This window comes from Larkinella fluvii, assembly GCF_051857545.1.
GTDB lineage: Bacteria > Bacteroidota > Bacteroidia > Cytophagales > Spirosomataceae > Larkinella.
The window spans coordinates 1-57671 of the sequence record NZ_JBPZHB010000012.1 but is presented as its reverse complement, the minus strand read 5'-3'; the positions used below and the strand labels follow the sequence as shown (position 1 = coordinate 57671).

Below are 57671 nucleotides of genomic sequence, written 5' to 3'. Positions count from 1 at the left end.
GGGTCAACCCTTTTTCGACGACTGCAACCGGAAGCTTGTTTTGTGCAATTTGTTCTAAATCTTGGTCGATCTGCTCGATGAGCTGAACGGCATCGGCCAGCATTGGAGAAGGATTTACCACCGACAACGTATGCCGGGTTTTATGGAGCCGTTTCCCTACTTCGGAAAGCAGCAACTGATGAATGTGTCGCCGTTCGGAATCCAATACGTCGATAATTTGCTGGTTCGTTCCCTGCTGGGCCTGCGCCAGGCTAATTTGCAGTTCTTGATTCTGACGAAATGACTGCCGGTAGCGGTAAGCCAGCAGATAGGCAAACACGACCAGATCAATAAAAAAAATAATCGTTAAGAGTAAATAAGGGTCGACTAAATAACTGCTACCAGTCGAAAAACGCAATATGTTCTGGATAACATTTAGGATTTGTCCGGCGGTCTGAATGGTGAATCCAACACCGTATAGCTGTTTCAAATTATCATCCGATTTTACTGCCACCAGGCTAACCCATACAAAAACCGTTAACACAATGATGGCCAAAACCGCATGGATGGATGTAATTATAGCTTCAGTCTGTGGGAAATAACGGGAAACTCCGGTCAATTGTAAGACCAGCAGCATGATTGATCCGGCCCAAAGGAAGTATTTCAATCCCTGTGTTGTTCTGAAAAGGGCGTGTTCTTCCTGGCGCAGGTTGAGAAAATACTGTTGAAACTGAAGGATGGCCGGAACATAGAGCCAGTTTGCCTGAATGACTGGGTTTGGCGCATTCATTTCCGGAAAGTTGGGCCATACATATTGAAATCCTAACCCGGAATCCGCGTATTGCCGAAGGGAAAGTCCTGTTAAGTAGATCGCATACCAGAGGTAAACCCGGTCGGCCGTTGCTTTCCAGAAGATCAGGTTTAACAGGACAACGAGCAGGACAACGCCCGTGAAAATACCCCACAGAAAATACTCGCGTTGTTCCTTGTTTTCAAAATCACTGGTTCGCCAGAGCAGGATGTCCGTTGCCAGATTTTCATACCGGTTATCGAGTCGGAGGTAATAATCGGCTGGCTGGCTGGCGTCGATGGGAAAGGCAAATGTTTTAGTGGGCGTTGGCCGCCGGGCAAACGGAAGCCAGCTACCGGTTTGGGTCAGTGAAACGATTTTCCCCTGCCGGACGGCAATCAGGTCAACATAGCTGATCACATGATTACGGATTTCGAGGGTCAACTCATTCGGCATCCGGTCAGGTTCCAGGCGATAGCGAAACCAGTGAATGGATTCAGTGTAGCCGAAATTTAGCTTTCCCGGTGGAGTAGGGACAAACTTTATACCCAACTGCAGTACCTGCCGGACGGTGGCCCGACTGGTGGTATCTTCCCAATGGGCCAGCTGGATGGGCAGCACTTTCAGCGGACTGACGGACTTGGCATGATACCAGGCAAATCCCGAAATTGCCAAAATGACCAGTGAGAACAACAAAATCAGATTGCGAGCCATGTTATGACGCGGGAATAGGTACGCTCAGAATCACAGTATGCCCTTGTGCACTGGCATCCACCAGCAGTTCGGCTTTCAGGAAGTGTGCTTTGGTGTTTAAATTTTGCCAGCTACTATCCTTCCTATCGTTGAGGGATACACTTCTTCCATTGTCTTCAACCATCAGGCTGAGCCGGTCGGTGTGATAAATCAGTTGTATCGTTACTTCTGTGGTTCCTTCATGTTGTTGAGCGTGCCGGATCAGATCGGTTGCTATGCTCAAAATCAACCATTCTGATTGCGGGGCTAGCGGCCGGATTTGTCCCAGACTCATAAACTCAAAAAGAATCCATCCGTCCGAACGCTTCCGGATGGCTTCTTCAATTGCATTGGCGAGACCGGTTTGGTTTAGGTGCTTGGGCATCAATTGATGAGAAATCGTTCGCAGTTCACTGGCCGCTTGATCGAGTAAAACCTGCGCCTGGAGCACCGGGGCGGTTTTTTCGTCACGGGCCAGTCTTGATAAATAACCCTTGGCTGTTGCAAGCGTCGCGCCCACCTCATCGTGAAGATCCTGTGCCAGCCGTTGCCGTTCCTTTTCCAGCGAATTGATCACCCGTTGTTGCGCAATCTGTTTGGCTTCCAGTAAATTGAGTTCCAGGATACGATTCTCCTGCCGGAATGTTTGATAGCGATGGGCAAGTCCATAAGAGAAGAAGATGATGTCCAGAAAAACCGTAATGCCGATAATGACATACGTCTGGACATCTACCGGAAGTGCCCAACCCTGGTCCTGGCAGAAGTTGATGAACGAAACGCTGGAATAGCCTATAAACTCAATGATTAGAGCATAGGTATAATACCGAACAAGGGGGGCTTTTTGATCGCGATCGCTCCGGCGCACGGTTTCGTACAGGCTCAGGGCCGTGAGCAAAACCAGAACAATGACAAAGTAGCGCGTGGCCGATGCCACGAATTGGTAGAAATAGGTTTCGCGCCCTTCCAGTTCAGCAAAGTGGATGCTCAAAACCGCCAGCAGAGTCCCCATCACGCCCACTTTGAAGGCCGTAATCCACGGATAGACCCGGCTGTTTTGGGGGGGCTGCCGAATAAAAAACTGCAAGAACGTAATCTGGGCAATCATTGATACCCATATATACAGATAAACTGGGGCTAGTTCATTGATCGCTGGCAGATCAGGCCAGAGGTACTGAAAACCGAGTCCCGCATCCGAAAACAAATGCATAGTCATGAAGTGAAGATACAGCGCATACCAGAGATAGATCCAATCTCTGGTAGCCAGCAGCATCACCAGGGTAACCAGGCAGATAATGCAAACGATACCGATGTAAATACCCCAGAAAAAATATTCATCGCGGTCAACCTGGAGGAAAACCGCGCGGGGCCAAAGGCGGATAAAAAACGATAGTATCGCATGAGAATGCTCGAATCGCAGGTAATAACCGGCTTTGGTGCTGACGGGCAACCGGAGGGGAAAAACGTAATTATTATTGACGATGGGCCGCTGGCTAAACCGGTAGTGGTCGCCGGTTCGGGCCAGCAGCTGAATGCGGTTATTACTCACTTCAAACAGTTCAACCTGATCGATGTTGGCGTATTCGATTTCGAGCATCAAGTCCGCTTTCTGAACAGTTTCGAGCTCAAAAAAGAGCCAGTGTACTGTTGTCGTGTAGCCAAAATCCTGACGATACGTTTGGCTTTCAGACGGCTTGAAATGCCCTTCTCTGTGTAAATGTATTGCCTGGTGGATGGTGACCCGACCGGTAGTATCCTCAAAATGATGGATTGCATCGCGCAGTGAAAACTCTCCGGACGGAAGAGCCGATGTGCCCACCAGTAAAGGCTGCTGAGCAGGTTGAGCCCAGGCGGCCTGAACCAGAACCATCCAGGCGAACAGCCAAAAATACCACAAATGGCCCATTATGAAGCAGGAGTCAGGCTACTACTGTCGGTCAAACGCCATTGCCTGCATCGGCCCCGGGCGAACGTTCAGCCTATAAATTCCTAAAGAGTAAAGAATTATAAATCAATGTATGAAGCACTAAAGGTCAAAAGAACGGCTTTCCGGCTAAAAATACAAACAAGTTGGTATGGAATGGGCCGGTGTAGCCAGGCTACCTTTGCATCGTTCAAATTAACAATCCATCCACAATCAAACAGCGGCATTGCTCGCACAAACCACACACCCATGAAACGTTCATTTCAATTTCTGACCGGATTCGCCTTGATTCTACCCTTACTGTTGTTCACCGGCTGTGACAAACCCGAAGACCAGGTACTACCCCAGGAGTCAACCAGCCGCGCCCGCATCGGTGATTTTGCCCCCATCATCAGCAATGGCGGTTTCGATCCGGAGCTGTTCGCCAACAAACTCGAAATGTATCTAAAGGGTAAAGTTCCGGGGGCGGGTTATCGCATCTGGGTGAACGGACAACCTTTCAGCAAAGGGTCAACCGGCGTTGGAAAAGCCCGCTATCCGATCGATGCGCCTGAACTGGCCTACACCCCAACCGTTCGACAGGATGTGGCCGGCTGCACCCAGTTTGTAACGGCGCTGACGGTTTTGCGGATTCTGGAACGCAATGGTAAATCGGCGCAGGAACCCGTTTGGCCCTATTTGCCCAGCTACTTCAAGCCCCATCCGGATTTCAAAAAACTGCGTTTTATCGATCTGCTCTCGCATACCAGCGGTCTTGTCGACCTGAGTCCCGGCACGCCCAATGACTATGTTGAAGATATCCAGGCCACGGTGGAAAGCGGAATTCAGTTGAGTGAGTTTACCAACAATCAATACGATCAGGAACCGATGAATTACACCATCTGTCGGCTGCTGGTACCCTATCTGATCGCTAAACTCGAAGATCCCACGATTCTGAATATACTCAAGCAGATCGAAGGCAATGCGATTCAATTGAATCTCTATACGTCTCTGACTTTCCTGGAACAGGTGCGATCGGCTGTTCTAAAACCTGCGGGGATCGGCACCTGGAATCAGGTCGATTTTCAGCCCTGGGGCGGTTCCTCGAATCAACTCGCCAAGTTTTATCCAACCAACCTGGCCAATTCACCGGGTCTGAACGGCGTATCGAGGGTGAAGACGTCGGGTGCGGTCGGGTTATACATCAATGCAAACGAACTGGCCCAGGTGGTCGCTGCAGCACGAGCCGGTAAGATTGTCTCGGCCAACACGTACCAGCTCATGAAACTAGGGAAGTCGCTGAAGCACTCGTTAGGCTTCGATGATGCATTTGACGGGAAGCACGGTTCTTATTATTACAAACACAGTTACATGGAAGACTACAGTGGCGGGAACCTCAGCGCAGCGATCATTGATTTTCACGGAGATAGCGGAGAACCCCTGAACGTTCAACTGGTGCTGACGGCCAATATGCCGAATAAGGTGGCCACGCATCCCATTATCCTATCCCAGATTTTTGACGAATCCTGGAAGTAAAGCAAAACTGTTTTCATTAAAAAAGCCGCTCTGTGTTCACAGAGCGGCTTTTTTAATGAAAAGCGGGTCAGATTGACCGTTAAATAAGAGCATCGGATTTTCTTACAAAATACAAACTTGTTTGTATGAAATGCCCCTAACCAATGGGCCACCTTTGTAGCATCAGTTAACCATTAAAATCTTTCTGAAAATGCTAAACCTTAAGCATCCATCCACACCATCCATTCAGGAAACCGATTCAGTAAATCGTCCGAAAAAAGTAGGCATCATCGGTGCGGGCGTCAGCGGACTGGTTACGGCCAAAACCATGCGCGAACACGGTTTTGAGGTCGTTCTGTTTGAAAAGGAAGCCGAGTTGGGGGGCGTCTGGAGTTCCACCCGCCGGTATCCCAATGTCACCACCCAGAATACCCGCGATACGTACACGTTCTCCGATTTTCCGATGCCCAAACACTATCCGGAATGGCCCACTGGCCAGCACGTTCAGGAATACCTGGGTAATTACGCCCGCCATTTCAAGATTTTGTCGTCGGTTCGGTTCAACACCAAAGTGGAACTGGCCGAACCCATTGAGGAGGGAAAAAGAGGCTGGCTGCTGCATCTGAGCCAGAACGGCAATTTGACCAACATGACGGTGGATCATCTGGTGGTTTGCAACGGCGTTTTCAGTGAGCCCAATATGCCCCTGATTCGGGACCGGGAGTTGTTCCGGGGTGAGGTGATGCACAGCACCCAATTTCGTCAGGAGCATCTCGACGCGGCCAAAACCCGGAAAGTAACCGTCGTCGGTTTTGCCAAATCAGCCCATGATATTCTCTCGCAAGTAGGTAACGTTTCGGAAAAACCGGTTTGTATTTACCGGGAAGCCAAGTGGAAAATGCCCCGTATATTTTGGGGACTCAACTTTAAATACCTGCTTCTCCACCGGTTTGGCGAGTCGCTGTTTCCCTACCGGGTTTTATACGGCATCCACCAGTTCTTACACGGCCCGCTGGGCAAACCCGTTACCAATTTGCTGGTGAAAGGAATTGGTAAGCTGGTAGCGGCTCAGTTGAATCTTAAGAAAAGTGGTCTGTTACCCGAAAAACCGTTCGAGAGCCTCGCCAATTGTTCCATTGGGCTTACTTCTGACAATTTTTATAAGTGGGCAGCATCGGGCAAAATCCAACTTGAAAAAGGAGAAATTGGCCGCTTTGAAGAAGACGGGGTGGTCTTGACGAACGGAAAGAAAATTACCGCCGACATGGTTGTATTTGCCACCGGATTCCGGCAAACCGTACCATTTTTCGACCAATCGGTCAGCCGTAGGTTGCGAAACGAAAAGGGTTGGTTTCAGTTGTACCGCAACATCCTGCCGACCGATGTGGCGAATCTCACTTTTGTGGGCTACAATCCGTCGCTCTTCACCCCATTTACATCCGAACTGGCGGCTCACTACTCGGCTCAGTATTTTAAACGTGAACTCATACTGCCTGCTCCCGCCGATCGGAACGCTGAAATTGGCCGCCACCAACAGTGGTTAGCACAACGGGTTCCGCATGGTCATTCCTCAGGTCTGTGCATTATCCCGTTCTCGTTTCATCACGCCGACGAATTAATGCGCGACATGGGGCTGAGTACCCGCCGAACCCGAAACCCGATTAAAGAATTTATGGCCCCTTTCAACCCTAAAATCTACAGCGGGCTGTCGCAGGAATTGATGACCCAATCGCGAAAACGATCACAACATGTAGCGTTCGTCCAAGCTTAATCCAGCCCTAAACGGCGAGTTGAGGCTTTCGTAGCTTTTGAACCGCGGGTGGTAGGACGGGCAAATTCGGTCCGCAACACGGCGAGTTCTTTCACCTAACGTAATCGCCAGAGTCAAATTGATTTTATCAAGTGGTGGGTTCATGCTGTACTACACGGAGAATAGCTTTACAGAATTGAGTAGAGCTATTCTCCGCGTAGTATCCTACTTAGTAAATTTCTTTTCGCATTTTGAACGGACATTTTGACCCCAATCAAGTCCTTTGTTAAAAGAGAAAATAACCGGTTCAGAAAGTTATACATTTCAGATCAAGCCCGTGCGTCACGGTTTCCATTAGTGAAGTGCCACACAGCCTGATTTGTAAATGAACCTATCCATCAGTCACTAGACGGGGTAGCTGATCATCCGTCAGTGGTTGAGGCAGATGGCAGCCTTGCCAAAACGGATCGATTGATCGCAGTACGCTATGAGTTTAAACCGCGATTAAAAACCGCTGATCAGTTGTCCCGTTGATACCAGGAATCAGTCACTTCACCGTCCGCCCGCCTGTTAAGCCTGAGTCAAGCTACTGAAATGGCATTGTATTTGTGTATTCAACTCTAAAGTGAAGTGAACAATCCTTTCAGCATGGGTTTTACACCCGCCAATTCTGGGATGTGATTTTCGCTGATTCATACCTAAGAGCGTAATGGATACACCGGACCATCAAGACCAGCAGTTCGTTCAGTCCAATCGCCAACCAGGCGATTGGAGTACTACTTTACCCCTAGAGGTAGAAACAAAATACGTTTTAAAAAACAGCTACCCAATTCCTGAAAACGAATTTCAACGACTCGTTGACCTGGCCGACTTCGACTTGGATTATTCGGGGCTTCAGGACAAATTTAAAGACCTCACAACACTAGCGGCCAAAGTTACTGGAACAGAAGTATCCTTGATTAACCTAATTGATTCGTATACGCAGTGGAGCATCACCAATTACGGGCTGGATTTGACTTCGATGCCGCGTGAAAACTCCGTCTGTCAGTACACCATTATGGAGCCTGACAATTTTGAGGTTAAAGATTTACAACTTGATGAACGATTTGCAGAAGAATTTTATGTAACCGAAGATCCCCATTTACGCTACTATTTTGGCATACCTCTCAAATCGAGCAATGGCAACCACCTTGGTGCACTTTGCGTACTCGATACGAAGACAAAAGAGCTTGACGCGGAGAAAATAGAACTATTACGAATTATTGCCGCTGAAGTCGTGAGCCGTCTCTATACCATTCGGGAGATACAATACTTAAAACGACAGGTAACCGAAGTAAATGAATCCCAAAGACGGGTATCCCATGACATTCGAGGGCCTTTGGGGGGTATTCTTACCATGGCCCAATTGGTAACCAGCAGTGAAGCCAATCTCAAACTAAACGAAATTCTGGAATTTATTCAGCTCATTCAAGTATGTAGTAAATCGCTACTCGAATTGGCAGATGAAATTCTAGTCAACGATGATAAGTGGAAGCTTGAGAACGGCAATTCGTCCCAATCAGAAGTCTTTCATCAAGTCAAATTGAAGGATACCCTGGATAAGCTATACACTCCCCAAGCCCGGGCGAAAGGAATCCGTTTCATTGTTTCGACAGATGCTTCCACTGAATTGATTCCCTTTTCACGTAATAAAGTGGTACAGATTGTGGGTAATTTAATTTCAAATGCCATCAAGTTCACAATGGAAGGTGGGAGTGTTTGGGTCACTATCAAGTTACATATTGAGGGATCCCACAATATTCTGAGTCTAACCGTTCAGGATTCTGGCTTAGGTATGACGAGCGAGAAAGTTATGTCTATATTGACTGGCCAGGGCCGTTCGAGCCATGGGACAGCCGGAGAGTCCGGCTATGGCTTTGGTCTCCCTTTGGTTCAACATTTGGTTGATACGCTGAAAGGACAACTGAGTATTACTTCAACCCCAGGGCAAGGGACTTGCTTTAAGGTGAATTTAAGGCAGCAAAAAGTCAGTTGATGGAGAAGCCCCGGTAGTGATTCCTAATTTGGGTTCTTATCAACCCAGCGACAAGCCCGATAGTCGGGTTGATCCGGTCGAGGGGGCATTTCCGGTTCTGATGCGCCCCTACTAGCCTAACAAACCGATTAGGAAGCACGCATCAGCTGAAGAATCTAGCCTAAGTCCTCACAGAGCGGTTTCTCGTGGTCCAATTAAGCCAGAGAAACTGAAGAAACGGCAAGTGCTTCAATAAGACTAGGGCTTCCGTTACTTAGCGGAGTTACAACGGCAGGCAGGTTACCCTAAATTGCCCGGCAGCAATTACCGTTTCACGGTCAGCTGCCGTTAAAGCCGCGCTAATCGACCCTATCAAAAGCCTGCGTTCCGAATAAGCATGAATTCTAAGCTCTACTTGGATCTAACCAGCGATGGATGGAGCGGTAGCAGCGGATCGTTGGCTGGCCAACAAGTTTCTATTTGTTCTAGATAAGGGAATAAAGGTTTTCTTGACCGCTTGACTGGCGGCGGCTTAATCTGAACAATTTTGGGTACTGGTCCTGGCTCCAGTCTATGATCTGGGAAGTAGAGGTATATGCAAAATCGTCAAGCGTTAATCCATTCGGGCGAGTTGTCGACTTGCTAGCACAAAAACCCCTATGGTTCAACTGCAAAATTGCTCGAGCCTGCACTTGTAATTCATCCCCACCCAATGCCCATCGAAGCCCTATCACCCTCCCTATGGTAATCAATCCGGCACACTCATCTCAATGCGGCACTGGTTGTCAGCAGTAGTAGGGGTGGATCCACATTTACTGAACCGATATCTTGACCCAAAATAAGCCACTTTTGATTTTAAGGTGATAGAGTTCAGGAAACTTTAAATAATGATCTGGAGCCCATTTACTTCTCTTTTTCCAATTGCTTTAATATCGAAATAACCTGTGTGAACTCCTGCATGCGCATTTAAAACATCAATATGCCCTATAATTTTTTACTTCTGGTATGATTCTCAGACGGTTGTGAAGCCGTCCATCTGACGGACCCATCTCAACTTATCTGTGCTGCTGAAAATGTTACACGGGTCACCGTTGCGATTGATTCGTAAGATGGCAATCGCAACGACCCGCGACGGCACGGTCCGCCGTTGCAGTACCGTTCGCAGGGGCCGGTCCGCCGGTGCGGCCCCACCCCGGTTGAGTCTATTGGAGTAAGGCAATAAGGTCAAACTACCGTCTCGTGGAAACTCAGGGTCGCCCGAGCTGGCGTTTGGCGAGAAAGGCATACTATTTTAATTCAAACCACGATACTCAATCGGAGAAACCCCCACTTTTTGTTTGAAGAACCGGGTAAAATGCTGCGGATACCTGAACCCAAGTTCATAGGCTATTTCGCTCACCGATTTACTGGTATCGAACAGCCGCTCTTTCGCCAAATCAATCAGATGCAGTTGGATGAATTCCAGGGCCGACTTCCCTGTTTCCTTCTTGATCAGATCGCCGAAGTAATTGGGCGATAAGTTCAGTTCCTGGGCGAAGTGGGCAACGGTGGGGACGCCCTCTGTCCCTATTTTTTCTCCCAATAAATAGTCGTTTAGTTTCTTTTCGAACTGCTCCAGTATGCCGTGATTAGCGTGCTCCCGGGTAATGAATTGCCGATCATAAAAGCGTAAACAGTATTTTAAGAACAATTCCAGATTCGCCACGATCAGCTGTTTACTGTGGCGATCAATGGTTTGGCTGATTTCGGCTGTTATATTATCAAAGCAAGTCGTCACGACGGCTCTTTCTTTGTCGGAAAGATGCAAGGCTTCATGGGACTGGTAACTGAAAAATGAATAGTCGTGGATCTGTTTACCTAAACTGGTGCCTTTGATCAGATCGGGATGAAAGACCAGGGCCTTCCCATACGGTTGATGCCGTTCGCCTTCCGGCTCATTGGTTATGATCTGCCCAGGCCCAAAAAAGACCATCGTTCCTTCGGCATAATCATAATACTGGTTGCCGTACCGCAGATCACCGCAGTTCGTCTCTTTGATGATAATGGCGTAAAAGCTGAGCGTAAACTTCTCCCGGAGAAGGGGCTTCGACTGATTAAAATCAACCAGACTGATGAGCGGATGCTGGGTTCGATTGTTGAACGTATCCGCATATTTTTTGATCGTATCGTAGTGGATCATGGGCTCTTTTTTGGTCAAATCTATAGACGAAAATCGTGCTTTTGTAGGCTACCTGTAAAAGTGGTAGGCAAAACCGTAAAATGTATAAAACAGAGTGGGTTGGCACGGGGTACCTTTGCACCGTACTGAATGGACTGTCACGCAAACACCTGTCAATGAGTCTACCGGGTGATTTGATAGCTTGTTTAGGAAACTTCATTCCATCCAACGACCTTGAAACAAACCCAGATACGACTACTGCCTTTAATGCTGGTTTTTCTCAGTATCCTGGCTTGCAAAACTGACGATCCGATGACCCAGGAAAACCCCATTCCGCCAGCCGGAAACACAGCGGTTATCAACCCCGGCAACCCGAATCTCTCCAATCAGTTACGTATTCGGGTGGGCACCGGCACGTTCACGGCGACCTTGTTGGATAACCCGTCCGTCACGGCCTTCAAAGCGCGGTTACCTCTGACGACCGTTATGAAAGAGCTCAACGGCAACGAAAAGTTTGTGGATCTGCCTAACAGCTTACCCACTAGTGCCTCCAATCCCGGAACGATTCAGGCGGGGGATCTAATGCTCTACGGTTCCAGCACCCTTGTGCTCTTTTACAAAACGTTCCAGACCTCGTATAGTTACACCAGGCTTGGCCGGATCGACAATCCGGCGGGACTGGCAACGGCCCTGGGCGCGGCCAGTGTAACCGTCACCTTTGAGCTGGAATAAGCCTATTCATTCATTTAACAGCTAACCAATGAAACCACTAGCAATTCGAATGCTCATCTTTCTACTGATCGTGGGGCCGGCATTCAGTCAACATCTACCTGCACAAAACGCATCGAACGTGGCGCAGACCGAATACTTAACCTTCACGCTCAGCGATAAGGTAACCAAGAAAAACGTGTATTACCAGACGCGGTATGGCATTACCGTGGCCGCTCATTTATATACCCCTAAAAACATCAATACCTCCAAAAAGTATCCCGCCCTGGTCATTGGTACGCCTTACGGGGGCGTCAAAGAACAGGGAGCCGGTATTTATGCGCAAAACATGGCGGAACGGGGCTTTGTAGCCCTGGCCATTGATGAGTCGTACAATGGGGAAAGCAGTGGAGAACCCCGGCATGTTTCCTCGCCGGACGTGTTCACCGAGGACTTCAGTGCGGCCGTCGATTTTTTAGGCACCCGTCCCTTTGTGGACCGAAACCGAATTGGGGCAATCGGGATTTGCGGCAGTGGTGGTTTTGCCCTGAAAGCCGCCCAGGTCGATCATCGGATCAAAGCGGTGGTGACCACCAGTATGTACGATATGAGCGACGTCATGCGCAACGGCTGGAAAAACAGTATGACTCCCGAAGAGCGCAATAAGACCCTGGACCAACTGGCCGAGCAGCGGTGGAAAGACGTTGATCGTGGTCAGCCGGAATTAGCGGCCTCTTTTCCCAGTAAACCAGTTACGGCAATCCCAGCGGGATTAGACCCCATTGCCAGTGAGTTTTTTGAATATTACGGCATGAAGCGGGGGCATCACCCGAACGCCATTGGTGCCTTTACCAAAACCAGCCCGATGGCGTTCATGAACTTTCCGCTGCTGAACTACATCGAAACCATTTCACCCCGACCCATTTTGCTGATTATCGGTGAAAACGCCCATTCACGTTATTTTAGTGAGGATGCCTACCAGCAGGCGGCCCAGCCCAAAGAACTCTATATCGTGCCCAAGGCCCGGCACATTGATCTGTACGATCGGGTCGAGATGATCCCCTTCGAAAAACTCACCGCCTTTTTTACGCAGTATTTAACGGAAGCTAAGCCGGTTGAAAAAGAGAGCAAAGCGGTTAGTGCCAATAAGTAAGGGTCGATCAACAAGTTAAATGCCAGGATACAAAACCATGAATGATCAAGTCGTGTTTGTAACCGGTGGTGGGATGGGGATGGGTGAAGCCGTCGCCCTGCTGGCCGCCGAACGAGGAGCCAACGTCGTCGTCGCCGACGTGAATGAAACGGCGGCTCAGACCGTCGTGGATCGAATTAAAGCAAGGGGTGGAGAAGCCATCGCCGTCAAATGCGATGTCAGCTCAGCGGGTGAGGTGCAAGCCGCCATTGAGCGCACGGTAGCCGTCTATGGCCGATTAGATGCCGCCTTCAACAATGCCGGGATCATGGTGCCCCTGACCGATACGGCGGATTTGGAAGAAGCCCAGTTCGACCGGGTGACCAGCATCAATTACAAAGGGGTGTGGCTGTGTATGAAATATGAATTGCAACAGATGCGCCAGCAGGGCAGCGGGGCCATTGTCAATAATTCGTCGATTGGGGGATTGATCGGCGGTGTAGGCCGATCAGCTTATCATGCCGCTAAACATGGTGTATTGGGACTGACCAAGAGTGCGGCAATGGAATACGCGCCCAAGGGCATCCGCATCAATGCCATTTGCCCTGGCACGATCGAAACGCCGATGGTCGATACCATGTTTCGAACCGGCGATCTGTCGCAGCATGCGACTATCCAAGGAGCGCCCATCAAACGACTCGGTAAAGCGACCGAAGTCGCGGAAGCGGTCCTCTGGCTGTTTAGTCCAGCCTCCAGCTATATCATCGGCCAGCCTATATCGGTCGATGGTGGTCTGAGTATTTCCTAACCGGGCACTTGGTGCGGGAACGATTTACCCAAGTAGACCAATAGCCGCCGATGACCCAATAACCAACAAATTATGAAAACGATCATCCTTGTATTCTTCTATTCAAGCCTTTTATCCCTCGGTTTCATGGATTTAATGATGGCTCAAAACATAAACAGGACGCCAGCCGTAAGCCAGGGCTCAGCCTCCAATTTTAGCGGTAGCGTTCGGGTGACTACGTTGGTAGCTGCTAATACCGAAACCGATTGCATCGTCAGTAGTGTCACGTTTGAAGCAAAAGCCAGAACGTTCTGGCATACGCATCCCAACGGGCAACTGCTGGTGGTGACCCAGGGGACGGGCTATTATCAGGAGAAAGACAAACCCATTCAACTCATCCGGGAAGGTGAATCGGTGACCATTCCTCCTGGGGTAACGCACTGGCACGGGGCAGGTCCTTCCAGCCAGTTCACGCATATTGCCATCAATCCCAATTGCAGTAAGGGAGGAGCGGTTACCTGGCTCCAAGCCGTTACTGATGAAGAATACGATAAAGTGCCTAACTAGGCACTCAATACACCCACTTTGAGTAAGCTAATTGCACAATTGCTATCTTTATTTCGATTAAATATAGAAAAAGGCAAGAACAGGCAGTGTGAATGCCACTCCCAGTAGAATGTTAGCGCATTTAAACGAACAACTACCGATCAACCCCGTAAAACGGCAATGTTATGGAAGAGTCAAACGAGTCGACGATGAGTCGGCGTGAAATGATTGTTGGAACGACCGCTGCGATTGCCGCTATTACCCTGGCAAACGTGACGGGTACCCAGGCGGCTCCGCATTCAGTTTCCCTGTCGCTAGCGAAGGTATCATTCACCGTCAATGGGCAACCCCATGACCTGGAAATGGATACCCGAACAACCCTGCTCGATACCCTCCGGGAACACCTGCACTTTACGGGCACCAAAAAGGGCTGTGATCATGGGCAGTGTGGCGCGTGCACAGTACTGGTCAATAACCAGCGGATCAATTCCTGCCTATCGCTGGCCCTGCAGCATCAGGGCGATACCATTACCACCATTGAGGGGCTGGGAACACCCGATAAGCTGCATCCCATGCAGGCAGCCTTCATCAAGCACGATGGCTACCAGTGCGGCTACTGCACCCCGGGGCAGATTTGCTCGGCGGTGGCGGTACTCAATGAGATCAAGGCCGGTATACCCAGTCACGTGAGCGCGAGTTTGATTGATAAACCACAGCTCACCGACCGTGAACTGCGGGAACGGATGAGTGGCAATATCTGCCGCTGCGGGGCTTACTCCAATATTGCCGAAGCGATGAGTGAAGTAGCCGGAAAAACAGCCTAACTCGATAAGGTCTTATGAAAACATTCACCTACGAACGCGTGCAGACGCCCGCTGAAGCGGCTGCTGCCGCGGCCCGAACACCGGGGGCTAAATTTCTGGCGGGCGGCACCAATCTGCTCGATCTGATGAAGCTGGAAATCGAAGTGCCCACGCATATCATTGATATTGGCAAAATTGGCCTCAACAAAATCGAACCAACCCCGGCTGGAGGCCTGCGCATTGGGGCGCTGGTGAGTAATACGGATCTGGCTGCTCACCCCATCATACGTCGGGATTATGGGCTGCTGGCCAGAGCCCTGCTGGCGGGGGCATCGGGACAGTTGCGCAACAAAGCCACCACAGCCGGTAATCTGCTGCAACGGACCCGCTGCCCGTATTTTTACGATACCAACCAGCTTTGTAACAAGCGTGTGCCGGGCAGCGGCTGCGCGGCCATTGCTGGCTTTAGTCGGCAACTGGGCATCATCGGTACCAGTACCTCGTGCATCGCCACCTACCCAGGTGATATGGCCGTGGCGTTGCGTGCCCTCGATGCGACGGTAGAAACGGTAAAGGCCAACGGTGCCAAACGTACCCTTTCGCTGGACCAATTATACCGCCTGCCGGGTCAGACTCCGCACCGGGAAACGACGCTGGAGAAAAACGAACTGATTACCAATGTCGTCCTGCCGCCACCAGTGGGTGGGGTTCAGATCTACCACAAAGTACGCGACCGCAGTTCCTATGCCTTTGCCCTGGTGTCGGTGGCCGCTATTCTCCAGAAAGGAACGGGCCGGGTAGCGGTTGGGGGGATAGCCCCCCGACCCTGGCGGATTGAGTCTGCCGAGCCGCTGCTGCCATCCGGGGCGAAGACGTTTACCGCCCAACTGCTGAAAGGAGCCCGACCCACCAAAGAAAATGAATATAAGCTAGCCCTGGTGGAACGAACCCTGGCGGCCGTTTTAAACGAAGCTAACCACTGACATGAAATTTGAAACGCCTGCCGGAATCAATCCGATCGACCAGCTCAAGGTCATTGGGAAACCAACTGATCGCATCGAGGGTCCGCTGAAAACAACGGGAACGGCTACCTACGCCTACGAGCATAACGACGCCGTGTCGAATCCTGCTTATGGGTACGTCGTGGGGGCGGCAATTGCCAAAGGACGCATCAAGGCTATCGACCAGACCAAGGCTAAAGCCGCGCCCGGTGTACTGGCGATCGTAACGGCTGCCAGCGTGGGACCACTCAAGCCGGGTCAATTTTACGTCGACCGGCTGCTGGCCGGGCCGCAGATCGACCATTATCACCAGGCGGTCGCCGTGGTGGTGGCCGATACATTTGAGCAGGCCCGGGCGGCAGCTTCACTCCTGAAAATCAGCTATACCAAAACCAAAGGCGCGTTCGATTTGGCAGCCGCCAAAAACTCATCCCCTGTTGCCTCAAAGGGTCCGTACATTCCATCCCCGCAGTCGAACGTGGGTAATTTTGAGGGGGCGTTTGCATCGGCCCCCGTCAAATTGGACGAAACCTACACCACCCCCGACCAGACCCATGCGATGATGGAGCCTCACGCGACCATTGCCAAGTGGGATGGGGATAAGCTGACGTGCTGGGCATCCATTCAGCAGATCAACTGGGGCGTTCGGGACATCGCCATCGTGCTGGGTATCCCAAAGGAAAATATCAGGCTGATATCGACCTTTATTGGTGGCGGCTTCGGCGGGAAAGGCACGGTGCTGTCCGACATCATCGCGGCTTCCCTGGCGGCACGGGCCGCCGGTCGACCGGTGAAAGTAGCGCTGCCCCGACCGCTGATCATGAATAACACGACCCACCGCCCGGCGACGATTCAGCGCATCCGGATCGGTGCCACCCCCGAGGGAACCATCACGGCCATTGGGCACCAAAACTGGTCCGGGAATCTACCCGGTGGGCTCCCCGAATCGTCAACGGCCTCGACCCAACTGCTATACGCGGGAGCCAATCGATTCACGCAGCTGCGGCTGGCGGTGCTCGATCTGCCGGAAGGAAGTGCCATGCGCGCACCGGGGGAAGCTACGGGCATGATGGCGCTGGAAATCGCCATGGATGAAATGGCCGAAAAACTGAACATGGACCCCGTGGCCTTCCGCATCAAAAACGACACCCAGGAAGACCCCGAAAAATCGGGTCGCAAATTTTCCTCCCGCAAACTGGTCGAGTGCCTGCAAACCGGGGCGAAGCAATTTGGCTGGAACAAGCGGCAGGCTAAACCCGGCACCGTTCGGGAAGGGCAATGGCTGATCGGGATGGGCGTGGCGTCGGCCATCCGGGGGGCACCCATTCTGAAGTCAGCGGCCCGGGTGAGACTAAACCGGAAAGGCATCGTGACGGTCGAAACCGACATGACCGATATCGGAACAGGCAGTTATACTATTATCGGACAAACGGCGGCCGAGATGATGGGCATCAGCCTGGATAACGTGGTGGTCAAACTGGGCGATTCGACGTTTCCCGAATCACCCGGTTCGGGCGGGCAGTTGGGCGCGGCTTCATCTACGTCGGGCGTCTATGCCGCCTGCGTCAAACTGCGCGAAGCGGTCGCTAAATCGTTAGGCCTTAGCATCGAGAAAGCCGAGTTCGTGACCGGACAGGTACGCGAAGGTAACCGCAGCTATCCGTTAGGCGAGGCCGCCAAAGCCGCCGAACTCGTTGTACAGGATGAAATGACCTACGGAACCCTTTCCCAAGAGTACGCGCAGGACACCTTCGGGGCTCATTTCGTGGAAGTGGGCGTGAACCGCTACACGGGAGAAATCCGCATCCGGCGAATGCTGGCCGTTTGCCAGGCCGGGCGTATTCTAAACCCCAAAGCGGCCCGCAGTCAGGTGATCGGGGCCATGACCATGGGCGTGGGCGCGGCTCTAATGGAAGAACTAGTGGTCGACAAACAGGTTGGCTTCTTTGTCAACCACGACCTGGCCGGTTATGAAGTGCCCGTACACGCCGACATTCCCCATCTGGAGGTCATTCTGCTCGAAGATCTCGATCCCACCATGTCGCCCATGAAAGCAAAAGGGATTGGTGAGTTGGGGCTGGTGGGTGTGGCGGCAGCGGTCGCCAACGCCATCTATAATGCCACGGGTATCCGGGTTCGCGAGTACCCCATTACCCTTGACAAGCTGATCGATAAACTTAGCATCAATGGATAAGTAAGAAATCAAGTAACATTTTCCTTTATAAAAATTACGTCAAACGCCTGAACCACCATCCTGATGGATCCCCTAGACCGACGAGATTTTTTAACCCGCTTAACGCTGGCTACGGCCGCTTTGGCCACACCCGGATATAGCTTTTCCAGCGTGGGCAGGGCCGACGAATTCGTCGAGGTAACCACTACTCATGGTCGACTCAGAGGAGCACGAGCTGAAGGTGTAACAATCTTTAAGGGTATACCCTACGGGGGGCGCGTTTCCGGTGACCGGCGCTTTCGGCGGCCCGCTCCGCTCGAACCCTGGACCGGTGTGCGGGAAGCACTCCAGTTTGGTGCACCGGCCATTCAGCCACCCCGGCGCAATGAACCCACTCCCGCTGAAGACTGCCTGTTTCTGAATGTGTGGACACCCGCCAGCGACAATCGCAAACGCCCGGTGATGTTCTACAGCCACGGTGGCGGATTTGTGGCGGGCTCCGGGGCATCGGGTGGACAGGATGGAGCAAATCTGGCCCGCAACTTCGACGTCGTGGTCGTGGAGACCAACCACCGGCTGGGGCTTCTGGGCTTTCTGTATCTGGACGAGCTGGGTGGTTCAGAGTATGCCGGTTCGGGCAACATGGGGATGCTGGATATTGTGGCCGGTCTGAAATGGGTGCACGACAATATCACTCAGTTTGGGGGTGATCCCGCCAACGTCATGATCTGGGGTGAATCGGGCGGTGGGGCTAAAACCTCCTGCCTGTACGCCATGCCTGACGCGGCTCTCTACTTCAATAAGGCATCGATTGAAAGCGGGCCGGGGGTTCGCATGCTCCCCAAAGACGTAGCCGCCGAAACGACCGCCATGCTGCTGAAAGAACTCAATATTAGCTCCAAAGAATGGCGCAAGCTGCTCGACGTACCGGCGGCTGATTTGCTCGCCATCCAGAACAAGCTCCCCTCGGTACCGCCGTTTCAGGAAAAAAATAAAACCCAAATTTTGGTGCGCCGAAACTACGGCGGCTTCGGGCCAGTAGTGGATGGTGTGGTGCTACCCCATCATCCCTTCGACCCGACCGCACCGGCCATTTCACGCAATAAGCCGCTACTGGTGGGCTGGAACGAAGACGAGTACACTTTTTTTGCCTGGCAAAGTAAAGACACTGGTTTCGCTAAACTGGATTTTGACAGCCTAGCCAACAAACTGGAACCGCAATACGGAACGGATACACCTAAACTGATCGACACATACCGGAAATCAAATCCCAACGCATCGGCCCCCGCTATTTTTGTTGCTATCTCCTCCATCGCTATGATGGGACTGGGGTCAGTAGATATTGCCGAGAAGAAGGCAAAGCAAGGTGGGGCACCGGTGTATCTGTACAATTTCGGCTACAAGTCCGAAAAGAAAATTCCGGACACGGACTATGCGCTGGGTACGCCCCACGCGATGGACATATCGTTTAAATTCAACAACGAGGTGCCCCCCCGCGACGGATCTGCACCCAAAGAAAGCTATTTCGGGGGTAATCGCCACGAACGTTTTGCGGCTTCCCGCCACTTTGCCGAACTCTGGACCACCTTCGCCCGGACGGGCAAACCAGCCGCAAAGGACGTACCCGTCTGGCCAGCGTATAACCTCAACACCCGCCCCACCATGCGCATCGATTCAACTTGTGAGGTTATTGACAACCGCTTCAGCCACGAACTGGCTATGTGGCGGTCAATGGGTAAAGTCTGAAGGATCATAACACGCATCAACTCTTAAAATCTACTACTAACGACTGATGGAAACTAACATAAACGGAAAAGTGATCGTCATTACCGGCGCCAGCAGTGGTATGGGCGAAGCGGCAGCCAGGCACTTGTCAGCGCTTGGGGCCACGGTTGTACTGGGCGCCAGAAGAGCCGACCGAATTGACGAGCTGGCCAAAGAGATACAGGACCAGGGAGGAAAAGCGCTGGCTATGGCGACGGATGTAACGCAGCGGGATCAGGTAAAGAAGCTAGTCGATTCAGCGGTTGACCAATTTGAGCGGGTCGACGTGATCCTGAATAATGCCGGTGTGATGCCCTTATCGCCCATGGACCGCCTGAATGTGGATGAGTGGGATACGATGATCGATGTGAACATTAAAGGGGTACTCAATGGTATTGCCGCCGTTCTGCCCTACATGAAAGAACAGAAGTCAGGTCAGATTATCAACACTTCTTCGGTAGCGGGTCATAAAGTGTTCACTGGATCTGCGGTCTATTCGGCTACTAAATTTGCGGTGCGTGCCTTGACGGAAGGCTTACGGATGGAGGTGAAACCTTATAATATCCGGACCACCATCGTTTGTCCCGGCGCGGTTAAAACAGAATTGCTGGACCATATCACGGAGGCAGATATTAAGCAAGCTAATCAAGAATATGTAGGAGCGGTTGGAATTAGTCCGGACAGTTTCGCCCGGGTGGTAGCGTTTGCCATCAGCCAGCCGGAGGACGTTGATATCAACGAAATTATCTTCCGTCCGACATCCCAGGAACTTTAAGATACACCCTACTTGCCGCTGTTTTGTTGATCGGTATTACCGATCCTGTCCGATTACATTCGTCACGGGGAAACCACAGTCCTCATATGCTGATTCTCCATCCATCTTATAGAAATTATACAGCGTGCACCTGATGAAGTTTCGCATAAATCATCGAAGTAATTGACAATCATCGGCTCATTTAACGAAGGCGCCCCGTAATACCGCCCGGTTCGGCCGCTGCCCTATAACCCAACCTTTACTCGTGAACTGGATAATAGGTTCAAGGCCCTCTGATCCAAATTTATTTTTTTGATGCGAAAAAAGTGGTATTTGATGATTGTAAAATTGGTGATCGATTCGCATTTAATAAACCGATTTCCAGACCTAAAAAGAGACCTTTATTTAGATTGAAAGCTGATGGGTTCAAAAAGCTGAATGAAGCGAGTACCTTTACCCTGACCCCTACCCTTCTAATTGGCTTTCATTCAACCCAAAAAAGCCGGTTCTAATTCGCGATCGGCGCGGTGAAGGTCATAAAACTAATGGCGGACAAAGTTCACGGCATTGCTGGTAGTATCTGAAAATAGAGGACTTTTACAGGCACGCAAAGGCGGCGGGCCGCGAGTCTTACCAAGCCCGGGTCTGTTTCCTCTTGCCTGAAGGTATCCCCGATTTCTTCGAGCTTCCCGAAATAGTTGAAGCCATTTCTGGCCTGCACATCTCTCTGAAAGAAAAGAACATTTCGCCTTCCGAATATAAAAACCAAAAATTAGAATCTAAGGGCTTTTTACCTGACATATACATCCAGAAATTCAGGAATAGTTCGAAATTCGCACCAAAGGACAGATCTTTGTATGGAAAACGGACAAAACTAGAGCAGCCATACCACCAAAAGCAAAATGTGTTATTGCGTTCCCAAGAATATCGAAGCCTACTAGAAAAAAGGAGGAATGCGGTCCTTAGTCAACAGGCCTAAAACGTTTCTCTTCGCATACGAAGAGAAAATATCCAAGATTATATATTTAAATAATAAATCGAACTCCTGATGAAATCCCATTTCCTCCTCCTAATTATTCTTGCGTCCTGGACAAAACAAGTCTTCGCTCAAAAACAAATCGCCATCACCATCGACGACTTGCCAACGATCAGCAGGAGCATGAATACCGATGCGTTGAGAGCGGAACTGACGGATCAGCTTTTAGGTCATTTGAAACAATACAAAGTCCAGGCAACGGGGTATGTCATCGGAGAAAAACTTGTCAAGGACGGGAAAGTGATTCCTGCTCAATACGATTTGCTAATGAAATGGCTGAAAGCCGGTCACTCACTCGGGAACCATACTTTTGGACACGTAGGCATCAACACTATTTCGGCAGCCGCCTATGAAAGGGATGTGCTCGGTGCCGATACACTGCTTCGAAGTTTTCTTCACAGACAACATGCTGAACTGAAGTATTTCCGGCACCCTTATCTCCACAGAGGAAATACGGTTGAGAAACGGGATTCGCTGGAAATGATACTGGCCAAACACAACTACATTCAGGCACCGGTGACGGTCGATAACGATGAATATCTTTTTGCCGCTGCATTTGAGAAGGCGGTCAGTAGCAACAACCCGCCTCTCGCCGATTCGGTTTCAAACACCTATATCAACTATATGATGAATTACGTGCATTATTACGAATCCCAAGCCGACTCGCTGTTCCACAGGCCTATACCGCACATTATGCTCCTACATGCCAACCTACTCAATAGCAAAGCACTCGGCCTGTTACTTTCCAGACTAAAAGCGGATGGCTATCAGTTTGTCACCCTACAAAAAGCGCTGGAAGATCCTTGTTACCTGACAAAGGATCAATACATCGGAAAGAGAGGTATCTCCTGGATTCACCGTTGGGCACTTAGCAAAGGTAAAAAAGGGGCCTTCTTTAAAGGCGAGCCGGAAGTTCCCAAATTCATCTCCAATCTGACGAAATAACTATTTGGTCTTCAACAAAAAATAATCTGCGCAAACTTGGGTTAAGAAAAACGGAGGTGCCCAGAATACTGAATTGAAAGGTAATACAATCAGTTAACAAAATAGAGATACCCCCATCTTTCCAACAATTGATCACGGAATAGCCTTTTTGAGGTACACTTTCCAAGCATAATGGATAGGAATTACTCCATTTAACGGAACATTAAGTTAAACATGAACTAACTTAGTGGATAATGAAAACAAGGAGACAATACGATCGCTCGGGCGCCCCCGGACAAATTTAAGAAAATGGCGCCGAGAGCTCTCAGTGGCCAAGGGATCATTAAGAGCGACCGCTAAAGACTAGGGTATCCCTTCTATTCTGGGTTATCTATCCCCTTTTGAATACAGCAGTAGGAAATTCCAACCTGTTGCTTAAACTTTTATCCATTATTTTGTTGCTAGTCCACTTTGCCGTATACCTGTTTTTTAATTGGGGGTGGCACCCTTCTCCTTGAATGCATGAGCATCTTGGGCCAGCACGGTTTGCTGGTGAAGGGTGTTATCAGTACAGATCCACAGGTGCGGAAGTATTGCACGGAGTCGGGTCTAACCTGTATTGATGCAACAGCCCCTTTTGTTTCGATTTTAGAATCGGAGCCCTTCGATTATTTAGTTAGTATTTCAAACGGCTATATTCTTTCTAAGGAAATTTTGCAACTTCCCCGGTTGCATACCATAAATTATCATGATGGTCCTCTGCCTGCTTACGCCGGTGTCCATGCCACATTTTGGGCGTTGGTCAATGGCGAAACAACCCACGGGATTACCTGGCACCTGGTCAATGAGGGCATTGATACGGGGCCCATACTAAAGCAAAGTCTAGTCACCATTGTGCCGGATGAAACCTCCATTAGCCTGAACAAGAAATGTTACGCAGCGGCCGTCGCTGCGTTTCGCGAACTGGTGGAAGAAATGCGCTTGGGTCCGCTTCCAAGTTTCTCTCAGGACCTGACTCAACGGACCTACTATGGTCTCAAAAAAAGACCCCATACTTTCATAGACTGGACCCATTCAACCAGCCAGGTGATCAATCTGCACCGGGCACTTAATTTTGGTTTTCACCCTAATCCGTTTGGTTATCTCAAAATCAGAATCAATAATGATGTCCTGTTCGTGACAGACCTCAGTGAGGTAAGCGAGTCGGCAGACCACCGGCCTTATTCACCGGGAACGGTTGCATTTTTAAAATCTGACGTGCTGGTGATAACAACGGGCCAGGGCTTGTTGGGCATTCGAGCGTTGACAACACGAGCGGGAAAGGGAATTGCTCTGCCGGAATTTTATTCAATGAGAGGCCTGGCAGCTGGTCAGCAATTGGGTCAGTCCGAAAAATCACTTGAGCTGTACTACCAATGGGAAGATCTTTGTAGTCCTCATCAGGCCTATTGGAATGAGAAAATCAACCGTTTCTCGCCCACATCGATTGGTGTTTCTACGCCTGTACAAATAACCAAAAGCCTTGAAAAAGCCGTTGACTATAGGAAGGCAGATCTGTCATCCGCCGTCGAAACGGCCTTAACGAAATTGGAGGGAACAAACCAAACGGATCAGCTCCTGACTGCGTTTCTGATTGTGGTTGCCCGGCTGAACGATGAGCACGCGATTCACGTAGGATATAGCGGGCCAATAAGCCGGCAGATAGCCTTTGAAACAGCGGATTTATTTGTGGATTGCTTGCCATTCTCGATTGATTTTGACCTGGAATCGGATTTTGCAAAATCGGTGGCGGCAACACAACACGAGCAAGCAACCACTATAAAGCACCGCTCTTTCGCCCGTGACTGGTTACTGACCCAACCTGCGCTCCAGGCAAAGGCGAAGCTGTTCAATGAATCTACGTTCCCAATTGTGATTTACCAGACGGCCAGGCCGGATGAACAGCCCTTGTATCCAAACGCGTTGACGTTGATTCTTTCCGATACCGGCCCCTGCAAAATCGTTTATAATCCTGCAGTTTGGACCGACGCCCAGGTAGCGGATTTAATCAACCGCTGGGAAGTTGTCCTGGAGCGTGTTGTCCATCAACCGTCGCAACCACTAAAAGCCATTTCTTTACTCTCGACGGCGGAACAGCAACGCGTTCTAAAGGACTGGAACGTAGCTAACGTACCTTATCCCTGCGATCAAACGATCGTTGAATTGTTTGAAGCTCAGGTTAAGGAAAACCCGTTAAACGAAGCGCTGTGTTGCGGAGGTAATTCGATAACGTATGGGGAGTTGAACCAGCGCGCGAATCAACTGGCCTGGCACCTGCACCACCAGGGGGTCAGGCCCGAAACGCTCGTGGGAATTTGCTTGGAACGTTCGGTTGAGATGGTGATTGGTCTGTTGGGGGTTCTAAAAGCGGGGGGGGGCTATGTACCACTGGATCCGGCATATCCGGCTACCAGACTTGAAAAACTGCGTGCCCAAACTGGCGTGCAAATTATTGTAACCCAGCAAAAATGGATCGTCCGATTCGCGACGGAGGGCATTGCGTTTGTAGTGCTGGACCAGCCAATTCTATCCTGGACCAGCGAAGCGGACAGCAATCTAGCCCTGCCAGCCAGCATCGACCAGTTGGCGTATGTACTCTTTACGTCGGGCTCTACGGGGCACCCTAAAAGTGTGGCCATTCCCCACCGGGGAATTATTCGGTTGGTCAAAGAACCCAATTATGCCCAGTTTGATTCGACGACCGTTATGCTGGGCCTGGCTCCGCTGGCGTTTGATGCGTCGACATTTGAGCTTTGGGCCACTCTCGCAAACGGGGGACGATTAATTCTGATGACAGATCAGCAACCCACCCTCCATGCCATCAAGGACGCTATTCAGACCCACCTGGTAAACACGGTTTTTTTTACAACGGCCCTGTTTAATGTGCTCGTTGACAGTGATGTGTCTGGGCTTACGACCCTCTCTCAACTACTAACCGGCGGAGAAGCTGCGTCGGCCCAACACCTCCGGCGGGCCCAGCAACAGTTGCCGCTTTGCACGATCAGCAATGTGTATGGCCCCACAGAAAGTACAACCTTTGCCAGTTTTTATTCCCTGCCCCCTGCCCAGGAGGATATACCGAATGTCCCCATTGGCTGGCCATTGACAAACACCCAGTTATACATTGTTGATTCATTCCTGCATGTAGTGCCGGTCGGCATTGCGGGCGAATTAATAATTGGTGGAGATGGCCTGGCCAGGGAGTATGTATTCCAGCCTGAGCTGACAAAAGAAAAGTTTATTCCCGACCCGTTTAGTCAGAAGCCGGGCCGGCGGCTTTACCGAACGGGTGATCTGGCACGCTATCGAAATGACGGAGCGATTGAATTTATCGGTCGCCTGGATGATCAGGTTAAGGTTCGCGGTTTCCGGATCGAACCGGGCGAAATTGAGTACGCACTTCGCCAGCATCCGGCGGTGGGCGAAGCCTTCATTACGTTGACGGATTCGCCATCGGGGCAGAAAGAACTGGCCGCCTACCTTGTTCCCATACCGGATTGCCAATTGGCAACTGAAGAAGTCCGGCAGTTTTTACAAACCCGCTTGCCCAAGCACCTAATTCCGGCTGCGATTTTGCCGGTGGAAGCCCTGCCGCTGACGGCCAATGGTAAAGTGGCCAAAAACCTGTTGCCACCCGCCATCGTTCGAAGCGGAAATGGAGCCCATGAGGAATTGACCGGAACCGAACAGGCGCTGATGTCCTTGTGGGTTGAGGTGCTAAAAAATGCGGATTTGGGCAGCGAGGATAACTTTTTTGATTTGGGGGGTAATTCCCTGCTCGCCATGCAGTTAGCGGCCCGCATTCATCAGCGGTTTAACCGGCAGCTATCGGTGAAAGATGTATTTGATTACCCAACCCTTCGCCGATTAAGTCTCCACCTGGATCAGCTGCCAAAGGATCATCCGATGGCCATCGACGGGCCGAAACCCGCCCATGAGCAGAGACCACCCGGAGGCATTCCCTTGTCCTATGCCCAGAACCGGCTGTGGATCATCCACCAGATGCATGAATTGCGGGGTACGTACAATGTACAAATTATTCTTAAAATTGAAGGACCGCTCAACGTGCCGGCTTTAGAGAAAAGTCTGGCTGAAATTGTCCGTCGGCATGCTGTTTTACGGACCAGCTTTTCGCATTCGAACGGGGTCCCGTTTCAGCAACCGACCACCGACTTTTCGCTGCCTTTTCAGGTGATCGAACTGAATGAAAACGAAGCCAATTCGACCGAAGTCTGGTCACACTGGCTTCAGCAAGAAGCCTACCTGCCTTTCCATTTGGAACATGGCCCGTTGATTCGGTTTCGGGTGGTACACCTGAATCCGGATTCGTGGATGCTGCTGCTGGTGTTTCACCATTTGGTTTACGACGGCTGGTCAACCCGGGTTTTCGCCCATGAACTAAGTCAACTTTACACCTCGTTTGTTCGGAATGGCCCCGTTACCTTACCACCCTTAGCCATTCAGTATGAAGATTACGCTAGAGCGCAGCCAAAGCGGTTGGCACCTTTACGGGTGGAACGGGAACGAGCGTATTGGAAAAACCGCCTGACCGGCGCCCCAATCCGGGTTGCTTTACCCTTTGATAAACCGGCTCCGGCTATCCAATCGTTTGAGGGTGCCGATTACTCCTTTCCACTGTCCGATGAGCTCTGGCAACAGCTGCGGGGAAGTGTTCAGGAACCGGGAACAACGATTTATCTACGTTTACTAACTGCCTTCTCGGTTTGGCTTGCTCAGGTTACCCAGTCCAGCGATTTGGTCGTCGGAGTGCCCATTGCGGGCCGCAATCAAGCGAATGTAGTCGACACCATTGGTTTTTTTGTCAATACCCTGGCGCTGCGCATCGGGGTGTCGGCGGACTGGACTTTTCGACAACTTTTGCGGCAGGTGCGGGAATGGTCCCTGGAAGCCTACGACCATCAGGATCTTCCCTTCGAGCAGGTGGTTGAAGCGCTGAAGCTACCCCGTACCCTGGCGTACGCCCCTTTGGTGCAGGTCCTGTTTGATTATCAGGAAGATTATACCAAAGACTGGAAGTTGGATGAACTAGCCATTGACATGCTTTTTCTGGAACAGAAAGTGGCCAAATTTGATCTGCATGTTTCATTCCGGGAAACCAAAGCAGCCAGGCTGGTCACGTTTAATTACCGGACGGATTTGTTTTCTGAATCAGCCATTGTGGCCATGGCCGGTGGTTTTATAAGGGTTTTAAAGGCGATTGTGGCCGAGCCTGATCAACGACTTGGGATTCTGCTGGGTCAGGGCCCGGAACAACGTTTACCGTCCGCGGTTGATTTACCCGTCCCCGATAACGTGGCCCCCCACCCCGACTCGCTTTCCCATTCGCAGCCATTAGACGGTCCCATGGCGACCCTACTTCAATCCATTTGGAGCTGGTTGCTTGAGATTCCGGTCATTGATTTGGATGATGATTTTTTTGACATCGGTGGCCATTCGCTGCTAGCCTTTCAGATGATTGCCGAACTCCAGCGAAAAACCGGTCTATTGATTCCCGTCGGCAGTGTTTTTGCCAATCCGACGATCCGCAAACTGGCCACGCACCTAGCTTCCGTCCGTGCCGATCTGGTTTGGGAGTCACTGGTTGCGGTAAAACCGCAGGGCAACAAGCCGCCCCTTTTTTTAATGCATCCGGTGTCTGGCGATGTGGGCTATGTCTTCCAGCTCGCGTCCCACTTGCCCAACAATCAGCCCGTATATGCCCTGCGAGCCGTTGGCCTGGATGGCATCAGCGACCCACTTGACAGTATCGAAGCCATGGCGGCCTATTACGTTGACCTGATTCTCGAAAAACAGCTGGACGGGCCGTACGCCCTGGGCGGTTTTTCGCTCGGAGGAATCATTGCCTTTGAAATGGCACAGCGACTGCAACAGATGGGAAAAGAGGTATGCCTATTGGCCATCATTGATAGCTATCCCGTCAATCCCTCGCGGGATAATGGCAACCAGGTGCCCATCACCCAACTCCTGCAATACTATTACGATGTCTGGCGGTCATTACCCAAACGACCCAGATTACTTTATCGAATGGTTCGGAAAAAAATCCCCTTTCTGGGGGGGTACGTTTTGAACCGGTTTTGGCGGTCTATACACCACAAAGCTCCTAAAGCTGACGGAGCCGATCCCAAGACGGCAGAAAACCCGCTTGTCACCATCAACCAGCAGGCCTATAGCCGGTACACCTTTAAACCCCACAACGGGAAAATTATTTTTTTGCGTGCCGTTGGAAACGATAATCCCACCGATACCTATAAACAGATTAGCTTTGGCTGGAGCCGGTTAGCGCTGGGGGGCGTAGACGTCCATTCCATTCCCGGGGATCATTATTCGCTTTTTAAACACGACGAAACGATTTCAAAAATCGCCCGTATACTGACTTCGTACCTACCCGCCTAACGCCAGGGTTAGTTTAGTCAGGAATCCATTATCATTATTTTGTCATGATTCAAAATGTTTCATCCACTTCCGGTCCACAGGTTGAGTATCCCCGGGAGATTCCAATCCATGAACTGATTGCCCAACAGGCCCTTCAATCTGCGGATAAAATTGCCATCGTTGCCGGTGATCAGGAATTAACGTATCGCGTTGTGAATGAAACCGCCAATCAGTTGAGTCATTACCTGACCCAACAAGGGGTAAAACCGGGTGATGTGGTTGGCGTGGCCCTGGACCGTTCGCCCGAGCTTGTTCTGATCCTGTTGGCTATCCTGAAAACCGGAGCGGCTTACCTGCCCATCGACCCAACGTTTCCCCCGCAACGGTTTCAATTCATGTTACGGGACTCGGCCGCTCACTTTCTGGTTACGTCGAAAGGATATCAGGACAAAACCGATGCGCATGTCAGCGAGCTTTATGTCGAAGATGCCCTGGTGTCCGCTTCCCGGTTTGACAAAGGGGCGCTGGTGGGTACGACATCGGGTGACGATCTGGCGTATGTGCTGTATACATCCGGCTCAACGGGACATCCCAAAGGTGTCTTGGTTGAACATCATAACCTGGTTAACCTGCTTTGGAGTATGGTGACCATGCCTGGCATGTCGAAAGAAGACCGTCTGCTGGCGGTGACAACCGTATCGTTTGACATTGCGGCAGTCGAACTGTATTTACCCCTGCTGGTGGGAGCCACACTCGTTATCGCGGATACGCCTTCAACGCGGAATGGCAGTTCGCTGCTGGGTCTCATCCAGCGGCACCACATTTCGATCCTTCAGGCTACGCCAATTACTTTCCTGCTATTGATTACTGCGGGCTGGCAACACCGTTTACCCCTGAAAATTATGTGCTGTGGCGAACCATTGTCATCGCTGCTGGCTCACCAACTACTCGACCGGTGCGATTCGTTGTGGAACCTCTACGGTCCGACCGAAACCACCATTTATTCGACGGGCAAACAAATTTTACCAACTGACCAACTGATCACCATCGGGCGACCGATTCAAAATACGCGCGTTTATTTATTGAATGAAACGCAGCAAATGGTTCAGGAAAATTGTCCCGGCGAAATATGCATTGCCGGTGATGGGGTCGCCAGGGGGTACCACAACCGACCTGATCTGACTTATGAAAAATTTTTACCCAACCCATTTGCTTCGACCGGACTACTTTACCGGACCGGCGATTTGGGACAATTAACGACTGATGGCGAAATTCAATTTTTGGGGCGAATTGACCAGCAAATTAAAATTAGGGGCTACCGCATCGAGCCCGGTGAAATTGAACACGCCCTGGGCAATCTGAACGGAATTCGGGAAGCCGTGGTCGTTGCCCGGGAAGATCGTTCCGGAACCCCCCGAATGGTCGCCTATCTCATACTGACCACGTCCTTGTCGGACCAGGATTTTGCGGTCCAACTTAACCAGTGGAAAGCTACATTGAAAAATAGTTTGCCGGCATATATGATCCCCGCGACGTTTATTCAGGTAGAACGATTTCCCATTACACTTAATGGGAAAATAGATCGCAAGTCGCTGGCCGCCGGGCCCAATCTTGTTGGCGATGCCAAATCGATGGGACATGTAGCTCAATTGGCAGCACCACAAACCACTTCATCAACCAATCGGTGGCCATCCATTTTCACCTGGCTTAAGCGAATAGCGCTAAAGAAATAGACCAGGTGAATGCATGCGGTCTGAATCTTAACCTTTTTTGCTGGTCGCAAAGAAGACTTGCTTCTATTTTGAAACGCCAATGCACATCCCTAATAATAACAAATTAAATAGTAGGTCCATCGAAGTGGGCTACTTTTTCAACACTGACCAATGGTATTTTTTACTGACAAATATATGAGTTGGGCTTACTCCGTCGGCATAGACTTTATTACATTAGAAATACCCCTTACACAAATGACGTCAAGTTGTTTTGATTTTTATCTTCTACTGGGTTACTTTCTAAGGGTTTTTTGAACGAACATACTGACCTCAGCGAAGCCTCTCGTTGGGTTATAAAAAATGAAAGGTCCAGAAAGCTATAACTTACAAAGCGTGGGAATTTATCAATTCTTTTGACAACACAACATCTATTGAATGGACTCGAACGCCACAAAAGCTACTTTACACTGGATTAGAAAAAATTACCACCAAAATCACCAAAAAAATATTCGGAAATATCGAACTTTTTGTAAATAACAGTCTCCTTAAACTAAGAAAAGAAATAATTTCGGTTGATTTTCAATCGCTTAATCACCGGTTCCGATTATTTTTGAAATCTGGTAATTAGGCGAAAGTTCTAAAGCTTTTACAAATGGTGGTAGTTGCGAATGTTAGTGAATGGGTTCGAGCGGCAGCAGCAGGAGAAACCACTGCCTGGAACACCCTGTATCGAAAATATTATCCGGGCATGTACGCTATTGCTTTGCGCATTTGCCGGGATTCCGACGCGGCTACCGATGCCGTTCAGGATGGGTTTGTCTCGGCCTACCTGAAACTTTCGCAGCTAAACGATCCGGAGAATTTCGGTGGCTGGCTCCGGCAGATTGTCACCCATACCTGCTACCGTACGCTTTCCCGCCAAAAGAATACCGTTTACCTGGAAAGCTTACCCAGTGAAAACGAGTCCTTCTGGGAGGATGAAATCAATCGAAAGTTCGATCAGCTTTCGACCCAAAGCCGACTCTATAGTGCCATGGCTAAATTGCCCGATGCCTTACACAGCACCTTGATCCTGCGCTATTTTTCCACCTTTCAGTCGTATGAAGAAATTGCGGCCATTCTGGGTGTGCCCGTGGGAACGGTCAGAAGCCGTCTCAACCAGGCCCGACTCAAACTGCTCGAACAGTGGAACCGGCACCAGGATGCCAATGAACGCGAATGGCGGGAAAGTGAAGAGTGGAATGACTATTACCAGGCGATGTATGGGGGGATGCATACCTATGATGCGTGCAAAACCAAGTTGCTGACGCATCTTCAGCACAGCCAGATCGTATTTACCACTGGCAAAAGCTACGCCGGAGGGCAGGTTTTGGAGAAAATGGTGGAAGAAGACCGCCAGGTCGGCAGCTGGCTCAAGCCCGTCACCATTTTTAGTAGTGGTATTATTTCGGTGATTGAGGCTGTTCATTTCAACTCCAGTGAACACCCCAACCATTGCCCTCCAGCCTCGGTTACGGTGATTCACCGCAAAGATGGGAAGGCCAGCCGGGTGGTTTTTCATTTGTCCGAAAAATAAATGGGTGACTGAACCGAACTTTTGGTAGGGTTCTCATCTCTTAGAGAAAAAGAAGAGAAACGATGAACATTCTGATTTTCGGGGCTTCGGGAGCTACGGGTCAACAGCTGATCCGGCAGGCATTGAATCAGGGCCATAAGATAACCGCTTTTGTTCGGGATCCGACCAAACTGACTACCACGCACCCACGGCTTACCTTGATTCAAGGCAATGTAAGCGATTTTGCCACGGTGCAACGGGCAATCCAGGGCCAGGATGCGGTGGTCTCCGCCCTGGGTGCTGACAATATGTTCAAATTCGACCCGGTTCTGATGACCGGACTTGCCAACATCCTCAAAGCCATGGAAGTTGAATCCGTGCCGCGCTTCATCTATTTGTCTACGCTGGGCGTTCGCGAGAGTCGCAAAGAGGCCGGGTTCATGATTCGAAATTTAGCCCCGACGCTGTTACGAACCGAAATCAGGGGACACGAGGAACGGGAAAAAATGATTCGTCAATCCCGCTTGGAGTGGCAGATTGTCCGGGCTCCGATTTTGACCAATGGTCCCTTAACGAAAACGTATCGCGCGGGTGAAAACTTGATTTCCCGCCATTTTGCCACGACGCTATCCCGGGCTGACGTGGCCCATTTTATGCTGACACTCGTAGGTGATGGCCGCTTCATCGGCCAATCCGTTCGACTCCTGCCGTAAGCAAACCGATCCTTTCAATTCACTTTTCAAATGTCAATGAATCCACTGGAAGTCATTGTAGTTGGGGCGGGCCATGCCGGTCTAAGCACCAGCTATTTTCTGAAGCAACACGGGCTGAGCCATCTGGTTCTGGAACGGGGAACGATTGGGGAATCCTGGGTTTCCCAGCGGTGGGACAGCTTTCGCATGAATACCGCCAATAAGCTCAACACCCTGCCCGGATGTGAGCCTGACGAAACCGATCCGGACACGTTTGATTCGGCTCAATCGTTAGCGGTATCGATGCAGCGCTATGTGCAAACGCATAGGCTTCCGGTTTTGGCTCATACCCTGGTTACCCGAATTGACCAGGAGCCCGGGTCCACGCTGTTTCGAATCCGTACCACGCAAAATGGACGGATGAGCACCTATACGTCCCGGCATGTGGTCATTGCCTCAGGTGCGCAAAGCAAACCGCAAACCGCATTACTGGAAAGCAAAATTGCCCCTGAGATCCGGCAAATCCACAGTAGCCAATACCGGAATGTGACTCAACTGCCCGAAGGAAATGTACTGATTGTGGGCAGTGCGCAATCAGGTTGCCAAATCGCGGAGGACCTGGTTGATGCCGGAAAAACCGTCTATCTGGCGACAAGCAGGGTGCCCCGATGCCCCAGACACTACCGTGGCAAAGACATTATGGACTGGTTGATTCTGACGGATTTTTTCAATGTTCGTCCGGATGAAGTGCCCGATCACGCCCTGCTGCACCTGAAAACGCCTTTGCTCAAAGGCACGGACAACGGCCGCAAAACGCTCAGTTTGCAGATGCTTGCCAAAAAAGGCGTTATCCTGTTGGGCAAAATGCAGGAAATCACCGACGGCACGGCCCGTTTTTCCGCGGATGCGTTGACGCATGTCCGTTTTGCTGACGATTTCTCCCGGCGGGTAAAAGCAATGATTGACGCTTTTATTGCTGAAAACCAATTAACGGCCCCGGCCGCCGAACTGGACCCGGACGATGAGCCGGACCCCTTGCTGGATATCTCTCAAACACCGACAGCAATCAATTTCAGACAGCAGGAGATTACTTCCCTGATTTGGGCGACGGGTTTTGTTTCTGATTTCAGTTATATCCACTTGCCGGTTTTCGATAACTCCGGAAATCCGGTGCTGCAAGATGGCCTTTCCCCGGTGGACGGCTTGTATTTCCTGGGACTTCACTGGCTGAGGAGTCGCAAATCAAGTGTCCTGTTCGGTATCAAGGACGATGCAAAGTGGATTGCCGACCAGATTTTTTCAATTGTTCACCAGCAAAATCAGGCGGCCATTCAATCCGAATGAGCCTGGTATGTACGTCTTCTCATTTTATGCAAACTCTAGTTTTTTCAATTAAAAACGCTTTGTCTTATTTGTTGCTTGTCGTAATTGGCCTCTATGCCGGCATGCACTTTTTTCATGAAATGTGCCCGGTTGAAACCCAATTGACTCCGTTGGAGTATGCCAAATACTGGAAGATTGTCGACGGTACGTTCATGCATCGTCGAATGGGTGTCATGGGCCCGGCGATGATCGGACTTTTTATGCTTAACATCGCCTTTACGATACGAAACTGGAAAAGCCGACATTTTCTTTTACTGGTCCTCTCCTTCCTTCTTTTTGTGATCGATGTGGCGTTTACCGTTCGGGAACAGCTGCCGATCAATGAATTTATCAATGGTCTGGACCTGAATCACTTGACAAACACAAATCTGGCAACGCTAAAGGGATATCAAACGGCCGCAATTGCCAATTTCCAAAACCGGTTCGTATTTGCTATGCTTTCATTTGGCCTCCTTGGCCTCATCCCGTTCACTACGGTCGGTGTAAATTCAGGGAAGCGATACTAGAAAAGTTTTTTTCGACATTTACCACCCACCGTTGGTACCCAGGTAGGGTTAAGTATACCCTTTCTACGGGTTCTCCTGGCCTTTTCAAAAGTAACCGTTACGTTCCAAAAACGTTCTTGGCCGTACTGCGATTCAGCATTTTTCCACCCATTACTCATAAACAAAACGAAAATGAAACAACGTACCGTTTCCCGATTGGGCTTAGCCTGCATGGCAGGTGGGCTGTTATTTACCCTCAGTCTTTTCACGATGGGGGCCGTCAAAGGATTTCCCCCAGCCATGCGGCTTTTCTTTGAGCAGCATGACTACCTTTTGCGAACGCTGTTTTTGCTGTCCCAGATCGGCTTTATGAGTGGGCTTTACGCTCTACTAATCACCGGCGCCACGGGTCGCTCAATGGGGGCCAAAGCGCTACTTTTTATTCCCTTCCTGGGCCAACTTTGTTATGGCGCAACAGCCTTGTTACCTACCCCGGTGGTAATGACCCTGCTACCGATCCCGTTACCGCAGTTGGGGGCCATCCTGAATGCGATCGGCATGGTTCTGGTGGGCATCGCCGTCTGGCGGGCGGGCCGCTGGCGTGGCTGGCAACGCTGGATGCCTCTGCTCACGGGCCTCTATCCCCTGGTGGTTATGTTTCCGGTACTGGCGATCACCGGCCATCCGCCCCGTCTGCTGATTAACTTGTGGGGATTAGTCTGGGCTCTACTGGGGTATGCCCTTTCCGCATACGCTAAGAACCGCACCCCGACACACTTAGACTTACCCGGTAGGCGTCGTGGTGATTCCGTTTCGGGTGAACACCGACAGCGAACGGTGTGAACAGACCGTGTTCAGCCAGAACAAACCGATCAACGCCAGACAACGCAACTGTCTGACAGGAACGTAATGGTGCCGTAGTGGTGCGCCGACTTGTACATGGTCCAGCTGCGGTTCCGGCCACAGGAAGGCGGTGCGTAGCCACTCAATCAACACAAATCTGATGCAAAAGCACTATTGTCGCTGGCAATGCACCCCAGTACTTTTGCCTTAATTCAATCAATTACCACATCAAGTTCATGAAAACCAACCATCTGTCCATCTGGGCAACCGGCCTTCTTTTGGCCGGATCACTACTTAGTTCCTGCGAGAAAGACCTGGAACAAACCACATCAGCTCAGCCCAAAAACAGCCTCCATTCGGATACCACCGGCGTTCTCAAACACGGCACCTTCAGAGGAATACCCATCACGTATAACGATAAAAATGGCCAAGCCATTCTGGAAGGTGACATCCTGCTCTCGAAAGACGACCTGGCCTCAGTACCAGAGGGGGCTGGCAGTTCCAATGCCCGCATCAAAGGAGCCGGGTTAGCGAACAAAGATCACCGCTGGCAGGACTGGACGGTTCATTATGAGATCGGACCTAATCTCGACAATGCCACCATCAGCAAGGCAATTCAGCACTGGGAGGCTAAAACACCCCTCCGGTTTGTTCCCCGCACTGATCAGGCCGATTACATCCACTTCGTTGACTCAAATGAAGGGAACTTTTCCTTCGTGGGCAGACAGGGCGGCAGGCAGGAAATTAAGTTAAAAGAAGATAATGAAATGGCCGTTGTTATCCATGAGATTGGCCATGCGGTCGGCTTATATCACGAACACAGCCGACGCGACCGGGATGACTACATCAACATTCTTTGGGATAACATTATTCCTGAAGATAAGATAAAAGAACAATTCAATCGCTGGCCTATCGGACAGGGGTTTGATTACGGCTGGTTTGACTACAATTCCGTTATGATGTATCCGAAAGACGCCTTCTCCCGGAATGGCAAAGCCACCATTACCCGCAAGGACGGCCAAAATTGGGTACGCGCGACCTACTTATCAAACAATGATGTTAGTACGGTCATCTCCATGTATTCGAACCTCTACATTGTCAGTGGGGGTAGCCTGTACGCGGTCAATCCAAAGAATGGAAAAGCGGCATTTCTGGGTAAGGACTGGAACGGTGCAGCTAAGACACTAGCTGAAAACGACCAGTACATCTGGGGCATCCAGGGGGGGGAACTATGGAAAACAAACCGGTATAATGGGCACTACGAGCCAGTTGGTACGGACGACTGGACGGGTGCCAAAGGACTGACCGGTCAGGACGCTCAGGGCAACTTCTACGCGGTCTATAACAGCAAGCTTTATAAAATTAACCAGTATGGTCAGCGGACGGCACTAGCTCAATGGCTGGGTGTTCAAACCCTGCATTACCATAATAACGCCTTGTATATAGTGGCCAATGATGGGTTATTTAAAGTCAGTACGACGACGGGCCAGATTGAGAGGAACTACAATGGTGTTACCTGGTATGATGTTAGAGGCATGGCTGCGGTGAGCGTCAATGCAGATAAGATTTATGTCATGCGCAGGGACGCTCTATTCCAGGTCAACACGGTTACCGGAGCCGTTTTGGGTGGGGAGGGATTCGCCGACGTAAAAGCGATGACCGGAGCGGCCGGCTACTTGTACATTGTGTCGGGCAGCGACCTGATCAAGATGGATGAGTTTAGCAATAAACAGAAATTTTCTGGAAGCTGGTCCCAGACAGAGTCCATTGGCGTGGTGCGTAACCCCAAGCTCTTGTCATTCTGATCAGTCAATGCGAGCGGGTGTGTTCGATAGCAATCTCGTCGGGCGAGCCAACTCAAATGATTAGTTCGCCTGACAAGAGTGCTTTTAAAGACGGAAACCAGTCAACGACAATCGAATGTGGAACACGGAATCTCTTTGGTTTGAAGTCGCCCTGGTGAGTGGAATCTTTGCCGTAGGCAACATCCTGATGGGGCACTTCGAGGAGCAAACGCCTAAACTACGGCGCGTGGGAAAGTACTTGCTCACGCTGCTGCTCATCGGTAGTTTATCCGCTTATGCCGGCCGAGACGTCGCCCTGATTGTCTTAGGGCTGACCTTGTTCCCCATTCTGTACGTTCATGGCTACTACCTACCCCGCAAAAAAGGCATCAACGGCTGGACCGGCGAACCCAAGAGCCGATACTATGACTTTCGGGGCTGGGATAAAAACGTGTTTAAAGAAAGGTAGATCGCTGAAACCCGATCGGTGCATCAGGCTAGTTTACGGTATGAACAAAGTTGAACGCGAGCTGTTGGGGGCCTTAGTCGCCTTCATGGCTACTTCGTTCTACTGGGTCATTGACGACAAAAAATCGGGATCCAAACATGAAGCCATCCGGAGTTTACAAAACACATCTGGGCCAACTGGCGGTAGAAGCCTTTTACGATTCGGTACTTGACGTCTGGCCGATACCGTACCAAACCCAGTTGGTGTCAACCCGCCATGGCGATACCTTTACCATCGCCTGTGGCTCCGACCACCTGCCTGCCTTAGTCTTATTGCACGGAGCGGCTTCCAACTCCTTTTCCTGGCAACAGGATATAATTGCCTAAAGCCAGTGTTTTCGGGTGTATGCCGTTGACTTACCTGGGATGGGCCATGTAGTAACAGGTTTATGGTAGGGCGAACACAACTTCAGCGAAGCCATCACGACGTTCCCCAACCACCGTTTTAAATCAGACTACCAAACAATTCAGTATAATGCAAACTCAATTCAACAAAATCATGAACACAATTCACCATGTCAAAGCCCATGAAGGCGAACATTTGTATGCGGCCGGCGATGTTGTTACGATCAAAGTAGGCAGCCGCAACTCGGCCGGTTCCATGCTGGTTGTTGATGCGCGGGTACCCGCTGGCGGTGGGCCACCCGTTATACACCGAAATCCCTCCTCCAAGGTTTTTTATTTTCTGGAGGGGGTCTTCAAGATCACCACCGTGGATGCTGATAATCAGGTAAACACGATACGGGCCGAAGCGGGCGACATCGTTTCCATTCCGGCAATGGCGTGGCATAACATCAAAAACGTGGGTAGTGCAACCGGCCGCTACATCGGTATACACAGCCCACCGCAGATGGAGCCGTTCCTGCGGAAGATTGGCCAACCCATCGATGATCCGCTACATCCACCCAAATCCACGGAGCCGCCTTCGGCCGAAGAGCAGCAGCGGTTGATGGCCCTCATCCGGCAGTATATGGACATTTTTCCGCATGACCCGCGTATCGCGGAGTGAACTCCGGCTTTTTAACGACACAATCGCTCCAGGTTTTGCCTCGCGGGCATTACCCCAACGCCGTGTGGCGTATCTAAACACCGTTATCAATCAACAAGAGCGGTATTATTTTTTAATCTCAAATGTTTATCAGCAATGAAGTACAACCGAACACCGGTTGGCGGGTACGTTGTTGCCCTGCTACTGGCTGGTCTGGCCGTCTCCTGCTCCAAAGAGCAGCTGATGGAGCCAGCTCTTTCCACCATACCCGACGCGGTCGCCTTACAGATCAAAGCCGTCGATGAGGCCAACTACTACGGCGAAATTGTGCCCCTTGAACTGGCTAAGCAAGTCGCCGAGAACGAGACCTTCCAGCAGCTTTACCTGGCGGGCAACAAAGACCAGGGAACCAAAAACGCCCGGCTGGGCAGCCTCAAGCGGACCATTCGGCAGGCCGTCTCCTTTAAAGACAAACACAACCAGCCCGCCGTGCACGTGGTGACCTACAATCAGGGCGGCTTTGCCATCCTGTCGGCCGAAAAACGGGCGCAGGCCGTGCTGGCTATGGGCGACGAAGACAGTGTGGACGTGCAGCACATGCCCGAAGTGGTGAAGACCTGGCTGGGTCAGGAGCAGGCGAGCGTTGAACAGCAGCGCACCAGCCCGCGCGGAGCCCGGATTGCTGCCCCGAGCCGTGGGGAAGACTGGGGCAGTTTGCTGGCTAGCACGGGTCTGAGCCAGGCCGCTAAGGGTGCCCGGGCCATGGCTCCTCCCCCGCCGGACGGTCCCACCCCTGCACCTGAACCACCCTGTCAGCAGACCAATGTTACCTACTTTGAGCCGTTGGTAAGATCAAAATTGGCTCAATCTGGGACTGGCCCGTTCGGTACTGCCCATTTTAATTCATATGCTCCCAAGTTGCCTACCAATCATGCGGTAGCAGGCTGCTGGCCGGTAGCAGCCGCTGCTGTAATGGGTTTCTATGAGTATCCTAAACAGATTAAGTACCAGAGACCCGGTTTTTGGCAGGGTAGCACCTGGACTATTCTTTGGCAGGAAATGCATCCTTTCAGTGCAAACCTTCACACCGCCGAGCTGCTGGCCAACATTGGGTACGGCATGAAGGCTGAATGGGGGCTTAACGCAACCGGTGTGTACAACCAAAATGCAGTAGCAGCCCTCAAGAATGTGTTTGGCTATAAGACCGTCAAGCTAATCGGTGATCCTTTAGAAGCAGATATTATCAACGAGATCAACGGACACCGGCCCGTGCTACTTATAGGTACAGAAGGTAAAAATCCACAAGATGTGTCTAAACATGTCTGGGTATGCAGCGGCTACCGGAAGGCTGAATCGACCTGTAGCCTCAACACCTACTGGCTGCACATGAACTGGGGATGGGGAGGTGATTGGAATGGGTACTACTATGGCCGGTCGTTTTATGATGACAATAAAAAGAAGGGCTATAACAACCAGACCAATGTCTATGCCTATAACCGGGCGATGGTTGCCATACGGCCAGAGGCTAGCTTGTAAATTGATTTATCCAGTTGTTTTGTTAAAACACCCGCACCTGTTGCCCTAGTACAATAGGGCAACAGGTGCGTAAACTCCAGAAGCCACCTTGGGGTGGCTATTTCGGTCAAGGTGGTTGCGTATTCCATTAAAATAGCCTTACACAGATGGGGTCAAATACTTTTAGTGTACTACCTATTTTTGAACAGACATGTTGACCCATTTGGATTCCTATTTTACATTGAGACATGATAGGTTCAAAAAGGTATAAATTTCATGCCTGCACAGGCATGAAATTTTGTCTCAATAAGTCAGGCAATCTATTTAAGATGAGACATTGTTAAATGAGATAACGATTTGAGACAACTAATCAATTATATTCTAATCAAAGATTACTATTGCGGGAGTCCAACTGAAACGGGCGTTTCATGAAACAGGTAAAATGAATATCTTGCCCATGTGATCTAAATCTACTGGGCTTCTGCTCTGACTAGCAATGAACCTTCTCTTGAAAGTCTCTTCTGCCTGTATCCTCCTGTTACTGACTGGCTGCGGCAACTTTATCCGCTATGTCCAACAAAACAAAGCGGTTCGCAGTGGCTTTGTTCGACAGCACAACTTTGTTACTGCCATTCCCTTTAAAAAGGAGATTATTGATAAATACATCGTCGAATTAACCATCAATGCCTCCCCAAAAAAGTATCGATTCATTCTTGATTCCGGCGTGCTAATGAGGTCCTCCCAAAAAGCGTTCCGGTCAAAGATTGAGGATCGGACGTTAATTTGTTGGTTTTTCCTTCCCCTTTCCAACCTCATTTGGCGTTAGCCCACCGAGTGAGCTATGAGGTCGGAAGCTATTGTATTCCTGCCGCCAGTGTTCAACTTTTTCCTGAGCATCTTCCAGCGACAAGAACCAATGAGCGTTCAAGCATTCATCCGCGACGGCGGCCCGGCCGGAAACTACCGTTGAATGACTCGATAAACGCGTTATCCGTTGGTTTTCCAGGACGCGAAAAGTCCAGCGTCACGTTGTTATCATAAGCCCATTTGTCCAGTGACTTAGAGATAAACTCACTGCCGTTATCCACTTGAATGCGTCCAGGCACTGTTAAATGTAACGCTTTTAGCCGATTCATTACCGCAACGACATCTTCCGACTTTAACGACTGTCCCACGTGGATTGCCAGGCACTGACGACTATAATTATCCACTATAGTTAACGCACGGATTTTACGCCCGTTAAACAGCTGATCGGCCCGCGCGGCGTCCGCACGAAATCCATACCGCAACGGCGGACCGTTCCAGCACTGATGAATGCTGGAGAGTTGGGGGCGTTCTAACCGGTGGGCAGCCGCTCGGTTTCGACGTGGACGTTTGCTTCTCAGATGCAGCCCTTCTTCGCAATACACCCTATACACCCTTTTGTGGTTGTCCCGCCAGCCTTCTCGGCGCAGCAACACGTAAATCCGCTGATAACCGTACCGAACCCTTACTTGAGCAATTTCTTTGATTCGTTTCCGAATCACGGAGTCATCTCGACGACGAGACTTATAGTGTAAAGAGGATCGCCGGAACTGAATAACAGAGCATGCACGACGGGCCGAAACCCGATAGTTTTCCATTAAACTTGAGGCCATTTTTCTTTGCTGAACTGGCCTTAAAACTTTTTTTTTGAGCACATCCTGAAGCATTTGTTTGTCCAGGCTCAGGTCGGCCACTAGCTGTTTCAACTGACGGTTTTCTTCTTCCAACTGGCGTAATCGGTGCAGTTCAGCAACACCCAATCCGCCATACTTCTTCCGCGCGGGCGGCCCCGTTCCAATTGTAAAAGGTAGCCTCGCTAATGCCCATTTTGCGACATACTTCGGCTACGGCCACTCCGGTCTCAGATTGCTTGAGAGCAAAGACGATTTGCGCTTCGGTGAATTTCGTTTTCTTCATAGCAATTGTCTGGTTGATTAAGATATTACAATTGCCCGATTTTCTCTACTTCATACTGGAACGCTTTTCTGGGGGGACGTCACTAATGGTCTTATCGCAACAGGCGGCCGAAGAATTAGGCGTTATAAGAAAAGGAAAATACAGGAACATCAATGCTTTGAACAAGCACGTGAAGTTGGACAGTGTCAAACTGGCCGGGTTAACCTTTTACCGGCCTGGAACGGCGATCCTTGATTTGACGGGGGATTCTTTTTTACAATGCATTGGCGTGGATGGCCTGATTGGTTCAGCCATCCTGCGTCATCACCGCTGGCAGTTTGACCATCAACGGCAACTCATTACCGTGTCCGACCGATATGAGTCCTTGGTCAGCGATACCGCCAAACTCGTGCTGCCTATTACAGTTGATGGATTGCATAGAGCCGTTATTCCGCTTCAATTTCCCAACGGCACACAAAAGAAGTTCATCGTGGATATAGGCTCTAACAGCCACTTCATGACGAAGGACAAAGCCCTTTTTGTCCAACTCCAAAAGCAGTCGAAGTATTACACCCAGCTTGGATGGAATGGCCATGGCTTCTACGGCGATCGGTTTGATACCAGTTACAATGCGATCATTAAAGGCGTCAAACTGGTCGATACCCCATTGGACTCGGTCTCGGTTGCCTTTGGCAGCTATCGTGACGATTTAGTAGGCTGGGGTTTTCTGGGCCAGTATATCAGCACCTTTGATTGGGCTCAGCGAACCTTAACCCTGGTGGCCAACCATTCAGTCCAGTCCGCTGAACCGCTCGTCTCATTTGGCTTTTCACCGTTTATTCAGAAGGAAAGCACTTCACAGAAAAGCTACTGGACGATTGGTAGTATTATTGACGGATCTGCTGCTCATCAGGCTGGTTTAGAGCCCGGTGATCGTATCGTTCGAGTCAACGACAGCGAAGTTTCAGCGGTTACGGACCTCTGTGGAGTCTACAATCCGGCCAGCCAGATCTATCAAGCGATGAATACAAATGCATTGAGCCTGGAGATTATAGGAAAAAGCGGCAAACGACAGGTTCATCTGACGAAAACGCTTATCCTTCCTAAATAGAAATTTTAGTCAGCTCAGTCTCAGTAAACCCTCCCCAACGTAAGACTGGTAAGGGTGCAAATCTTGTTCGTTACCACCATGCAACTTGTTGCTCGGTAATAGCATCTGGGAATAGAAATCCGGATGGCTTTTATGAAATACGTTTTCCTCTGTTTATCGATTCTCCTGGTACCTTTCTATTCTTGGGCGACCTGGTCGATCATCATCGTTAATCCTAAAACGGGTGAAATCGGCATCGCCGGGGCCTCCTGTACCCACAACTGTAGTGGTATCGGTAAAATCATTCCTGGTCAGGGAGCCATCATTGTTCAGGCCATGAGTAATGTCGACGCCAGGCGAAAAGGAGCTCAAATGATTCAGGCTGGACATACTCCCCAGCAGATCATCCAAGCCTTGCAAGATCCAGCTTTCATGCCTGAAGAGCAACAGTTCGCTGTGGTTACCCTACAACAGCTAGCCGAACCCAGAACTTACACCGGAACGGCAACGAGCCCTTCGGGTGGTAGTTTAACGGCAACCGGTATTGCCATTCAAGGCAACACCTTAGCCCATCAAGACGTATTATCTGCTGTCATGCAAGTTGTAGTCGAAGCTCAGACCCAGGACTTGCCGATGGCCGAAATTCTCATGCGGGCTCTCGAAGCAGGCTCCGAGGCAGGTGGGGATAAGCGGTGCGGAGAGCAACGGGCCGCCTGTGCATTTATCCGCATGGTTAGCTCTAGTGAGATGCCAAACAAATCCAGTTTATTTCTGGAGTTTTTTGGTCAGAAGCGTGGGGGCATGAACGCCGTACATTTATTACGGGGCAAGTATGAACGCTGGAAAGTCAAGCACCGTGGTTAGGATAGTTGTGTTAGTGACACGTGGGTAGTCTTAAATTTGGGGCGAACTATAGAATGCATCGGCGCAAATGGAGAGACAGGTGATGGTGTATTGTTCATTCATAAACTCAAAGCCCTCATTCGTCAAGTTATACCCCGTGTTGGTTAAGTTGCCAACTGATTATTTTCACCTGCCAACGATCTTGTAAGCAGAGCGACACAACAAGACTTAACGATGAGAGGAAACAGGAAACAACACTGGGCTTTAGCACTGATATGGCTGACATGGCTTGTTGCTGCGTCAAGCTGGGCGCAGAATGGCCCGATACTCCGGGGCGATAGCTGGGCTGAGGTACGAAAGCGCCGGGGTGGCGTGGTTACCGTGGTTTGGGATCAGGTTGAACCCTTTGCCTACCGCGATTCAACCGGACGACTGGCGGGTATTGAGGTTGAACTGCTGGAAAACTTTCGGCAATTTGTTAAACGGCGCTATGGATTTGAACTAACCCTACACTGGGTTTATGGGGGGGGATTTATTCAGACCTATAACCGGGTCCGTACCAGCCCCCAACCGGGCGTTTTCGGCTTAGGAAACTTTTCGGTTACGCCCGACCGGCAGCGGGAGGTGCAGTTTACACCTCCTTACATGCCCGACCTGAGCGTACTGATTACACATCCCAGCGCTCCCAATTATGCCTCCGCACGTGACTTTATTACAGCCTTACCCAACCTCCGGGCGTATACCATGCGACACACGACGATGGCCCAGGATATTGACTCACTCCGTCGGGGGTTCTACCCGACTCTTCCGGTCACTACCGTCAACAACGATCTGACGGTGATGCGCCACGTCATTCACCACCCGAATGCCTTCAGTTACATGCCACTTTCGCTATACCTACTCGGTCGAAAGCGAGGGCTACCCGTCAAGCGGCAAACTGTGCTGATGAGCGAGCGGCCCGGCTACGCGGCTATCTACCCGCTTAAAAGCGACTGGGGCGAGCCGATGAGGGCGTATGCCGACGCGCCGGGTGCTCAGAACATTACAAATCAAATTATCCGAAAATACCTTAGCGAAAGTGAATTCGGTTTAGCCTTTGAAACCTCCGAACGGCCATCCAATTATGACTTTGAACGGCTCTCGCTTCAGAAAGAATTAGTTACACAGCGATTAATCAACACGGCACTGGAAGTACAAACGCAGAAAACCTACCGTAGCTTGGCCTTGCTCAGTATTGGGTTGCTATTGATTGTTGCCGGAATACTCTACGTTCGATCGGCGTCGAAGCAGCGTATCAATCAGCAGTTGAAGGCCCAATACGACCGAATTCAGCAACAGAATGCGGAGATTGATCACTACAACCGCAAGTTGAAGCTGAAGGTGCTGCAAGCCCAGATCAACCCCCATTTTATTTTCAATTCGCTGAACGCCATTCAGTATTTTATCATGCTGAACGAAAAGCGGAAATCGCTGGCCTACATTACCTCATTCGCCCGGTTCATGCGGCTGTTACTCGCCAACGCATCGCAGACATACGCGTCAGTAAATCAGGAAATGCTGATGCTTGATCAGTACTTAGCACTTGAAAAGACTCGGTTCAGCAACAAGTTCGAGTACCGAGTAAAATTGGCCAATAGTGCTTCGCTGGCCGAAATGGTGATCCCATCCTTGATTGTGCACCCTTTTGTAGAGAATGCCCTCTATTATGGAATCCTGAACCGGCCTGACGGGGCCGGATTTATCGACATTCGGTTCGACCAGACCCCAGCGGGCGTACGGGTCGAGGTAACCGACAATGGAATTGGGCGGTCGGAGGCCTTGACTATCAGTCAACGGAAGCAAGGTTCCGACCTGACTCCGCACTGGCAGACGGTAAAAGACCGGCTCGCCCTTCTAAACGAGCAAAATGAGCAAAAAATCCGGTTTGAAACGGTTGACCTGACCGACTCAGACGGCCGGGCTGCGGGTACGCAGGTGACGCTATATTTTCCGGCCCCGGCCACAGAAAGTTGTATATAACCCTAAATTGCTGTTTTAGTTATGAATGCGAATCAAGAGTTGAAAGCCATAATAAATAACCCAGCGGACAGTCTGCCCAGATAGTGCAAGAGCAACCCTTTCTGAGAACAGATTTTTGAAGCGGTTTGGATTTGGCTTTTTTCAATTAACCACTGAATGAAAGATTCCACCGGCTGCCGGATCGAACTGACAAAACTTGAATAAAGCTCATCGGCGGCATCCAGCCGTTTTTGACCTTTTTTGAGTTTAATCAGAATCATTAGTTCCACCTCCTGCTGAGCAAGCTGGACTTGTATAGGAGCTGAAGCTTAGATTTTGTCGCCCACCAGCAGACGATGTGGCACATAGGGCAAGGTGATTTGTTTGAGAACCGTCAGTTCATTGGCCGATGCGGGGGTGAAATGAAAACGCTCCGGTAAAGGATCGTACCCTGCCGAACAAAGCCCACAAGTGCAGTTTAAGGCTGTGGTAGTACAGGTTTTTACCGGGCCGCCGGGCAGAATCCTTTTTCGGCTCAGTCTGATGCCACTTTGGCTTGATAAGGTGGTTAAGAGCCAATGATCGGCAGCGAATCTACCGGGCTAATGTGGTGATGGCAACGCCGGGTCTACACCTGATGTACGCGTTCATGGATCATGACCTCAAATTGCCATCCGACTTGATTGAGTCGGTAATGGAAGTCTTGATAAGAGAGTAATTTAGGAAACCAATCCAGCCAGTGATCCAGGATGTAAACATAACGCTGTCGAATGGTGTAGCGTTGTTTAAGCACCCCAAACAGACAAATCGTTATCAGCCGCGTTGGCGGTTTAATCCTGGTCATTGAAATCGAGTTGTTGATTATTACTTTACCCCGGGTCGACGGTGCGATTGGAAATATAAGCACAAGTGCCTATCATAGCACTGGCAAACGTACCGGGCCGCCGGGCGGTCGTAGAGAGCAATAAGTTGAAGTTCGGGGCCACCCATGCGGTAGCATTCTACAAACTTACTTCTCTGACTGCGTTTGTCCATTTTAGCCTAGTTCAACTTTTGATTCGCATTATGAGTCAGTTCGTGAGTTCGCTTTGGCAGTCGTTATCTTCCATCGGTCTGAGTCATCCGAACGCCAACCAGCTTGGGCTACCGGCTGATTTGGGCAAAAAACTTATCCTCTGTAATCGGGTGGCCATCACCCTTGGGCTAGCACTTTTTCCGGCCACGTTTATTTTCTGGTCTTCGCCAGTGCTGTTTGGGCTATACCTGCTGGCGATGCTAACCTTTTTATCGCCCCTGCTGCTTAATTTCCTAGGTTATTTTTACTTGTCAAGGTATATTCTCACAATCACGCCGTCGCTGTACGTGCTGATCGGTGCGGGACTGACCACGCACGGCCCGGCCACCAGTCAGCAAATCGACATTCTGGCTTCGCTAATTTTTCCCGTTTTGTTGTTTCAGATTACCGAAAACCGCAGCATGTGGATTGGATTGATCTGGATTGGCCTGACGCTCCTGCTGTTTGAACCCGTAACGCAGCTTATTCCACGACTGCCCGAATTAACCAGCGATGAGCAGGCCGACAACGCAGCTACCCGTACAATAAGTGGCTTGTTTGCCTTCGCCATGTTCGTAACAGCTTTTGTATATCAGCAACAGATCAACCGGCAAACCGAACAGCAATTAGCCGAAGCCCTTCGGACGACCGAAGAGAAAGGCGAGACGGTACTCCGGCAGCACGAACTGCTTCAGCAGCAACTCATCGAGATAGAACAGCAGAAAGCCGAGATTGAGCAGATTAATCAAGCATTGCGGCTTCAGGCGCTCAAAGCGCAAATTAATCCGCACTTTGTTTTCAACGCGCTTAATTCTATCCAGCACTTTGTGATGCAAAAAAACACAATGGAGGCTTTGGGATACCTGACTAAATTTGCCAAACTGATTCGGCAGGTTCTCGAAAATTCGGTGAATGACCGGGTGGCGCTCGCCGACGAACTAAAAGCCCTGACGTACTACCTCGATCTGGAACGGCTTCGCTTCAACGGCATCTTTACCTATGAGATTGAACTGGACGACGACCTTGACCCGCAGCTCACCGATGTGCCCTCGATGCTGATACAGCCCTACGTCGAGAATGCCATTCTGCACGGTCTGCGCCACCGCCCCGACGACGGTGGTCAACTGCACATTTACCTACTAAATCAGGTGAACCGGCTGTTGTGTGTCGTTGAAGACAACGGCATTGGTCGAGAAGCCGCCCTCCGGTTTAACGCTGACCGCACCCACATCTCACGCGGCACAGCCGTTACCGACACCCGGCTGCGGCTACTAAATGCCCGGGGCAGCGACCTGATTCACGTAGTAACGCTTGACCTCTACGACGCCAATCAGCAACCCTGCGGCACCCGAGTTGAACTATCTATTCCGTTCTGATCGCCATGAAAACGGTTATCATTGAAGACGAATACCACAGCCGCGAGTTTCTGAAAACAGTGGTTGCTGATCTGTTATCCAGTCTCAGTCTGGTTGGTACAGCCGGCTCGGTTCCGGAGGGGGTAGCGCTTATTGAACAGGTTGCGCCCGAGCTGGTATTCCTCGACGTTGAGATGCACGCCGGTACGGGCTTCGATTTGCTCCGGCAAGTTAGTCAGTCTAAGGTACGACCGGATTTCGACGTTATCTTTACGACGGCCTACGACCACTACGCCCTACAGGCAATAAAATTCAGTGCTGCCGACTACCTGCTGAAGCCGATTGACCTCGACGAACTACAGACCGCCGTGCAAAAGGTGCAGGAGCGCCGTCGCAGTCGGGTTGACGACAATGTTATCGACCGCCTGCTGCAAAGCCTGCAACAGCCCGGCACCGAACCACAGAACATTACGCTGGCAACGTCCGATGGTCTTGAATTCGTCGCGCTGACCGACATCGTCCGTCTCGAAGCGGCCGGGGCCTATACCACGTTCTTCCTGAAAGAGGGCCGCAAAATCATGGTCAGCAAAAATCTGAAAGAGTATGAGCTGATACTACCCCCCAAGCACTTCTTCCGGCTCCACAATTCGCACATTGTTAACCTGAACGAAGTCCGGCGCATGATCAAAACCGACGGTGGTTACGCGATTCTGTCCGATGGAAGCACGATTATGATTTCGCCAAGGAAGAAAGACGACTTTCTGCGGTTGGTGGCGGGCCGGTAAACCGCGCCTTGCTTCGTGTGCCCAGAACAGGCCATCCATAGTGGGTGGCCTGTTTGCCTATCGGCCAAGTCTGCGACCTGATTCGTCAAGCCGGAAGCCGCATCCATCAAGCGGCTCTTTTTCGGCACCTGCCCGGTCCACTACCTTTGCTTCATCAACCGGGTAATCACGAACTAACCACCCCGGTCCTGATTACCAGTAAACAATAAACTTGGGCTTGGAAAAGAAGGATACACCAATCCCATAATCTTTATCAGAAGATGGCGGACTATTGTACAGTATACAGACCAGTCCATACTGGCATAATGCTAGTTTCTGGAAAATCCGAGTTAGTTCCCGTTACTTTTCTCTACCACTTTAATGCCGCAAGGTATCGGCCGAATCACCTGTAAGCAGTAGGCAATCCAATTCTTTTTTCCACACCAACTAAAATGCAAAAAGCAAACACAGTATCCGTCTTCGCATTGTGTCTGGTGACACTTTGCGGCTGCGAAGAAAGCGCTATTGAGCGGCACGAGCTGGCGGCACGAGCCGATGGAGTCGTCGTTAATTCCTTTCCAGAAGGCAATCCCTCTCCAGAAGGTAATCCTTTGCCAGAAGGGACCAGTCCGGGCGGGCAATCGCTGCCGTACCCAACCATTACCAGGAAAACGTTTATTCCAGACTATGATCTGTGGGCTCACACCAAGTGCCACACCTGGCGGATTGAGTGGCCGGAATACCCGGCCGGGACGGATCCGAACAAGATTCCAACGGTCTTTACGCTATCCAACGGCGCACTCAACAGTTTCGATTACCTGAACGCCCAATCGGCCTCCAACACGTACAAGACCCATTTCAACCTGTACCACAACGCTCAACTGGAAATGTCCAGTACGCTGTGGGACGAACTGATCTACTCGTTTAACGGTGGCAATCAGATGGAAATCACCTGGTTCAACAAGATTAATATTTCCGTAAAGAGCCTCGAACACTGGGTAAAAGAGCGGCCAGCCCTTTTCGAAAACAACTGGGTGGATAACAGCCAGGAGCCTCCAGTCTATCAGCAAGGTGATATATTCCTTTTTAAGGTAATGAACTTTTCACCGATGATCCCGAACCGCTACGGCGGTATTCGCATCGTCTCCATGACACCCCGCATCATCGAGGTGTACCTGGCCGTACCCAACAATTGATTCGGCCAAGCCTTTGTTGCCACCAGGAATTCGTCGAATCACTTCTAAGCAGCAGACAATCTAACTCTTCTTTTTTCCACACCAACTCGTATGCAACACGTAAAAGTAGTAACCGCCCTCGCACTGCTCCTGATAGCCGTTTGCGGCTGCGAAGAAAGCGCCATTGAGCGCCAGAGTCTGACGGCACGAACCGACGGCTTCGTTCCGAATCATCCTCCGACGAATGATGGCGGGTACGCTCCCAATCCGGGCGGACAATCGCTGCCCTCGCCGACGATTACCAAACAGACCTTTATCCCGACAGATAGTAGGTATGATCACCTCAAAACGCTCACCTGGCGGATTGAATGGCCGGAATACCCGGCCGGTACCGACCCCAACCAGATTCCGACGGTGTTTACGCTGTCGAACGGGGCACTCAACAGTTTCGATTACCTGAACGGCCGACCGGCTTCCACCACGTACAAGACCCATTTCAATCTGTATCACAATGCCAAACTGGAAATGTCCAGAACGCTGTGGAGCGAACTGACGCACTCGTTCGGGTCTGGCAATCAGATGGAAGTTGTCTGGTTCAACCAAAGCTATTTTTATAATCCGGCCAAAACCCTCAAGGAGGCAGCGACAGAGCGGCCGCAATTGTTCGAAAGCTATTATGTGGATAACAGTCAGGAGCCTCCAGTCTACCAGCAGGGTGATCTTTTCTTCTTTAAGCTGAAGAATCAGAACCTCTACGGCGCTATCCGCATCGTATCCATGACGCCCCGGATCATCGAAGTTTATCTGGCCGTTCCCTCAACGGTAACGACTGCGGTCTAGCCGATTCCCAAAAGGTAGAAGCTGTCTATGTTTACCCGAAGCAATGTATATGGCTCCGGGTTAGGGAGACCATGTTCTGTAGTCTTTGATTTTAACCAATAAACAGTCAAATCGTGAACACAAACAAAGCCATGAAAAAGTCTTTTTTCCTTCTTACACTCGTAGGCTTCCTGACGACGCAAGCCTACGCCACACCGACCAAAAACCGCAAAACCAACGCTCCGAAAGTTACGCTGGAGCAGCAATTAGCAAAATACATTACGTACCCTGACGTGCTCAGGTCGACCCACAAAGGGGGTGTTCTGGTGATTCAATTCCGGGTCAATGCCAAAAACGAGCTTTGTCAGATAGACGTGTTTAGCCAGAATGAGCAGATTAACAACTGTTTAACGAAGCAACTGACCGGTAAAAGCTTAACCGGCTATGGCAGCGACACCACCGAACTGCACACAGTACGGCTCCGCTTCCAGCCGGAGTAAGCCAGCGGTCAGCTAAAGTCTGCCAGCATCAAAACTATCCGGATACGGGCAGACTTTAGCCACTTTTTCTCTCTTTACAATCAAAAAATTTCTTTTCAATCATGAATACAAAATTCACACACCTCTTTATAAAAGTCTGCCTTGCAGGTTTTCTCTTCAACTCCAATCAAGTGCTGGCCCAGCAATGGCACACGAACGGCGGTAACCTGTACACCGGCTTAGGCGTCCGGGTTGGCCTCGGAACCACCACCCCTCAGCGTATCCTGCACCTACAGAGTTCACAAGACAATTTTATACGGGTGCTTTCGGTGGGTGGTGCCAACCTAGGTAGCCAAACGGCAGGTATCGAATTGCAGCGGCAAGTCCCTTTCGGTGAGTCTAATATGTGGTCCATCAATAACGAAAACCACTTCCGTATCCGGCACAACGGCGACCTGCTCTTTGGTCTGGCCCCCGACATGGCCCGGCTGGGCATCAACACCGAAAACCCGGTTGTGTTCACGATCTATGGCAAAAACGCTACCAAATCGGGGAATTATGTGGCCGATGGAGCCCTGCGCTTACACTCGAAGGTGGGCGACAACATCCACATGCTGGCGCTGGACGGCAACCAGATCGAAAGCAGCGACCCGCTGTACATCAACAACGATTCGGAGCAGAACGTCCATCTGGTCAACGGCGGGGGTAAGGTGAAAGTGGGCACGACGGACAACGAAGCCCGGTTTAGCATCGCTTCGGAAAACGACATGCAGCTCAAGCTAATCAACCCGGGCAACGGCGGGGCCGAATGGCGGGTCGGGGTAGCCAACAACGGCTGGGGAGCCGGGGGGGGTAAGCTGGTGTTTTCCAAAACCGCCAGTTCCGACGATGCAACGATGGTCATTACACCCGCCGGAAACGTGGGCATTGGCCTCACGACACCCTCCAAAACGCTGCAGGTTAACGGCACCACCTCGACCAAAGTCCTCGAAATCACCGGCGGGTCCGATCTGGCCGAACACTTCGACATCGAAGCGGGCGAAACGCTGCTGCCGGGTACGGTGGTGAGTATCGACCCGGAAAAACCGGGGCAACTGCGGGTGGCCCGGCGAGCCTACGACAAAACTGTAGCCGGGATTGTGAGCGGAGCGGGCGACGTGCAGCCGGGGATGCTGATGGGGCAGGCCGGAACGTTGGCCAGCGGACAACACCCCGTTGCCCTGACGGGGCGGGTTTATTGCCGGGTCGATGCGCAGTACGGGGCCATCCGGCCGGGCGATCTGCTTACCACCTCGCCCACAACCGGCCACGCCATGAAAACGACCGACTCGGGCAAAGCCCAGGGAGCCATCCTCGGCAAAGCCATGACCTCGCTGGAAACGGGTACGGGTTTGGTGCTGGTCCTGGTGAGTCTTCAGTAAGATATGCTAAACCAGTAACCAAAATGAAAACCATCAATTGCTTACTCCTCGGTCTGATCTGCCTGTTTAGCGTGTCGGCGGTAGCTCAGAAAAAAGTACCCTATTCGTTCGGGTATCAGGCCGAGACGTCGGGCCACGGTCAACTCCGGTTCCTGACGCAGGTGACGCAGCCCAACACGACGTTTCTGCGGCTGTATTTTGCGGGAACAAAACTAGGCGAAAACAGTTATCTGGTGCTGGAAGGCACCGATGGCGCCCGGCAGGAACTCCGGAAGCCGGACCTCGAAAACTGGCGCTACAGCTCGGCGTATTTTAACGGCCAATCGGTGACCGTCTCGCTGTTTGCCGCTGCCGGTGAGCGTAATTCGGTACATATTTCTGAAATCAAAGTGACCGACCCACAGGCGGGGCAGGCGCGAAACGCCCGGAAGGCGACCGGCGACCTGGGTGCTTCGGCCCGAACAGCGGCTTCAACATCCGGCAACATCACTGATACGTATCCGTATGCCAGAGCCGTAGGCCGATTCACTGACGGCAGTACGTGGTACAGTACGGGCTGGATTGCGCCCAACGGGGCGATTGTGACGTCATCGAGAGCTTTCATCAACGGCATGCCCTTTGACGATGACAATATCATCGAGTTCAACGTGCCACCCTCAGTTGGCGGTACAGCCGTGCATTCATCACCCCAGGATCAATACCCCACACGCGCTCCAAAGCCGAGCCGGGAGGGCAGATTTAATTTTAAAGAAGAACCCAAAGGGTTTCATGGCTATAATCTGGGCGATTATGGCTGGTGGGTGATAGAACCGCTGCCCAATAGCATCACCGGCCTGCGGCCCGGCGAACGTCAGCAGGAATACTTTCGCATTGCCCTTAACCCCGGTAATTTTACCATCGACTCTAAAGGGGATGGGGGCATACCAGTAGATATTTTTCACTACGGTGCTTATTCTGGTGGCCTGGCAGGCCAAGACGATCTCACCACCCGGACCTTACAGTTATTGGAAACATCGCTGTTGAGACAGAATGAGTTCATCTCTGGTCTTACCCCTGACCGTGACCGATTTGTGGTCTACAATACTCCCCTTGAACTGCAAAACTCCACGGGTGCACCCATCACTTTCAAAGAGTCGAACGTGGCCATCGGCGTTCACTATCAAGAACGTTTCATTCTTGAGGGAGTCGACATGCCAGGGTACGGCCTGGGCTTCCGGGACAATGGGTTTCGGGAGGAAGTAGGTAGATTCTACACCGAAAGATCGGCTTACCTTGACGTGGACGGAGCAAGTGACCAGCCTAACGGCCAAGTTCATAAGCCCTACCTCACCGTGCAGCAGGCGGCTCAGCACGCGCCTAACGATTATACGGTGTATACCGCCAAGGGTACTTATTCGGGCGCAGTTACGTTCACCCGGCCCATGACACTGCTGGCCCCCGTCGGAAAAGTGGAAATTGGTTCTTCCAATGCCGGAAGTCGAAAAGCCGCTGGGTCGACCATTCGGGCGCACTGGCTGGAAGAAGGGCCGTCGTCCGACCGGGAGTCGGCGGAAGATCGCCGGGTGCAGGTTTATCCCAATCCCTTCAAGGAGCAGACCGAAATCAAGTACCCGTTTGCGGAGGGAGGTCCCGTATCGGTGCGCATCTTCAACACGGCGGGTGTATCCATAGCTACATTACCCACAAACAACGCAGCATCGGGCCAAAACGGGGTTCGATGGAACGGCACGGACCAGAACGGAACGTCGGTTCCGGCCGGGCTCTATGTGGTGCAGGTCAACGACGGAAAACAGACGCTTACAACCAAAGTATTGAAGAAGTAAGCATTTTGGCAGATTTTGATTGAATATAGTTCCAAAATCAAACACTATTTACGACATGAAACGAATGATGAATAACTTGATTGCAGTAGTTTCTTTAGGGGTTACCCTGACAGGTGTTGCACTCGCTCAGACTCCACCGGAAGAGTTGGCGAAACGAACAGGCAAGGCGCAGGTAGCCGTGGTTGAATTTACGCCCGGCCCAAACGTAGCGGTGATGTCGCCAGAAGCCAGGCGGCAGCTTCAGGCCAGCATTGCGTTCAGACTGATGAAAACCAACCGGATTCACGTTGTGGACGTCCGGCACACGCGGGAAGCGTCGCAGGCCGACCTGACGGCGGTGAATGGAGCTTCGACGGCCGCTGCGGTGCGGGTCGGTAAGCAACTCCGGGTAAGTTACGTGCTGACGGGAACGGTTGACGAATATGACTCGAAAGGCTCCGCCACGCTCAAAACCCGGCTCGTTGAGGTGGCTACCGGAAAGGTCAAACACGCCGACGAGTTGTCGCACCAGAGCACCGCTGTCATGTACAGCGGTGGTGATGCTGAAATGAAGGCTAAAGTACTGTTACCGATTACGTTAAAGCTGGCAGATACGCTTGCGGCAGAAGCACTCTAAACAACAGTAACCATGACGTTTCATCAAATTCAACTCGTCAAAGAGTCCTACCAACCAGTAGCTGTTCTGCCCGCTGAGGCAGTAGGGAAACTCTTCTACGACCGGTTATTTGCCATCGCACCGGAGGTTCGCCCTTTGTTCAGCCGTACGTCAATACCCGACCAGTCGAAGAAGCTGCTGGCTACGCTCACCTACGTTGTTACCCGGCTCGACCGGCTCGACAGCGTGGTGCCTGATGTGGAAGCCCTCGCCCGCCGACACGTACACTACGGCGTTCAGGAACATCATTACGTTCTGGTGGGCCAGGCCCTGCTCTGGACGCTGGAACAAGGCTTGGGCGAAGCCTGGACACCGGAGGTGCAGGCAGCCTGGCAGGCTTGCTACACGCTGCTGTCGGAGACCATGATTAATGCCACCATCATGGCCTGACCGCCCGCCCATTTTTCTTGCCGATCTGAGCAGAAGCTATAACCCTAATGCGCAATTCCAATGAATGTCGAAGTCAGACGATTGATGCCTGGTGAGGTAGATCAGTTTACTGAACTGATCCACCTGTTCCGGGACGTTTTAGAAACCGACCTCGTAACGAAGTCCCGGCCCGAACACCTTCAACGCCTGTTAGCTAGGCCTGATTTTGTCGTTTTCGTCGCCCGGTTTGCCAATCAGGTTGTGGGTGGCCTGACGGCCTACGTCTTACCGCAATACCATACGGAAAAACCAGTGGTTTACCTGTATGATATTGCGGTTGGTACAACCCATCAGGGACAGGGTATTGGGACGGCATTGCTAACGCAATTGATGCAATACTGCCGCCGTCTGGGGGTAGAGGAGCTGTTTGTTCAGGCTGACCAGGAAGACAGTCAGGCCATTCACTTTTACCGGGCAACAGGCGGTTTTCCCATGCAAGTCATTCAATTTACGTACCCATTGAATGAATAACGCAGACAGATTCAGCGAATGGGTATCAAACCAAACACAAACTAACATGTATAACTTCTCTTATTTCAAAGAAAAGGATCGACAGACGGTATTGGATTTTATGGAAGAATATCCATTTGCTTTTTTAACCGGAAGTCATTTATCAGGCACTCAAGTAGCTACCCAAATTCCACTAATAATTGAAGAAAGACAAGGTGAATTGTTTTTGCAGGGACACATCATGCGCAACACAGATCACTATAAAGCTTTCGTTGAAAATCCCAATGCACTCATTGTATTTACAGGCCCTAATGCGTATGTAAGTGCTTCCTGGTACAGCAATCCACACATTGGTTCAACCTGGAATTATATGAGTGTACACATTCATGGTCAAATAAAATTTATGCCGGACGTCGATTTGATTCGATTAATGAAAAAAATGACATTGAAATTTGAAGGGGAAAATAGTAAATCTCCGACCATTTATGATAACCTTCCAGACGGATTTTTAAAAAAGATGATGCCCGCAATTGCCGGTTTTGAGATCAAAGCCGATCGGATAGAGAATGTTTTTAAATTGAGCCAGAACAGAGACGAGAAAAGTTATCTAAACATTATTTCAAAGCTGGAACAGCAAGGCGGTAACCGTGATTTAGTCGCAATTGAAATGCGAAAGCGCAAAGCAGAACTATTTCCACCGGGAAAAGAATGGGATGAAAATAAATTTGATTCATAACTGTTGAATACGTCAAAACCACTCACTACTTACAAAATGAAAAGAATGATGAAGAACTTAGTTGCAGCCGTTATTTTGGGCTGCTGCCCGCGTTGACCTCCTCCCTAAAAACTGGACCGTTATAAAGTAGAGAGTTCGGGCGATTTTTCGGTATTTTAACAACCAAATAATCGTCATGAAGAAGACCAAATTTACTGAAGCACAAATCGTATTTGCGCTTCGCCAAGCTGAAACAGGAACTGTTGTCGCTGAGGTATGCCGCAAGATGGGGATCAGTGAGGCTACTTTTTACAATTGG

At 50.8% G+C, this 57671-nt stretch carries 46 protein-coding genes and 1 pseudogene (1 of these 47 running past the window's edge); 41 read left to right on the top strand and 6 right to left on the bottom strand.

Annotation, left to right across the window (positions count from 1 at the left end; genetic code table 11):
• Both ACS5NO_RS28125 and ACS5NO_RS28120 read right to left on the bottom strand, forming a co-directional pair.
• Positions 1–1483 carry the 5' portion of a sensor histidine kinase gene (locus ACS5NO_RS28125; RefSeq protein ID WP_439418215.1) on the bottom strand. 383 nt of this gene lie to the left of the window's left edge, so only the first 1483 of its 1866 coding nucleotides appear in the window; the start codon lies at positions 1481–1483; the stop codon falls past the left edge of the window.
• Between the two features lies 1 nt (position 1484).
• The gene (locus tag ACS5NO_RS28120; protein ID WP_439418214.1) at positions 1485–3404 is read right to left on the bottom strand and encodes a sensor histidine kinase; all 1920 of its coding nucleotides are present in this window, start codon (positions 3402–3404) and stop codon (positions 1485–1487) included.
• Between the two features lie 267 nt (positions 3405–3671).
• On the opposite strand from ACS5NO_RS28120, the gene ACS5NO_RS28115 reads away from it, so the two are divergent.
• From ACS5NO_RS28115 to ACS5NO_RS28105, 3 genes are all read left to right on the top strand, one after another.
• Positions 3672–4937 carry a serine hydrolase gene (locus tag ACS5NO_RS28115; protein WP_439418213.1) on the top strand — a complete coding sequence of 422 codons (1266 nt, stop codon included), beginning with the start codon at positions 3672–3674 and terminating at the stop codon, positions 4935–4937.
• 190 nt (positions 4938–5127) lie between these two features.
• A complete protein-coding gene (locus tag ACS5NO_RS28110; RefSeq protein ID WP_439418212.1) occupies positions 5128–6687 on the top strand; it encodes a flavin-containing monooxygenase in 1560 nt (519 codons plus the stop codon).
• Between the two features lie 688 nt (positions 6688–7375).
• Positions 7376–8701, top strand: coding sequence for a GAF domain-containing sensor histidine kinase (locus ACS5NO_RS28105; protein ID WP_439418211.1), 1326 nt, complete (start codon positions 7376–7378; stop codon positions 8699–8701).
• A 991-nt stretch (positions 8702–9692) separates the two neighbouring features.
• On the opposite strand, the gene ACS5NO_RS28100 is transcribed toward ACS5NO_RS28105, so the two are convergent.
• Both ACS5NO_RS28100 and ACS5NO_RS28095 read right to left on the bottom strand, forming a co-directional pair.
• Positions 9693–9965: a hypothetical protein gene (locus ACS5NO_RS28100; RefSeq protein WP_439418210.1), complete on the bottom strand. Its 273-nt coding sequence runs from the start codon at positions 9963–9965 to the stop codon at positions 9693–9695.
• A 6-nt stretch (positions 9966–9971) separates the two neighbouring features.
• Entirely contained in the window at positions 9972–10859 is an 888-nt protein-coding gene (locus ACS5NO_RS28095; RefSeq protein ID WP_439418209.1) for a helix-turn-helix domain-containing protein, read from the bottom strand.
• A 291-nt stretch (positions 10860–11150) separates the two neighbouring features.
• On the opposite strand from ACS5NO_RS28095, the gene ACS5NO_RS28090 reads away from it, so the two are divergent.
• The 23 genes from ACS5NO_RS28090 (at position 11151) to ACS5NO_RS27980 (ending at position 41188) form a co-directional block, all read left to right on the top strand.
• Complete coding sequence (locus ACS5NO_RS28090; protein WP_439418208.1) at positions 11151–11570, top strand: cyclophilin-like fold protein; 420 nt, start codon at positions 11151–11153, stop codon at positions 11568–11570.
• A gap of 28 nt (positions 11571–11598) precedes the next feature.
• Complete coding sequence (locus ACS5NO_RS28085; protein ID WP_439418207.1) at positions 11599–12699, top strand: alpha/beta hydrolase; 1101 nt, start codon at positions 11599–11601, stop codon at positions 12697–12699.
• A 37-nt stretch (positions 12700–12736) separates the two neighbouring features.
• Positions 12737–13486: an SDR family NAD(P)-dependent oxidoreductase gene (locus tag ACS5NO_RS28080; protein ID WP_439418206.1), complete on the top strand. Its 750-nt coding sequence runs from the start codon at positions 12737–12739 to the stop codon at positions 13484–13486.
• A gap of 72 nt (positions 13487–13558) precedes the next feature.
• Positions 13559–14032: a (R)-mandelonitrile lyase gene (locus tag ACS5NO_RS28075; RefSeq protein WP_439418205.1), complete on the top strand. Its 474-nt coding sequence runs from the start codon at positions 13559–13561 to the stop codon at positions 14030–14032.
• Between the two features lie 164 nt (positions 14033–14196).
• Positions 14197–14835, top strand: coding sequence for an aldehyde dehydrogenase iron-sulfur subunit PaoA (gene paoA / locus ACS5NO_RS28070; RefSeq protein WP_439418204.1), 639 nt, complete (start codon positions 14197–14199; stop codon positions 14833–14835).
• A gap of 14 nt (positions 14836–14849) precedes the next feature.
• The gene (locus tag ACS5NO_RS28065) at positions 14850–15797 is read left to right on the top strand and encodes an FAD binding domain-containing protein (RefSeq protein ID WP_439418203.1); all 948 of its coding nucleotides are present in this window, start codon (positions 14850–14852) and stop codon (positions 15795–15797) included.
• Position 15798: 1 nt separating this feature from the next.
• Positions 15799–18009: an aldehyde oxidoreductase molybdenum-binding subunit PaoC gene (paoC, locus tag ACS5NO_RS28060; protein ID WP_439418202.1), complete on the top strand. Its 2211-nt coding sequence runs from the start codon at positions 15799–15801 to the stop codon at positions 18007–18009.
• A 63-nt stretch (positions 18010–18072) separates the two neighbouring features.
• Entirely contained in the window at positions 18073–19734 is a 1662-nt protein-coding gene (locus ACS5NO_RS28055; protein ID WP_439418201.1) for a carboxylesterase/lipase family protein, read from the top strand.
• A gap of 46 nt (positions 19735–19780) precedes the next feature.
• Positions 19781–20527, top strand: coding sequence for an SDR family oxidoreductase (locus tag ACS5NO_RS28050; protein WP_439418200.1), 747 nt, complete (start codon positions 19781–19783; stop codon positions 20525–20527).
• A 1027-nt stretch (positions 20528–21554) separates the two neighbouring features.
• The gene (locus tag ACS5NO_RS28045) at positions 21555–22487 is read left to right on the top strand and encodes a polysaccharide deacetylase family protein (protein WP_439418199.1); all 933 of its coding nucleotides are present in this window, start codon (positions 21555–21557) and stop codon (positions 22485–22487) included.
• 501 nt (positions 22488–22988) lie between these two features.
• Positions 22989–28919 carry a non-ribosomal peptide synthetase gene (locus tag ACS5NO_RS28040; protein WP_439418198.1) on the top strand — a complete coding sequence of 1977 codons (5931 nt, stop codon included), beginning with the start codon at positions 22989–22991 and terminating at the stop codon, positions 28917–28919.
• Between the two features lie 44 nt (positions 28920–28963).
• On the top strand, positions 28964–30631 hold the full coding sequence (locus ACS5NO_RS28035) for a non-ribosomal peptide synthetase (protein ID WP_439418197.1): 1668 nt from the start codon (positions 28964–28966) through the stop codon (positions 30629–30631).
• 631 nt (positions 30632–31262) lie between these two features.
• Complete coding sequence (locus ACS5NO_RS28030; RefSeq protein ID WP_439418196.1) at positions 31263–32186, top strand: RNA polymerase sigma factor; 924 nt, start codon at positions 31263–31265, stop codon at positions 32184–32186.
• Positions 32187–32248: 62 nt separating this feature from the next.
• Positions 32249–32878: an NAD(P)-dependent oxidoreductase gene (locus ACS5NO_RS28025; RefSeq protein WP_439418195.1), complete on the top strand. Its 630-nt coding sequence runs from the start codon at positions 32249–32251 to the stop codon at positions 32876–32878.
• 36 nt (positions 32879–32914) lie between these two features.
• Positions 32915–34201 (top strand): flavin-containing monooxygenase, encoded by a 1287-nt coding sequence (locus ACS5NO_RS28020; protein ID WP_439418194.1) that lies wholly within the window; start codon positions 32915–32917, stop codon positions 34199–34201.
• A gap of 26 nt (positions 34202–34227) precedes the next feature.
• Positions 34228–34746, top strand: a complete 519-nt coding sequence (locus ACS5NO_RS28015; RefSeq protein ID WP_439418193.1) for a hypothetical protein — start codon at positions 34228–34230, stop codon at positions 34744–34746.
• Between the two features lie 480 nt (positions 34747–35226).
• Positions 35227–35568, top strand: coding sequence for a hypothetical protein (locus ACS5NO_RS28010; RefSeq protein ID WP_439418192.1), 342 nt, complete (start codon positions 35227–35229; stop codon positions 35566–35568).
• Between the two features lie 236 nt (positions 35569–35804).
• Positions 35805–37373, top strand: a complete 1569-nt coding sequence (locus tag ACS5NO_RS28005; protein ID WP_439418191.1) for a M12 family metallopeptidase — start codon at positions 35805–35807, stop codon at positions 37371–37373.
• 115 nt (positions 37374–37488) lie between these two features.
• Positions 37489–37821 carry a hypothetical protein gene (locus ACS5NO_RS28000; protein WP_439418190.1) on the top strand — a complete coding sequence of 111 codons (333 nt, stop codon included), beginning with the start codon at positions 37489–37491 and terminating at the stop codon, positions 37819–37821.
• A gap of 137 nt (positions 37822–37958) precedes the next feature.
• Positions 37959–38186, top strand: coding sequence for a hypothetical protein (locus tag ACS5NO_RS27995; RefSeq protein WP_439418189.1), 228 nt, complete (start codon positions 37959–37961; stop codon positions 38184–38186).
• Positions 38187–38358: 172 nt separating this feature from the next.
• Entirely contained in the window at positions 38359–38868 is a 510-nt protein-coding gene (locus ACS5NO_RS27990) for a cupin domain-containing protein (RefSeq protein ID WP_439418188.1), read from the top strand.
• Between the two features lie 135 nt (positions 38869–39003).
• Positions 39004–40383, top strand: coding sequence for a C10 family peptidase (locus tag ACS5NO_RS27985; protein WP_439418187.1), 1380 nt, complete (start codon positions 39004–39006; stop codon positions 40381–40383).
• A gap of 475 nt (positions 40384–40858) precedes the next feature.
• Entirely contained in the window at positions 40859–41188 is a 330-nt protein-coding gene (locus ACS5NO_RS27980; RefSeq protein ID WP_439418315.1) for a hypothetical protein, read from the top strand.
• Here ACS5NO_RS27980 and ACS5NO_RS27975 read toward each other — a convergent pair.
• Positions 41141–42303: pseudogene (locus tag ACS5NO_RS27975) on the bottom strand (IS3 family transposase). The gene ACS5NO_RS27980 and the pseudogene ACS5NO_RS27975 overlap by 48 nt on opposite strands.
• Positions 42304–42334: 31 nt before the next feature.
• On the opposite strand from ACS5NO_RS27975, the gene ACS5NO_RS27970 reads away from it, so the two are divergent.
• From ACS5NO_RS27970 to ACS5NO_RS27960, 3 genes are all read left to right on the top strand, one after another.
• Positions 42335–43393 (top strand): PDZ domain-containing protein, encoded by a 1059-nt coding sequence (locus tag ACS5NO_RS27970; RefSeq protein ID WP_439418310.1) that lies wholly within the window; start codon positions 42335–42337, stop codon positions 43391–43393.
• 132 nt (positions 43394–43525) lie between these two features.
• Positions 43526–44236: a DUF1028 domain-containing protein gene (locus ACS5NO_RS27965; RefSeq protein ID WP_439418186.1), complete on the top strand. Its 711-nt coding sequence runs from the start codon at positions 43526–43528 to the stop codon at positions 44234–44236.
• Between the two features lie 213 nt (positions 44237–44449).
• Positions 44450–46234 (top strand): histidine kinase, encoded by a 1785-nt coding sequence (locus ACS5NO_RS27960; RefSeq protein ID WP_439418185.1) that lies wholly within the window; start codon positions 44450–44452, stop codon positions 46232–46234.
• Between the two features lie 32 nt (positions 46235–46266).
• Here ACS5NO_RS27960 and ACS5NO_RS27955 read toward each other — a convergent pair whose 3' ends face one another.
• Positions 46267–46494 (bottom strand): hypothetical protein, encoded by a 228-nt coding sequence (locus ACS5NO_RS27955; RefSeq protein ID WP_439418184.1) that lies wholly within the window; start codon positions 46492–46494, stop codon positions 46267–46269.
• A 784-nt stretch (positions 46495–47278) separates the two neighbouring features.
• Here ACS5NO_RS27955 and ACS5NO_RS27950 point away from each other — a divergent pair.
• From ACS5NO_RS27950 to ACS5NO_RS27895, 12 genes are all read left to right on the top strand, one after another.
• Positions 47279–48643 carry a sensor histidine kinase gene (locus tag ACS5NO_RS27950; RefSeq protein WP_439418183.1) on the top strand — a complete coding sequence of 455 codons (1365 nt, stop codon included), beginning with the start codon at positions 47279–47281 and terminating at the stop codon, positions 48641–48643.
• Between the two features lie 5 nt (positions 48644–48648).
• Entirely contained in the window at positions 48649–49407 is a 759-nt protein-coding gene (locus ACS5NO_RS27945; protein WP_439418182.1) for a LytR/AlgR family response regulator transcription factor, read from the top strand.
• A 590-nt stretch (positions 49408–49997) separates the two neighbouring features.
• Positions 49998–50582, top strand: coding sequence for a hypothetical protein (locus ACS5NO_RS27940; protein WP_439418181.1), 585 nt, complete (start codon positions 49998–50000; stop codon positions 50580–50582).
• 90 nt (positions 50583–50672) lie between these two features.
• The gene (locus ACS5NO_RS27935) at positions 50673–51401 is read left to right on the top strand and encodes a hypothetical protein (protein ID WP_439418180.1); all 729 of its coding nucleotides are present in this window, start codon (positions 50673–50675) and stop codon (positions 51399–51401) included.
• A 131-nt stretch (positions 51402–51532) separates the two neighbouring features.
• Positions 51533–51880 (top strand): hypothetical protein, encoded by a 348-nt coding sequence (locus tag ACS5NO_RS27930; protein WP_439418179.1) that lies wholly within the window; start codon positions 51533–51535, stop codon positions 51878–51880.
• A 101-nt stretch (positions 51881–51981) separates the two neighbouring features.
• Complete coding sequence (locus ACS5NO_RS27925) at positions 51982–53280, top strand: hypothetical protein (RefSeq protein ID WP_439418178.1); 1299 nt, start codon at positions 51982–51984, stop codon at positions 53278–53280.
• Positions 53281–53303: 23 nt separating this feature from the next.
• On the top strand, positions 53304–55103 hold the full coding sequence (locus ACS5NO_RS27920) for a T9SS type A sorting domain-containing protein (RefSeq protein ID WP_439418177.1): 1800 nt from the start codon (positions 53304–53306) through the stop codon (positions 55101–55103).
• 64 nt (positions 55104–55167) lie between these two features.
• Positions 55168–55719, top strand: coding sequence for a hypothetical protein (locus ACS5NO_RS27915; RefSeq protein ID WP_439418176.1), 552 nt, complete (start codon positions 55168–55170; stop codon positions 55717–55719).
• Positions 55720–55731: 12 nt separating this feature from the next.
• Positions 55732–56148: a globin family protein gene (locus ACS5NO_RS27910; RefSeq protein ID WP_439418175.1), complete on the top strand. Its 417-nt coding sequence runs from the start codon at positions 55732–55734 to the stop codon at positions 56146–56148.
• Positions 56149–56208: 60 nt separating this feature from the next.
• Complete coding sequence (locus tag ACS5NO_RS27905) at positions 56209–56658, top strand: GNAT family N-acetyltransferase (protein WP_439418174.1); 450 nt, start codon at positions 56209–56211, stop codon at positions 56656–56658.
• A gap of 46 nt (positions 56659–56704) precedes the next feature.
• Positions 56705–57373 (top strand): FMN-binding negative transcriptional regulator, encoded by a 669-nt coding sequence (locus ACS5NO_RS27900; protein WP_439418173.1) that lies wholly within the window; start codon positions 56705–56707, stop codon positions 57371–57373.
• 175 nt (positions 57374–57548) lie between these two features.
• Positions 57549–57671 (top strand): transposase (locus ACS5NO_RS27895; protein WP_439418309.1); only part of this gene is annotated, 123 nt, incomplete at its 3' end.

What these genes read in the sequence shown, in the direction of transcription:
- ACS5NO_RS28120 (WP_439418214.1), bottom strand. Translation starts at nt 3,404, where the DNA reads ATGGGCCATTTGTGGTATTTTTGGCTGTTCGCCTGGATGGTTCTGGTT.
- ACS5NO_RS28115 (WP_439418213.1), top strand. Translation starts at nt 3,672, where the DNA reads ATGAAACGTTCATTTCAATTTCTGACCGGATTCGCCTTGATTCTACCC.
- ACS5NO_RS28110 (WP_439418212.1), top strand. Translation starts at nt 5,128, where the DNA reads ATGCTAAACCTTAAGCATCCATCCACACCATCCATTCAGGAAACCGAT.
- ACS5NO_RS28105 (WP_439418211.1), top strand. Translation starts at nt 7,376, where the DNA reads ATGGATACACCGGACCATCAAGACCAGCAGTTCGTTCAGTCCAATCGC.
- ACS5NO_RS28100 (WP_439418210.1), bottom strand. Translation starts at nt 9,965, where the DNA reads ATGCCTTTCTCGCCAAACGCCAGCTCGGGCGACCCTGAGTTTCCACGA.
- ACS5NO_RS28095 (WP_439418209.1), bottom strand. Translation starts at nt 10,859, where the DNA reads ATGATCCACTACGATACGATCAAAAAATATGCGGATACGTTCAACAAT.
- ACS5NO_RS28090 (WP_439418208.1), top strand. Translation starts at nt 11,151, where the DNA reads ATGACCCAGGAAAACCCCATTCCGCCAGCCGGAAACACAGCGGTTATC.
- ACS5NO_RS28085 (WP_439418207.1), top strand. Translation starts at nt 11,599, where the DNA reads ATGAAACCACTAGCAATTCGAATGCTCATCTTTCTACTGATCGTGGGG.
- ACS5NO_RS28080 (WP_439418206.1), top strand. Translation starts at nt 12,737, where the DNA reads ATGAATGATCAAGTCGTGTTTGTAACCGGTGGTGGGATGGGGATGGGT.
- ACS5NO_RS28075 (WP_439418205.1), top strand. Translation starts at nt 13,559, where the DNA reads ATGAAAACGATCATCCTTGTATTCTTCTATTCAAGCCTTTTATCCCTC.
- paoA (WP_439418204.1), top strand. Translation starts at nt 14,197, where the DNA reads ATGGAAGAGTCAAACGAGTCGACGATGAGTCGGCGTGAAATGATTGTT.
- ACS5NO_RS28065 (WP_439418203.1), top strand. Translation starts at nt 14,850, where the DNA reads ATGAAAACATTCACCTACGAACGCGTGCAGACGCCCGCTGAAGCGGCT.
- paoC (WP_439418202.1), top strand. Translation starts at nt 15,799, where the DNA reads ATGAAATTTGAAACGCCTGCCGGAATCAATCCGATCGACCAGCTCAAG.
- ACS5NO_RS28055 (WP_439418201.1), top strand. Translation starts at nt 18,073, where the DNA reads ATGGATCCCCTAGACCGACGAGATTTTTTAACCCGCTTAACGCTGGCT.
- ACS5NO_RS28050 (WP_439418200.1), top strand. Translation starts at nt 19,781, where the DNA reads ATGGAAACTAACATAAACGGAAAAGTGATCGTCATTACCGGCGCCAGC.
- ACS5NO_RS28045 (WP_439418199.1), top strand. Translation starts at nt 21,555, where the DNA reads ATGAAATCCCATTTCCTCCTCCTAATTATTCTTGCGTCCTGGACAAAA.
- ACS5NO_RS28040 (WP_439418198.1), top strand. Translation starts at nt 22,989, where the DNA reads ATGAGCATCTTGGGCCAGCACGGTTTGCTGGTGAAGGGTGTTATCAGT.
- ACS5NO_RS28035 (WP_439418197.1), top strand. Translation starts at nt 28,964, where the DNA reads ATGATTCAAAATGTTTCATCCACTTCCGGTCCACAGGTTGAGTATCCC.
- ACS5NO_RS28030 (WP_439418196.1), top strand. Translation starts at nt 31,263, where the DNA reads ATGGTGGTAGTTGCGAATGTTAGTGAATGGGTTCGAGCGGCAGCAGCA.
- ACS5NO_RS28025 (WP_439418195.1), top strand. Translation starts at nt 32,249, where the DNA reads ATGAACATTCTGATTTTCGGGGCTTCGGGAGCTACGGGTCAACAGCTG.
- ACS5NO_RS28020 (WP_439418194.1), top strand. Translation starts at nt 32,915, where the DNA reads ATGAATCCACTGGAAGTCATTGTAGTTGGGGCGGGCCATGCCGGTCTA.
- ACS5NO_RS28015 (WP_439418193.1), top strand. Translation starts at nt 34,228, where the DNA reads ATGCAAACTCTAGTTTTTTCAATTAAAAACGCTTTGTCTTATTTGTTG.
- ACS5NO_RS28010 (WP_439418192.1), top strand. Translation starts at nt 35,227, where the DNA reads ATGACCCTGCTACCGATCCCGTTACCGCAGTTGGGGGCCATCCTGAAT.
- ACS5NO_RS28005 (WP_439418191.1), top strand. Translation starts at nt 35,805, where the DNA reads ATGAAAACCAACCATCTGTCCATCTGGGCAACCGGCCTTCTTTTGGCC.
- ACS5NO_RS28000 (WP_439418190.1), top strand. Translation starts at nt 37,489, where the DNA reads ATGTGGAACACGGAATCTCTTTGGTTTGAAGTCGCCCTGGTGAGTGGA.
- ACS5NO_RS27995 (WP_439418189.1), top strand. Translation starts at nt 37,959, where the DNA reads ATGAAGCCATCCGGAGTTTACAAAACACATCTGGGCCAACTGGCGGTA.
- ACS5NO_RS27990 (WP_439418188.1), top strand. Translation starts at nt 38,359, where the DNA reads ATGAACACAATTCACCATGTCAAAGCCCATGAAGGCGAACATTTGTAT.
- ACS5NO_RS27985 (WP_439418187.1), top strand. Translation starts at nt 39,004, where the DNA reads ATGAAGTACAACCGAACACCGGTTGGCGGGTACGTTGTTGCCCTGCTA.
- ACS5NO_RS27980 (WP_439418315.1), top strand. Translation starts at nt 40,859, where the DNA reads ATGAACCTTCTCTTGAAAGTCTCTTCTGCCTGTATCCTCCTGTTACTG.
- ACS5NO_RS27965 (WP_439418186.1), top strand. Translation starts at nt 43,526, where the DNA reads ATGAAATACGTTTTCCTCTGTTTATCGATTCTCCTGGTACCTTTCTAT.
- ACS5NO_RS27960 (WP_439418185.1), top strand. Translation starts at nt 44,450, where the DNA reads ATGAGAGGAAACAGGAAACAACACTGGGCTTTAGCACTGATATGGCTG.
- ACS5NO_RS27955 (WP_439418184.1), bottom strand. Translation starts at nt 46,494, where the DNA reads ATGATTCTGATTAAACTCAAAAAAGGTCAAAAACGGCTGGATGCCGCC.
- ACS5NO_RS27950 (WP_439418183.1), top strand. Translation starts at nt 47,279, where the DNA reads ATGAGTCAGTTCGTGAGTTCGCTTTGGCAGTCGTTATCTTCCATCGGT.
- ACS5NO_RS27945 (WP_439418182.1), top strand. Translation starts at nt 48,649, where the DNA reads ATGAAAACGGTTATCATTGAAGACGAATACCACAGCCGCGAGTTTCTG.
- ACS5NO_RS27935 (WP_439418180.1), top strand. Translation starts at nt 50,673, where the DNA reads ATGCAACACGTAAAAGTAGTAACCGCCCTCGCACTGCTCCTGATAGCC.
- ACS5NO_RS27930 (WP_439418179.1), top strand. Translation starts at nt 51,533, where the DNA reads ATGAAAAAGTCTTTTTTCCTTCTTACACTCGTAGGCTTCCTGACGACG.
- ACS5NO_RS27925 (WP_439418178.1), top strand. Translation starts at nt 51,982, where the DNA reads ATGAATACAAAATTCACACACCTCTTTATAAAAGTCTGCCTTGCAGGT.
- ACS5NO_RS27920 (WP_439418177.1), top strand. Translation starts at nt 53,304, where the DNA reads ATGAAAACCATCAATTGCTTACTCCTCGGTCTGATCTGCCTGTTTAGC.
- ACS5NO_RS27915 (WP_439418176.1), top strand. Translation starts at nt 55,168, where the DNA reads ATGATGAATAACTTGATTGCAGTAGTTTCTTTAGGGGTTACCCTGACA.
- ACS5NO_RS27910 (WP_439418175.1), top strand. Translation starts at nt 55,732, where the DNA reads ATGACGTTTCATCAAATTCAACTCGTCAAAGAGTCCTACCAACCAGTA.
- ACS5NO_RS27905 (WP_439418174.1), top strand. Translation starts at nt 56,209, where the DNA reads ATGAATGTCGAAGTCAGACGATTGATGCCTGGTGAGGTAGATCAGTTT.
- ACS5NO_RS27900 (WP_439418173.1), top strand. Translation starts at nt 56,705, where the DNA reads ATGTATAACTTCTCTTATTTCAAAGAAAAGGATCGACAGACGGTATTG.